Consider the following 57671-nt stretch of genomic DNA (forward strand, 5'->3'; position numbering starts at 1 on the left):
CTGCCATCACTCGAGACTCGAAGAAGAGCGGCACTACCGGTGATCAGGTCGATCTGGCCCTGCTGGTGGACGGCCTGCAGTCCGAGCGGGAGCAGGGCATCACCATCGACGTGGCCTATCGCTATTTCTCCACGGACAAGCGCAAGTTCATCATCGCCGACACCCCGGGCCACGAGCAGTACACCCGCAACATGGCCACCGGCGCCTCCACCGCGAGCCTCGCGGTGATCCTGATCGATGCGCGCTATGGGGTGCAGACCCAGACCCGCCGACATAGCTTCATCTGCGATCTGCTGGGCATCCAGCATCTGGTGATTGCGGTTAACAAGATGGACCTGGTGGATTTCTCCCAGGCGCGTTTCGACGAGATCGTCGCCGAGTATCGAGGCTTTGCCGACAATCTCAGCGCCCGGGACATCCGCTTCATTCCGCTGTCGGCCCTGACCGGCGACAACGTCGTCAACAAGAGCGAGCATACTCCTTGGTATTTCGTCGGCGACTATCAGAAAGAACCGCTGCTTACGCTACTCGAGACCGTCGAGATCACTCGTGATCAGAATCTCAGCGATCTGCGCCTGCCGGTGCAGTATGTCAACCGTCCTCACCTCGACTTCCGCGGTTACTGCGGCACCCTGGCCGCCGGCACTCTACGGCCGGGGCAGGCAATCAAGGCATTGCCCTCGGGCAAGACCGCCCGGGTAGAGCGCATCGTCACCTTCGATGGCGATCTGGAACTGGCCACGCCGGGTCAGGCAATTACCGTCACGTTAGATGATGAAATCGACGTTTCCAGAGGCGACTGGCTGGTCAATTCAGAGGCGCAGATGACGCTATGCGATACCATCGAGGCAGATATCGTATGGATGCACAAGACCCCGCTGGAGCTTGGCAAGCGTTTTGATTTCAAGCTGGCTACCCGGGAGCTGGCAGGGCAGGTGAGCGCCATCGATTACCAGATCGACGTCAATACGCTGACGCACAGGAGCGCCAACCACCTGGACCTGAATGCCATCGGGCGTTGTCGGGTGGAGTTCACCGCGCCATTGCCGGTAGACGACTATCGCCGTAGCCCGGGCACCGGCAGCTTCATCGTCATTGATCGGCTTACCAATGCGACCCTGGGCGCGGGGATGATTCATCGGACGCAGGATAACGAGCTCCCCTTCGAGTATCGAGATCATGATAGCAAGGCGGAGGTAGTATGGAATCGCACCAGCATAACGCCGGCCATGCGCGCTCGTGTCTCAGGGCATTCAGGGAAATGTATCTGGTTCACGGGGCTGTCCGGTTCCGGGAAGTCAACTTTGGCCAATGCCCTGGAAGTAGAGCTCAATCGTCGCGGTTATCACACAATGCTGCTCGATGGCGACAACATTCGTCATGGCCTGTGCCGCGACCTGGGCATGAGCGAGGCGGATCGCGCCGAGAATATTCGTCGGGTCGGTGAACTCGCCAAGCTGTTCTGCGATGCCAGTCTCGTTGTAATCACCGCCTTCATTTCGCCGTTTCGCAGCGATCGGGACAACGCGCGGCAACTGTTCGAAGACAATGGCTTCATCGAGATACACGTCGATACGCCGCTGGACATCTGTGAGCAGCGCGATCCCAAAGGGCTATATCAAAAGGCTCGTCAGGGCAAGATCAAGGACTTTACCGGCATCAACAGTCCTTATGAAGTGCCCAAGGCCCCGGAGGCAACGGTGAATACCGCGACCCAAAATCCCACCGACATCATAAGCCAACTCCTGAGACAGTTTTTCTAGACGTGTTCTTCGACACCAGAGTTATAGGCACGCGGTTGATGGTAAAACGTTATAAGCATCGAAGCAGAGGTTACTGGTCAAGCAGCCAAAAATTACTTACCTTTTGGGTATAAGGTAACTGGTTTTATTTCCAAAATAGAATACGGCTTTCTTGTTCCGGACTCTGCTGTCATGACCCACGACCTCGATGCATCGAATGGCGCCGTCATATCCAACGGGAGTGGCGCCAAACTGCAACTGCTACGGGATTTTCCCCGGGGGCAAGTGTGCTTGATGGGGGCGGGTCCGGGAGATCCGGATTTGCTCACTCTCAAGGCACTGAAACGACTGCAGGTTGCCGAGGTCATTTTGCACGATCGGCTGGTCAGCGAGGAAATCCTTGCCCTGGCCAATCCTCGGGCCCAGCGTCTATATGTCGGCAAGGCCCGTTCCCAGCACAGCTTGCCCCAGGAAGGGATCAATCAAGCGCTCATCGATTGGGCGCGCCAAGGCAAGCGGGTAGTGCGCTTGAAAGGCGGCGATCCCTTCATCTTCGGTCGTGGTGGTGAAGAACTCGAGACCTTGGCAAGCGCTCAAATTGCTTTCGAGGTGGTGCCCGGGGTGACCGCCGCCTCGGGCTGTGCCGCCTACGCCGGTATTCCTTTGACCCATCGCGACCATGCCCAGTCGGTGCGTTTCGTGACAGGGCACCTCAGCAACGGTAGCTGCAATCTCGATTGGGCGACCTTGGCGCGTCCCGGCCAGACGCTGGTGTTTTACATGGGCTTGGGCAGCCTCGACGAGATTCGGCATGGGCTCCAAACCCATGGCTTATCCGGCGATACGCCGCTGGCGCTGATCGAGCAGGGCACCACGGCACGTCAAAAAGTGCATGTCGGTACGCTTGCCTACCTTCCCACCAGCCTAAAGCAAGAGCAAATACGTCCCCCGACCCTAATCATCGTGGGCAGCGTGGTGTCGCTGCATGCGCGACTCGCCTGGTTTACCGCTGATCTTGCGTCAAGCCAAGGCTGGAAGCACGGTAAGCATCCTACGCCATTGGAAAATGCCAACAGCGCCTGATGTTATACCGCAACCCTTATGATTAATCGGTGCTTACATCGCGAAAGCGTGCATTGATCAAACAGTAAATGCCATAGCCGACGAGCCCCAGGGCGACAATTCCCAGTAACCAAGGGCCAAATGGTTGGCTAGCCAAGGTGTTGAGCGCCCCGCCCAGACCCTGTGCCTCGCTTGGATCTGTTTGCCAAGCGGCGATGCACAGGAAGCCGCCGATGATCATGAACACGACGCCTCGGGCAGATAGCCCCCAACGCGTGGCGCCCTCAGCCAGCTTGCGCTGAGTTTCGTTCATCTTGACCATGTGCCAGTTCTTGAGATAGGAGCGTTTTACGGCACGTACGATCTGACGAATGCCAACACCCATGAAGACGATGCCTACGGCGAATATCAGATAGATGCCGCCTGGATTGCTCATCATTTTGGCGGTGCGATCCTGTGTCGAGCTGCCATCCCCCGACGACGCGAAGGCGTTGAGCAGTAGATCAATGCAATAAATTCCCAGGCTCGCGTATACCAAGCCACTAATGACGAATCCCAGTCGCGTCGCGATGCCCTTGAACCCGCTACCCGCATCTTCGGTATCGTAAAAGGCCTGCACGATTCGCCATAGGGTATAGGCAAACAGGCCAAATGCCATCAGGCCCAGCAAGGTACTACCAAAGGGTTGGCCGGCAATATGAGTGATTGCCTCCTTTGTACCGATGTTCTTGCCGCCCAGGCCAAAAGCGGCCATGGAAGCAAGTACCCCAACGATTAGATAAACCACCCCCTTGGCGGCATAACCGCATCGAGCCAGGATGGCAATCGTATTTTCAGTAGTGGAATTGGTGTTTTTCACAAAGGCTCCATGATATTCAGGCAACGAGTACAGTGGTTTGCTCAACTAACCGCGACGAAAACGTTGCATTTGATTTGTTTTATCGGCAAAAATTTGTAGTGGTAAGTCACTACGATATGGATGATACGAAGCGTTATGAGCAGCTTTTCAAACCCACAAGATATTGAATTCTTGCTAAAGATGCTTCAGTTTTCAAACAGGGCAGAACGATAACCGTCATTTGCCGAGCAGATAAATTAGCGTTTCTTGCAAGGGATAAAATGCTTTAAGCTTGAGTATCCTATGTTATCGATGGGTGCGATAAAATAGGTCTACCGTCTTAGCCGCAAGAAATCTCAAGTACTTTTCACAAGGAATGACGTTGCGATTGTTTATGCAAAGTCTATTCTTGTTGAACAGTACAAAAACACAGTGTTGCACAAATAGTGAAAGGATTCGTATGAACGCTCAAAAGGAAACCGAACATAAGCGCGGCCGTGAAGCGAAAAAACCCTCGGAGATCCCACGCGCAGGATGGTTCGATGTCCTTAAGCGTGTCATGGGTGAAATAAGTAGGGATCATGTCAGTATCGTTGCTGCAGGCATCGCTTTTTATGGGCTGCTTGCCATTTTCCCCGCCATTGTTGCGCTGATTTCATTGTGGAGTTTAGCCTTTGATCCACAACAAATTTCTCAACAGATTTCTTCGATAAGTCAACTTCTGCCTTCTCAAGCAGCCGATATAATAAAACAGCAGGCTCAGAAAGCCAGTTCCAATGCTGGTACAGGCATAGGGCTTGCGGCCATAGGCGGGTTGCTGTTGACGATTTACAGTGCCTCCAAGGGTACTCAGGCCTTAATGGAAGGATTGAATATCATTTATGATGAAGAAGAAACTCGAGGCTTCTTCAAAAAGAATGCCGTAAAATTAATACTTACCTTTGGTGCAATGCTGATAGCTGTCATAGCTTTGGGAACTATTATCTTCATTCCCATCCTGGTTAAAGCGCTAGGTTTTCCAGAATTTATTAGCACGGTAGCCAATATCATTCGTTGGCCTTTACTATTTATCGTATTAATTATTGCGCTGGCAATACTTTATCGTTATGCAGCAGATCGTTCTAGACCTCGCTGGCAGTGGACTAGCGTTGGATCAGTTGTTGCTGTGTTGCTATGGATTGCAGGTTCAATCGCCTTTTCCATCTATGTCCGTAATTTTTCAAGCTATAACGAGACTTATGGGTCACTGGGTGCGGTTGTCATTCTTCTCATGTGGTTCTGGCTTTCAGCATTCATTGCGCTTCTAGGGGCAGAGTTGAACAGCGAAATGGAACGTCAGACCAGATACGACACCACAGCAGGAAAGCCGCGGGCGAAAGGAGAGCGAGGTGCTTACGCCGCAGATACGGTAGGCGACAAGCAATAAAAGCTAGGGTTGTCCCGGTGTCTTATTTTTGATGAACGACCTAATTTATATGCAAGATTTGGTGTAGAGGTATTAGGCTGCCAAAGCAATAGATCTACAACATTAGTTAATAAACAAAAACGACGCATGAAATGCGTCGTTACCCTATTTTACCAAAGCGTATGCTTAGGTAACCTCGTTTCGAAGCGAGCTTCTGATCTTGCTGTCAGGGAAGCCGAAGAAAAATAGGGTTGAAGCGATGAAACTTTTTATGTACTTGGGGGGCGTGGTCATTTTCCTGGGGGTTGTCTTGACCTTCGTCGATTCTGGCGCTGAAGCAGTCATACCATTGACCCCGCAGCAGGAAAGATACTGTAAGGCTGTTATCGAATGGCGTAAGCAGGAATTGTTTGATGCGCCGGCAGGATCGCGAACCGGTCATCCGGATCATCGAAATCTCTACGATCAATGGTGCCAGTGAGCTTGTTCGGCTCATTCGCGGTAACCTGAGGAAGGTTACAAGAAAGAGATACAACAAAATTTTTGATGGTGCGGATGGGGAGACTCGAACTCCCACACCTTTCGGCACTAGAACCTAAATCTAGCGTGTCTACCAATTCCACCACATCCGCTACGGGCAAGAACCGGAGACATTTTACGGAGGCTTTGTGCCAAGTCAATCGGCATTTGCGCTTTGTTACAATATTGACGATGTGCCGATGGTGACGTGGAGATGAGCAAATGCAAATGTCTACTTGGTAAAAGTAAAAAGTTATCTTCCAGATCGTTGCAGTACGTCGATCATTTACTCAAGCAGCTATTGCCAGGACGCTGTGATTTTTGCCTGGCACCTTCCACATCTTCTCGATCCTGGTGCAATGCGTGTTTCAAGACGTTACCTTGGAATAATCATGCTTGCTATCAATGTGCAGAACCTATTCCAGACAACACTTATTCCTTATGCGGCCATTGCTTGAAGCAATTGCCTGCCTACGACATAGCGCGAGTTGGGTTGCGTTACGAGGGCGAGGTGGCGTTGCTGATACAGCGCTTCAAGTTCAACGCGGATCCGCGAGCCGGCGTCTTGCTCGTCGATCTGATGCATGCAAGCTTGCAACAACTGTTTCCCCAGGAGCTTCCTCAGGCGTTGGTTGCGGTACCGCGTCATCCGCAGCGGGCTAAAGAGTTTGGTTTTGATCAGGCCCAGTGGCTGTCACAACAGCTGTCTAAGCGAATGGGGATACCTTGCCTAGCGGCAAGGCGTATTCGCAGCACGCCCACTCAGCGAGGCCTCGATCGTTCTGCGCGGTTGCGTAATGTTCAAGATGCTTTCGTCGTTGGCGTTGCGCTACCACCCCATGTTGCTGTCGTCGATGACATTATGACCACGGGCGCTTCATTGGAAGGACTGGCCAAGGCCTGCCGTATTGCTGGAGCAAGTCGTGTAGAAGCCTGGGCCGCGGCACGAACGCCATTGGCACTCTCTTGATCTGGTAGCATGTAGTCCATTTCGTCCTGAGGAGCGAGTATGGCCATTGCAAACCAGCATCCCTTCGATAGTTTGACGCCCGGACGCATCCTTGATGCTATCGAGGGGTTGGGGCTATGGATATCCAGTGAGCCTTTTGCACTGAACAGCTACGAGAATCGCGTATTCCTACTCAGTGACGACGACCGGCAACGCTGGATCGCAAAGTTCTATCGTCCCGAGCGGTGGAGTGAAGCACAGCTACGGGAAGAACATGGTTTTCTCGACGAACTTAAAGCAGCTAACGTGGCCGTTGCGGCGCCCTGGCGCGATGACCAGGGCAATAGCCTGCATGAGGCTCATGGCTTTTATTTTGCCCTGTTTCCGCATGTTCCAGGTCAGGCCCCGGAATTGGACAATCCGGGTCATCTGTTCGCGGTAGGTGAGCTGGTCGGACGCCTACATGCGGTATCACGTCAACATGCGTTCATTACTCGACCCACAATGGAACCGCTGAACCTGGCGCAGAGCAGTCGTGAGCAGGTGCTGACGGGTACTTGGCTTAGCCCACGTCAGCGTCGTGCCTACGCCCGGGTGAGCGAGTCGCTGCTGCAGTTGTTGTCGCGCAGCCTGTGGCCATCTCAGGCAGCCATTCGAGTGCATGGTGACTGCCACCTAGGCAATATTCTAGGACGCGATGACAGCTTCACGCTGGTCGATTTCGACGATTGCGTTATGGCGCCGGCCGTTCAGGATCTATGGATGATGCTGACAGCGCAGAATGATCAGGAAATGCGCTCGCAGCTCAGCGAATTACTTGAAGGATATGAAGAAAACATCTCATTTGATCGTCGTCAGCTCGAATGGATCGAACCGCTGCGAACGCTACGCCTGATGCGCTACAGTGCCTGGCTGGTGGCGCGCTGGCAGGATCCTGCGTTTCCGCGCGCTTTCCCTTGGGTAGCGGGAGAGGAGTACTGGGATCAGCATATACGCATCCTCGAGCAACAGCGTCTGGTGCTGGAAAAACCACGTTGGCTGGCCTGAGTCAGATGGTTGGCATGCATAAGGCTAGGCATCCCTATGTCGCAAGGTAGGGAGCGTCGTCGCTTTTACTGAGCGCTGCTATCTGGATCGGGCCGGTCGGAAGGTATTGGATTGGCTATGCCTTCACCGTCTGCCTGTCGACGCTGGCGATTGAGTTCGGCGGAAGGATTTTCCTGCGCAGTGATATGAGTGCCTTCGCCAACGTTTAACTGGAAATGATGTTCAGGCTCGATGATTGCCTTGGTGCAGCGGCCATCTTGTTCGTTCGTGCAGGTATCCAAGCCAAAGTTTCCATCGTTTTCGAAAGCCGCAGCAGAAAGTTCACCACTATAAATAGCCGGAGAGTCGTCTTCTGCATCGATGCAGGTGACCGATTCGGTGGTCAGTCTGACACGGCGATCGTTCAAGCGTGCACTGGCGGTAATCAAGCAGTAGTGGGGAAGGGGCTGCGTCGAGGCATTCTCACCTCGAGTGACTGGCCGCAGCAGGACATCCGTCATCTCTTCTTGGCTATCATCCAGAGTGATTCGATCGATTACCTGGACATCGATACGTGTGTCCGTTGGCAAATCAAGCGCTGCTTCTGCAGCGAAGACAGGTACCGCACATCCAGCCAACCAGAAACAGAGGATCTTTTTCAACATATCAATCGTTCTCTTCAAAGGGCTTGAACCCCGTGCAGGACGGTAAATGAGTGGCTTGCACTTTAGCATAGGCGACATTGATCTGGCATCCACTCGCTGTGGCAGATCGCCGCCGCAGGGCGCTCGAGCTAGGGTTGTATCGTCGCTGCATGAGACGCGGGTCTGGGTTAGAATCCGTCCTTGACCGCTATCCGATGCGCGCCGCCGTATCTTATGTGAAGCTTTTATTAGACGACATCGCAACAGGCATAATCGATGACTGAAGAACTTGCCAATCACTACCGTGACATCATTGCCGGTATCGGCGAAGACACGACCCGCGAAGGGCTGCGCGACACACCAATGCGTGCCGCCAAAGCAATACAGTTTCTTACCCATGGGTATGGCCAATCCCTCGAAGAGCTGGTCAATGGGGCGGTTTTTGTCTCGGATACGGATGAGATGGTGCTGGTGAAGGATATCGAGCTCTACTCTCTTTGCGAGCATCATATGCTGCCGTTCATCGGTAAATGCCATATTGCCTACATGCCCGGTGGCAAGGTGCTGGGGCTTTCGAAATTCGCGCGTATCGTCGATATGTATGCCCGCCGGCTGCAGATTCAAGAAGATCTTACGCGTCAGATCGCCGATGCGGTGCAACAGGTGACGGATGCTCGCGGGGTTGCCGTGGTGATCGAGGCGCGCCACATGTGCATGATGATGCGCGGTGTCGAAAAGCAGAACTCCAGCATGACCAGTTCGGTGATGCTGGGCAGCTTTCGTGGCAATCAAAGCACGCGTCAGGAGTTCTTGATGCTGGTTAATGGTCGCTAACGCTCATGGTCTTCATGAACGGATTGAAGCAGACGCAGCGAGGAGGGCGTTCGTGAAAGGCACTATCGTGGCTTTCGACGATCGCGAACAGGAAGGTATCGTTGCGGACGAACAGGGTCAACGTTATGCCTTCTCTCTAGTGCAGTGGCGTGGTCGAGGCTTGCCCGGGCCCAAGACTCTCGTATCCTTCGAGGTACGCAATGGTCAGGCGGTGCAAGTATTCAATCTACCCGAGCGACAGCGCCGCGCTAGACGCAAGGTAGCCGCACATCAAGACACTCAAGGCGTAACCTTCAGCGAATCTCGTCGCTACGCGGGCGCTGCCATTGCGGCGATCGCCATTGCCATGCTGGGACTTTTCTTCGATACCCTGGCACCTTTTGTTGAGGTCCTGGCCGTATTCCTTGCGCTGCTTGCGTTGTATCAGATACGCAAGACGCCCGAGCGTTACAAGGGCAGGGGGCTTTGCGTGGCTGCTATCCTGTTGGCCCTTTGTGTGGCTACGCTATCCTTATTGGTAGAGCCCGCGCCCAAGTCCCGCCTTGATTCATCGCACGATACCGTCGCTCCGGTTGAAGAATCATAGTAAAGGTCACTCTTGAACGGTTACCGGCGCAGCCGACACCGCCATACCCATAGGAGCATGCCATGGAAGCCCTGCAGAATTGTCCACTGTTTCGTCCATTTGCGTATATCGATGGTAACTGGATCGCTGCCGACAGCGGTGAACAGATCGAGGTCGATAATCCGGCTACCGGCAAGACGATCGGCACCGTGCCGCGTCTTGGGCGTGTCGAGACCGAGCGTGCCATCAACGCCGCCGAGGCTGCCTTTCCTGCATGGCGCGCGCTGACCGCTCAGGAGCGCGCCGATATCTTGCTGAAATGGTATGACCTGATGCTCGAACATCAGGACGAACTGGCCATGATCATGACCCTGGAGCAGGGCAAGCCCTTGAAAGAAGCAACCGGTGAAATCGTCTATGCGGCGAGCTTTCTGCGCTGGTTTGCTGAAGAGGCCCGACGCGCCTATGGCGAGACCGTTCCCGCGGCGAAAGGCAATCAGCGTATTGTAGTGACCAAACAGCCAGTAGGTGTCGTCGGTGCCATCACACCCTGGAACTTTCCTGCGGCGATGATTACCCGCAAGGTAGGAGCGGCTCTGGCCGCCGGCTGTCCGATTGTTGTCAAGCCAGCAAGCCAGACCCCTTTCTCCGCCACTGCATTGGCACTGTTGGCCGAACGTGCCGGCGTACCCCGCGGTGTTTTCAATGTGGTGCCGGGCAAGGCAAGTGAAATCGCAGCGGCGCTGACCGAGTCGCCGGTGGTGCGCAAGATCACGTTTACCGGCTCCACCGAAGTTGGGCGTTCACTGATGGCCCAGGCATCACAGCATATCCAGAAGATTTCTTTAGAGCTTGGGGGCAACGCCCCTTTCCTCGTGTTCGAGGATGCGGATCTGGATGCGGCGGTGGAAGGCGCCATGGCATCCAAGTTTCGCAATGCCGGTCAGACCTGCGTCTGCGTCAATCGCTTCCTGGTTCAGTCAAGCGTGGTCAATGCTTTCTGCGAAAAGCTGGCCGCCGCCATGAACAGTGAACTCCGGGTAGGCGATGGCACCCAGGAAGGTATTAATATCGGACCGCTGATCGACAGCAATGGGGTCGAGAAGGTCAGTCGACACATCGACGATGCCATTGAGAAGGGGGCCGAGCTGTTGTTGGGCGGGCATCCCCATCCTTTGGGCGGTAATTTTTTCACGCCTACCCTGGTAAGCAATGCCACTCAAGACATGCTGGTAGCCAAGGAAGAGACCTTCGGCCCGCTTTCCGCTGTATTTCCCTTCGACGATGAAGAAGACGCGGTGGCCATGGCCAACGACACGCCCTTCGGGCTCGCCGCCTATTTCTACTCGAAGGACCTGAGCCGCGTATGGCACGTCTCGGAAGCCCTGGAATACGGCATCATCGGTATCAACACCGGACTGATTTCCAATGCGGCGGCGCCATTCGGCGGGGTCAAGGAGTCCGGCCTGGGGCGCGAAGGAGGCCATCAGGGGTTGGAGGAGTTTCTTGAAACTAAGTATCTGTGCATGGATCTGGGGTAAGGGAACGCGCTGCGCTAGATCATGCTGTGTTAAAGATCGGCTTAGAATGCTCATTTACAACAGTAAACTCCGCTTCTTCGCCGATCTTTGCCTTGCCTGATCTTCGCTCGCTGGCGTTCCTTTAGCTCGAAGATGACCAGTGGTGCGATCTTTAGACGCTCCGTTTATTTTAGAGCTTAACGCCTAAAACACCTACGCTAATGGATGCCGGGAGCAAGGCGAAACGAGGTTCTTTTGTCATGGCCGGAAAAGGCTCCATGCGATTCCGGCATTCCCGCCATCCATGGCGGTCAGATAGCAAAAGTAGCGCCCAAGGATGGGTTCACAGCGCCCTCGTGAAGGCTTGTTCGCGGCTTCCCCATCCTACCAGCGGGTTGCGGCAGGAGCTTTCAATGCTTGAAGTGACGCATCCCCGTAAACACCATGGCGATGCCTGCCTCGTTGGCCGCATCGATCGTTTCCTGATCGCGCATCGACCCCCCAGGCTGGATTACCGCGGTAATACCGGCACTGGCCGCTGCATCGATGCCGTCGCGAAAAGGGAAGAAAGCATCCGATGCCATGACCGAGCCAGGCACTTCGAGTCCTTCATCTGCTGCCTTGATTCCCGCTATGCGCGCCGAGTAGACCCGGCTCATCTGACCCGCACCAACCCCGATGGTCTGGCCTTGTTTTACATAGACGATGGCGTTGGATTTGACGTATTTGGCAACCTTCCAGGCAAAGGCCAGATCGCGTAGTTCCTGTTCGGTGGGCGCGCGTTCGGTCACCACCTTGAGCTCATTCCGCCCGACAGTGCCCAGGTCGCGATCCTGTACCAGCATCCCGCCGTTGACGCGCTTGAAGTCGTGGGCATACTGGCGCTCGCCTGGCCAATTGTCACCGGTATCAAGTAGGCGCACATTGGCCTTTTCGGCCACGATGGCCGCAGCGTCGTCGCTGATGCCTGGCGCGATGATCACCTCGACGAACTGCCGATCGATGATTGCCCGTGCTGTCGCTGCATCCAAGGGAACGTTGAAGGCAATGATACCGCCAAAGGCGCTGGTTGGATCCGTCGCAAAGGCTTTCTCGTAGGCTTCCAAGGCGCTTTTGCCGAGGGCCACGCCGCAAGGGTTGGCATGCTTGACGATGACGCAGGCGGTTTCCGTGAAGGCCTTCACGCACTCGAAGGCGGCGTCGGTATCCGCCACGTTGTTGAAAGAGAGCGCCTTTCCTTGACGCTGCAAAGCGGTGGCAACACTCGCTTCACTAGCATTCGGTTCGACATAAAATGCCGCCTGCTGATGCGGGTTCTCGCCATAGCGCATCGATTGTTTCTTGTAAAACTGTAGATTGTACGTGCGCGGCAAGCGGCTTTCGTTACCCTGAATCACGCCGCCAAGGTAGTTGGCGATGGCGCCATCGTAGCCAGCGGTATGCTCAAAAGCCTTGACCGCCAGATCAAAGCGGGTAGCGTCGCTGACCGAACCATCTTGAGATTTCAATTCCTCAAGCACCCGGGGATAGTCGTCGCTATCCACTACTACCGTCGTATAGGCATGATTCTTGGCACAGGCGCGCAGCATGGCAGGGCCGCCGATATCGATATTCTCGATGGCATCGATCAAGGTACAGTCAGGCTTGGCGATGGTGGCAGCGAAAGGATAAAGGTTCACCGCCACTAGATCGATAGGCGCTATGTCATGCTTGGCCATCACTTCGTCATCCTGACCACGACGGCCGAGAATGCCACCATGAATGGTGGGGTGTAGCGTCTTGACGCGTCCCTGCATGATTTCCGGAAAGCCGGTATGTTCGGATACTTCGGTTACCGCGATGCCATGCTCTTTGAGTAGACGGTAGGTACCGCCGGTGGACAACAGTTCAATGCCACGCTCGTTGAGCTGACGCGCAAAATCGACGATGCCTGTCTTGTCTGAGACGCTGATCAGTGCGCGTTTTACCATCATCGAAGCTGGATCTGAAAAAGAGTAGGAAGAAGGGGCGGTCATGATAATCCAATGTCGCAGTGAGGAGAAAGCAGGAGCCAGCCAATAGCTCCCTTCGAAAAGCACGTCAGATCAGATCGTACTGCTTGAGCTTCTTGCGCAGTGTGCCGCGATTAAGCCCCAGTATGCCTGCAGCTCGGGTTTGATTGCCGTCCGCGTAGGTCATTACTGCATTGAGTAACGGTACTTCGACTTCCGTCATGACCATGGCATAAAGATCACTAACGTTGCCGCCATCGAGATGAGTGAAATAGGACTGCATGGCTTCATCCACGGCTTCTCGTAGCGTTTGCTTGCGGCATGGCGAGACGTTGGCGAATTCATCGATCACATGAGTGGTAGAAAAAGCTGAACTGGTCATGCTGCGCTGATCCTCTCCATGGATGTTGAATGCAACTGTCGACATAGCGATTCGACAAAATGTTGCTGCTCGATCCGGGACTCCAAGGTATTGAAGCCTGTTCTGAGCGATTTGGCATTTTCACAAGTGCTCAGATACCAGCCAATATGCTTGCGTGCGATACGCACACCCATGTAGTCACCATAGAACGCATACAGGTTGTCGAGATGTTGATTCATTACACGTCCTCGCTCTGACCAATCTGGTTCAGGGAGATGTTCGCCAGTACCAAGATAGTGATCGATCTGTCGAAATATCCAGGGGTTGCCTTGGGCGCCACGACCGATCATCGCCGCATCCGCACCAGTATAGTCCAGTACTTGGGCGGCTTTCTCCGGTGAGGCAATATCGCCATTAACGAATATAGGAATGCTTACCGAAGCCTTGATGGCGGCGATAGTGTCATATTCTGCCTCACCGGAGTAGCGTTGTTCCCGGGTGCGGCCATGTACCGCAAGCGCCTGAATGCCGCTCTCTTCCGCCAGTCGGGCTATTCTTGGAGCGTTGATGCTGGCACTGCACCAGCCGGTGCGTATTTTCAACGTTACTGGAACGCTGACGGCGCCTACCACTGCATGAAGTATCTCTGCCACCAGATGCTCATCGCGTAGAAGAGCAGAGCCCGCTGCCTTGTTGCACACCTTCTTTGCCGGACAGCCCATGTTGATATCGATGATCTGGGCGCCGCGTGCTTGATTGAGACGCGCCGCTTCAGCCAGCATGTGAGGATCGCCACCGGCAATCTGCACCGCCCGCGGCCCCGGCTCGCCGGCGTGATCGAGCCGCGAACGGGACTTGCGCGTATGCCACAGGCTTGAGTCAGCGGTGACCATTTCAGATACCACCAGCCAGCCCCAAGAGAGCGACACAGCTGGCGAAAAGGACGATCGGTAACGCCGGCCATGGGAGCCAATATTACCCGGTTGGGTAAACGATAAGGGCCAATAGCGGGCGGCTCGACGCGGGCGGTAGCGGGCATCGTGACTCGGGATCTCGAACTAAGAGGGGGAAGCCATGATACTCATCACCAGGCCAAGATTGAAGGCCATTTTAATTAGACTATTAGACGCTGCGACAACCGCTCAAACGCACCCAACCCTCGCGCTCGACGGGTAACTCCATGTGCAGGCCCTGATTGCGATAGGCGTCCAGCACCTCGTCAGCCTGCTTGGCCAGAATGCCTGACAGTACGAGATGGCCGCCGGATGCCACCCTGGCAGCGATGATCGGCGCAAGTTCGATCAGAGGCCCGGCAAGAATATTGGCCAGCACGATATTTTCCGTTCCCTTGGGCAATTGATCGGGTAGAAAAAGTTCGAACTGCGAATCAACGATGCCATTGCGCTGAGCATTGTCGCGACTGGCGATGAGCGCCTGGGGATCGATGTCGGTTCCCAAGGCGCAGGTGGCACCCAGTTTAAGTGCCGCAATGGCCAATATGCCTGAGCCGCAGCCAAAATCGAGAATGTTCTTGTGATCAAATTCGATTTTTTCGGCAAGTTCGTCGAGCCATTCCAGGCACAATGCCGTGGTGGGATGCGTGCCGGTACCGAAAGCCAGGCCTGGATCGAGCAGCAGGTTCACTGCTTTCGGGTCCGGCGCGTCGTGCCAGCTAGGGACGATCCACAGCCGTTTGCCCATCCGCAGGGGAACAAAACTGTCCATCCATTCCCGCTGCCAATCCCGATCATCGAGCAGCTCGTACTCGATCTCAGGGCAGGGATCATCGGCGACGGCCAGCGTCCAGGCTTGATGGACGCGTTCGAGCATGGCCTCGATATGATCGAGATCGTCATACAGCCCGGTCAGCACCGTCTCTTGCCATAGCGGTGTCGTGCCAAGGTCCGGCTCGAAGACCGGATCGTCCTGAGCATCCTGCAGTGTGATCGCCGAGGCGCCCTCAGCGATCAGCAGCTCTTCCAGGGTATCGGCCTGCTCCGGAGCTACCCGGGCCTTGAGTTGTAACCAGGGCATGATCAGCCACCCAACTTCTTCTCGAGGTAGTGGATATTCACGCCACCTTCCTGAAAATGAGTGTCGCGAACAAGATCCTTCTGCAAATCAATATTGGAGCGAATGCCATCCACAAGCAGCTCATCCAGAGCATTGCGCATACGGGTGAGGGCTATGCTTCGATCCTCGCCCCAGGTGATCAACTTGCCGATCAAGGAATCATAGTAGGGCGGTACGGTATAGCCGGTGTACAGATGGGAATCCATACGCACGCCGAGCCCGCCAGGCGCGTGATAGAGCGTGACCTTGCCCGGAGAAGGTATGAAGGTGCGCGCATCTTCGGCGTTGATACGACACTCGAAGGCATGGCCATGAAGCTTGACATCCTCCTGCTTGACCGACAGCGGTAGGCCGGAGGCGATACGCAACTGCTCTTTTACGATATCGACGCCGGTAACCATCTCCGTGACAGGATGCTCGACCTGGACCCGCGTGTTCATCTCGATGAAAAAGTATTCCCCGTTCTCATAGAGAAACTCGAAGGTACCGGCACCGCGATAACCGATTTCAATACAGGCATCGGTACAGGATTTGAGCACCCGATCGCGGGCGTCCGGGTCGATATGCGGCGCAGGCGCTTCTTCAAGCACTTTTTGGTGGCGCCGTTGCAAGGAGCAGTCGCGATCATACAAATGGATAGCATTGCCCTGCCCATCGGCGATCACCTGTATTTCGACATGGCGCGGGCGTTCGAGAAATTTTTCCATGTATAGCGTGCCATCACCGAAGGCAGCGTTGGCCTCGTTGCGGGTCACGCTGATCGAGGAAAGCAGACTTTCTTCGCTGTGCACCACGCGCATTCCGCGACCGCCACCACCTGCTGCCGCCTTGATGATCACCGGATAACCGATGCGCTGAGCCGTGGCGATTATTGCCTCATCATCGTCATCCGGCAGCGGACCATCGGAGCCGGGCACCGTCGGCACTCCTGTTGCCTTCATTGTGGCGATAGCGCTGACCTTGTCACCCATCAAGCGAATTGTCTCGGCGCGAGGGCCGATGAATACGAACCCGGAGCGCTCGACCTGTTCGGCGAAGTTGGCATTCTCGGAGAGAAAACCGTAGCCAGGATGAATGGCACTGGCATCGGTCACCTCGGCAGCGCTGATGAGGGCCGGAATGTTGAGATAGGATTGGGCCGATGAGGCGGGACCAATGCATACCGTTTCATCCGCCAGACGCACGTGCATCAATTCACGATCGGCCTTGGAGTGCACGGCGACGGTGCGAATGCCCAGCTCCTTACATGCCCGCAGGATACGCAGGGCGATCTCGCCTCGGTTGGCGATGAGTACCTTGTCCAGCATGGGGGTGTCCATTGGTCAGGAAATGATCAGCATGGGTTGGTCGAATTCCACCGGTTCGCCGTCCTCGACCAGAATAGCTTCGACGACGCCATCTTGATCTGCATCGATCTGGTTCATCATCTTCATCGCCTCGACGATACAGATGGGATCCCCTTTCTTGATACGCTGACCCACCTCGGCGAACGGTTTGGCGCCGGGGGCGGAAGCACGATAGAAGGTGCCAACCATGGGAGAAGTCACAGCATGGCCTGTCGGTTGCTCCAGGACTTGGGATTCGGCCGGCTCCTTGGCGGTTTCAGCGGGAAATGCCGGCTGAGGCATAGCAGTGGGGCCCCCAGTTGGGCATTGGCATGGGTTGGTTATGCCCCCCTGGTTATGTCGACTGATGCGTACCGATTCTTCGCCTTCTTGTATTTCAATTTCGCTGATATCGGATTCTTCGAGCAGTTCGATCAGTCTCTTGACCTTGCGGATGTCCATGATGGTGTCTCTTGAGAATGAAAAAGAAGTTGGGATGGTTCAGGACGGGGACGAGTCCAGACGCAGTAGAACGGCGCTCAATGCCAGCTCGTAGCTGTCAGCACCGAAGCCGCAGATGACGCCCTCGGCCACATCGGAGAAATAAGAGTGCGTACGGAAAGGCTCTCGAGCGTGCACGTTGGATAAATGCAGCTCGATAAAAGGCAGTGCCACGGCGGTCAACGCATCGCGCAGCGCTACACTGGTATGAGTGAAAGCGGCAGGATTGATCAGGATGAAGTCGGTGGCATCATTGCGCGCAGCGTGGATGCGCTCGATTAGCTCGTATTCGGCGTTGGATTGCAGCCAGTCGAGCTGATGGCCTGTATCGAGAGCGCGAGCAGTCATGCGCAAGCGAATGTCGTCTAAAGTAACGCTACCGTAGACGTGAGGCTCGCGGGTGCCCAGCAAGTTCAGGTTAGGACCGTTGAGTACCAGAATTCGGGCCATGAGAGTCCTTGAATGACGCTGTTAACCTGTTCTATATCTGTCGAGATGGCGGCAGGATTCTGCAAGTCGACGCACTTGGGCGCCAAATAAGCCAACGATGGCGGAGTGTGACGAAAAAGGTTTCATTTGTCCAGTCGCACAATTCGTGGCTGAGGTAATGTTGCCGAACAGTGTTTGTCACAGCATGGCAAACCACTATCGTTACGGGGCATAAATGCGCCTGAAGCCTCATGATAGGATACTCTTAGCAAGGAATTACTCATCAATCGTCACGCAGAGGACGTCGCGAACATGGCAATCTTTCGCAAGCGTAAATACCGTACCGATGTGCTCGAACGCCCCGAGTATGACTGGATATGGAAGCCGTTATTAATACTCCTGATACTCTATCTCGTAATCTGCCTGGGGCTTGGCATCTGGTGGAGTCAGCGCCCGGGCAGTTTCGACGTCACCCAAGCCGTGCTCAAGCAGCGCGAACAGCCGATGGAGTCCGGGGCGCGGGGAACGGTGATGACAGCGACACTGAACGCGACGATCGAGACACTGCTTGAAAAGCCTGGAGGCTATATACGCAATGACATGCTGCCTCCAGGCGTATGGCTGGATAACATGCCAAGCTGGGAGTATGGCGTGCTTTCTCAGGCACGTCTGTTGACCCAGGCGCTACCTTCATTCGGTGCCGGCGATACCTCGTTGTTGAACGATGCCGCAGAGGCACTCGACAGCGACAGTCGCGACTGGCTCTTTCCCGGCGCAGAGAAGCCTTATCGGCGGGCGCTTACCACGCTTCATGGCTATCTGCTGAGCTTCGACAACCCAGGAATGTCCGGTTTTGCCGACAACGGCGACGCCCTGTCGCAGTGGCTGAACAAGGCAGGTCAACGGCTCGAGGAACTGACCCGCCGCCTGTCGGCCAGCGTCGATGATCCCGAGGCATTGCGTGAGCTGGGGGTCGATGAAAGTGAATTGCCTGACGCGACTCCTTGGCTTCAAATCGACAACACCTTCTTTGCTGCGCGAGGGGAGACCTGGGCTTTGCTGCACTATTTACAGGCAGTAGAGCGGGATTATGCCGACGTGATTGCCAAAGCCGGCGGTAAAGAAACCCTCGGTCGTTTGATTGCGGAGCTTAAGTTGGCACAGCGTCGACTGTGGAGCCCGGTGGTACTCAACGGCACCGGTTTTGGAATGTTCGCCAACCATTCGCTGTTATTGGCGAACTACATTCAAAATGCTGCAAAGCTTACCAATACGATGGCGCAAAACGTCGAAGGGATAGAGGTCGAGCCACCTACCAGGGTTGAGCCTCAAAGCGATGAACCCGAGCCTGCTCAAACTGATACCAGCGCCAGCAACGCAGCCGACATTACCCGGGTGACCCCTGCCTCCATTCGGGACGGTGAACTTGAAAGGCGGCTTAGTGAGCCGGCAGTGCAGGCTGCCATCGAGGCTACTACACGTTAAAAGGGAACAAGACAGTAAACGAACAAGGCCGTCCTTCCAGACGGCCTTGTGTTTGCAGCGGCGAAAATCAGTATCAGTAGGCCTGGGCCCGAACGTTACTCTTTGCCGAAGGCGGCGACGGATTTCTCGATCGCGGCGTGTGCGGCCTCGACACCATCCCAGGAATCGATCTTGACCCACTTGCCCTTGTCGAGATCCTTGTAATTCTCGAAGAAGTGGGCGATCTGCTGACGCAGCAATTCGGGCAGATCGGTCACTTCCTTCACATTGTCATAGGCTGGCGCCAGCTTGCTGTGGGGCACGCAGATCAACTTGGCATCTTCACCGGCTTCATCGCTCATGTTGAGAATACCTACCGGACGGGCACGAATCACGCAGCCAGCCTGGATCGGGTAGGGCGTAACTACCAGGGCATCCAAGGGATCGCCATCATCTGCCAGGGTATTGGTAATGAAGCCATAGTTGGCCGGATAGAACATGGGGGTGGTCATGAACCGATCGACCAGCAGCGCATCCATGTCCTTATCGATCTCATACTTGATCGGCGCGTGGTTGGCCGGAATTTCGATGACAACGTAGATGTCATGTGGAAGCTCCTTGCCGGTGGGAATCTTGCTGTAGCTCATGTCGAGTCCTTGAGGTTGGCTGTATAGAGGAGGCAAAAATTTGCTGAATTATACGAACTGGCGGTGAGGATTGCCAATCAAGGCAGTCTTGGATCAAACGCTCTCATCCACCATTGGTCTACCGGTCTTGCCATGATACGAGGTGTATCATGGCGGCGCACAATGACCCGAGGAGAGATATCTTGGCCAAGCACGGCTTGTCTTTGAGTTATGGCCAGGCCTTCGCAACACCAGAACATCGCCATCATCGTAGCTCAATGGCGGTGAATCTGCCCCAAGGCGTTACTCTGGATAACAAGGGCGCCTGTGCGTTGATCGGTGACTCCACCGCTCATAATGTCATTGCCAAACAGGCCGGCGATCTCAGTTTGCGCGGTTTTCTTGCGGATTATTATTCGACGCCGGCGCATTGGGATATCAAGACCTCGGTGACGCGGGTACTGCAAGCGCTAAACAGCTGGAGTCATAGTCAAAGCCGTCATCTGGTAGAAGGCAGCTACGTCAGCTCATTATCGGCGCTGGTGTTGCATGGCACCGAGGGCCATCTGTTTCACATAGGCGATACCCTGGTATTTCGTCTGCGCGGAGCCGAGTTCGAGCAGCTCAGTTGCGATCATGTCACCGAGCTTGGCGGCTACCGCTATCCTACCCGGGCGCTAGGATTGGATGGCAAGCTGAATATCGACTACCAGTGCATGTCCCTCAAGCAGGGTGATCTTTTCCTGTTCACCACCCGGGCAGTTGGTGGCACGTTGATGCCATCGGATTACATGCAGCTGATTCGCATCGATGTCAGCGATCTGGATGCAGCCTGTGAACGTCTTGCCAAGGCCGCCCAGGCACGCGCTGCGGAACGCGGCTATGGATCGGGGCAGTTCTGCTTTCAACTCGTGCGTATAGACCATCTGGCCGAAGAAGACGCTGAGAATTCTCAACGGCTCAATGGCCGATTGCCGGTTCCGCCGGAGTGCGCGGTAGGTGATCGTCTCGATGGGCTCCTGGTGGAAGCCGTGCTGGCCCGTACCGCTCAGAGTCGAACCTATCGTGTACGGGATGCGCGCACCCAACAAGAAATGGTGCTCAAGGCCCCGAGTCCGGAGCTGTCCAGCCGCAATGCCTATCTTGAACATTTTTTGTTGCAGCAATGGGTCGTCGAATGGGTCCATTCGCCCTTTGTAGTCAAGGTCATTGCGCGTGTGCGCCCAAGATGCTATCTCTACTACCTGATGGCGTTCGTGGACGGCGTCACGCTAAGCAGCTGGTGTCGGCGCAATCCACGGGCGAGCCTGGATCAGCGGTTGGATATTGCTCGGCAGCTCATCAAAGGAGTGCAGGCGCTGCATCGTAGAGAGATACTGCATCAGCGAATTCACCCAGACAGCATTCTCATCGATACTCAGGATCAAGTCGTACTGGCGGATTTCAGCGCCTGTCATCGGCGTGAGGGGGATGGCCATAGAAGTGCCCAGGAGCTGGCGCGTCAGGTCGGGCTCAACGAGCACAGTGCGCCGGAGTACGCGCTGGATATCGATGTCGGCCGTCGCAGCGATCAGTATGCGCTGGCCTCGACAATTTATTGGTTGCTGGTGCGGGATTTACCCTACGCGCTCAAGCCGCATCAGTTGCGTAGTCATACCGAGTTGGAACGGATGATTTATCGAAGCGCACGAGCTAAAAACGTCAAGATAACAGAAGCGCTTGACGATGCCCTGCGCCGCGCGCTCGATCCCCAGCGTGCGCAGCGTTTTCGGCGGCTTTCCGAGTTCGCCCACTCATTGCGTGATTCGCATGAGCCAACGACCAATACTCCGTCACGTCCTTCAATGCGTTGGGATTCCGTCAAACTTTGGCAAGGGATTGCCGGCGTTTTGTTGCTGCTGTTGTTGCTGTCCTGGCTATGGAATTAGAGAAACGACAACGCCCCGAAAACGGGGCGCCGAATTTGATCAAGGCCTCGCTTTTTTAAAGCGTGAACTCAGGCAGTTTGCGTTCCACTTTTGCCAGCTTCAGCTTGGCCACCCGGGGCAGGCCATCATCGAAAGGCGGAAAATCCTCGCCTTGAATGAGGGGTAGCAGATAACGCCGGCAGGCTTCCGTGATGCCGAAGCCGTCCTCTCGGATGAAGTCCCGAGGCATGAATTTTTCCTGATTGGCGACCTCCGCCAAGGGCGCCGGTTCAATTTGCCACTCATAGGGATCTTCGCTGACGCGCTTGATCGCGGGCATCATGGCGTTCTGGCCTGCAAGCGCCAGTTCGACGGCTTTCTGACCCACCGCATAGGCCTGCTCCACATCGGTTTTGGAGGCCAGATGGCGAGCGGCGCGTTGCAGATAGTCGGCCACCGCCCAATGATACTTGTAACCCAGATCCTGCTTGATCATGCCCGCCAGGGTCGGTGCGACGCCGCCCAGCTGACGATGACCGAAGGCATCCGTGTTGCCCGCATCCGCCAGAAAAGTGCCATCCTCATAGCGCGCCCCTTCGGAGACCACGATGACGCAATAGCCATAGCGTGTGACAGACTCCTCGACCCGAGCCATGACCGCTTCGCGATCGAAGGCGATTTCCGGGAAGATGATCAAATGGGGTGGCTCGCCTTCACCGTTACCGGCCAGTGCTCCAGCGGCGGCGATCCAGCCTGCATGGCGTCCCATGACTTCGAGGATGAATACCTTGGTGGACGTGGCGCACATGGAGGCGATGTCCAGCGCCGCTTCCCGAGTCGAGGTGGCGATATACTTGGCTACGCTGCCAAAACCCGGAGAGTTGTCGGTGATCGGCAGATCGTTGTCCACGGTCTTGGGCACGTGAATGGCGGTCAACGGATAGCCGAGCTTTTCCGAAAGCTGCGAGACCTTGAGGCAAGTATCCGCGCTGTCGCCACCGCCATTGTAGAAGAAATAGCCAATATCGTGAGCCTTGAAGACCTCGATCAGCCGTTCGTACTGGGTACGATGGGTTTCGATGTCCTTGAGCTTGTAACGACAAGAACCAAACGCCCCGCCGGGGGTGTGGCGTAGCGCGGTGATGGCCTCATCAGACTCCTGAGAAACATCGATCAGATCTTCGGTGAGGGCGCCGATGATCCCGTTGTGTCCGGCATAGAGCTTGCCAATTTGATCCGAGTCGCGACAGGCCTCGGCGACGCCACAGGCGCTGGCGTTGATCACTGCGGTGACGCCGCCAGACTGGGCGTAGAAAGCATTTTGCTGAGCCATGGGGCTTCCTTTGCTCCTGAGAAATCGACGGCCATCATAGTCCAAAGCGCTCCTGGCTGCACGGCATCCCCGGAATGATCCTGTTAGTGTCTAGCGAGTGATATGGCGCCATGCTAGGCTCACGCGCTGATACAACTTTCGTCTGCTTTTTCGGCTCGATATTTCAATCGAGTCACTTGAACGCCTGGGGATAAGATGCACATCCACATTCTGGGTATCTGCGGCACCTTCATGGGCAGTCTGGCGCTGCTGGCTCGCGAGCTGGGTCATCATGTCAGCGGCTCGGATGCCAACGTATACCCGCCCATGAGTACACAGCTCGAAGAAGCCGGTATTCGGCTTTGCGACGGCTACCGCGCCGAGAATCTCAACCCGCGACCCGATCTTGTGGTGGTGGGCAATGCCATGTCCCGCGGTAATGCGGAAGTCGAAGCACTGCTCGATGCCAAACTGCCCTATACCTCCGGGCCGCAATGGCTTGCCGAACATGTATTGCCCGGGCGCCGCGTCATTGCCGTGGCGGGTACCCATGGCAAGACCACCACTGCCAGCCTACTGGCCTGGCTGCTCGAAAGCGCCGGCCAAATACCGGGTTTTCTGATCGGTGGCGTGCCACGCAACTTTGGCGTCTCGGCCCGCTTGGGCGACGTTGAAGGGCCGTTTGTGGTGGAGGCGGACGAATACGATACCGCCTTCTTCGACAAGCGCTCGAAGTTTGTGCACTACCGCCCCGACGTGGCGGTGCTCAATAATCTCGAGTTCGATCACGCGGACATTTTTCCCGATCTGGCGGCGATCGAGCGCCAGTTTCATCATCTGGTGCGTACCGTGCCCTCGCAAGGACGGCTGTTGGTGGCGGATGGCGAGCCAGCGCTGGCCCGGGTGCTTGAAATGGGCTGCTGGAGCCCGGTCGAGCATTTCGGTCGCCAGGATGAAAGCCCCTGGCAGCTAATCCTGGAGCGCGAGGACGCCAGCCGGTTTCGCGTCATTCATGCCGGTGAGGACGCCATTGTCGATTGGACGATGACCGGCGAGCACAATGCGCGCAACGCGCTGGGTGCGCTGGCGGCGGCGGGGGCCTGTGGTGTCGATCTGGCACGAGGCTGTGCAGCGCTTTCGCGTTTCGAAACCCCGCGCCGGCGCCAGGAGGTGCGCGGTGAGATCGGCGGTATTCAGGTCATCGACGACTTCGCTCATCATCCGACGGCGATTGCCGGCACCCTCGAAGGACTACGCGCCGCGACCCCTTCCGGGCGCTTGCTGGCGGTGATCGAGCCGCGCTCCAACACCATGCGTTTGGGCACTCTCAAGGGTCGCCTGGCGCAAAGCGTTGCCGCCTCGGATGGGGTCTGGTGGTATCAACCGCCGGGGCTCGACTGGTCTCTGGATGACGTGCTCTCGACCAGTCCGGTGCCGGCTGAACGAGTCGATGACATTGATGAACTCGTCGCCACCCTGGCCGATCAGGCGCGCCGCAATGATCGTATCGTCATCATGTCCAACGGCGGCTTCGGTGGCATTCATGAAAAGCTTTTGGCTGCCCTTGAGGCCATTCATGGATGATGCGCATGAATGAGTCGGCTGCATCAGGCTTCAAGGCGCCGGTCACCGTGGCCTTGACCGGTGCCTCTGGCGCCCAATACGGTCTGCGTCTGATCGACTGTCTGGTAGCAGCAGGACACGAGGTCTGGGTGATGATCTCCAAGGCGGCGCACATGGTCATTGCCACCGAAACCACGGAAAAGCTGCCGGCCCAGCCGGACAAGCTGGCCGATGCCTTGAGTGCGCGCAGCCGTGCGGTCCCGCACCAGATTCGCTGTTTCGCTCGGGAGGACTGGATGGCGCCGGTGGCCTCCGGCTCTGGGGCCAGTGCGGCCATGGTGGTCTGCCCCTGTTCCACCGGCACGCTCTCGGCAGTGGCGACCGGTGCCAGCAACAATCTGATCGAGCGGGCCGCGGATGTGGCCTTGAAGGAGCATCGCCAGTTGATTCTGGTGCCCCGGGAGTCGCCGCTGTCCGCGATTCATCTCGAGCACATGCTGACCCTGGCACGGCTGGGCGTCACGATCTTGCCCGCGGCCCCGGGTTTCTATCATCAGCCCGAAAGCGTCGACGATCTGATCGATTTCATCGTGGCCCGCATCCTCAATCAACTGGGAATCGAGCATCGGCTGATGCCACGCTGGGGAGAGTAGTCGGTTGAGGGGAGCCGGATGATCAATCTATCGTTGCTGTCGGTCTTCATTCCCACCTTTTTCATGGTGTCCTTGACCCCGGGCATGTGCATGACCCTGTCCATGGTGCTGGGCATGACCGTGGGGGTAAAACGTGCGCTGTGGATGATGTTCGGCGAGTTGATGGGGGTGGCCCTGGTGGCGATTGCCGCCGGTGCCGGAGTTGCCACCCTGATGCTACGCCAGCCGATGCTGTTCGCGATCTTCAAGGGTATCGGAGGCGTTTATCTGGCCTATCTCGGGATCATGATGTGGCGCTCTCGCGGACGCATGGCGATACCTCTGGAGCCCGGTGCCCAGGCTGATGTATCGCGTCTGCATCTCTTGACCCAAGGCTTCGTTACCGCCATTGCCAACCCCAAGGGCTGGGCGTTCTTCATCGCGCTACTGCCGCCGTTTCTCGATCCTTCCCTGGCGCTGGCGCCACAGCTTGCGACACTGATCGCGATGATCCTGTCCATCGAGCTTCTTTGTCTGTTGCTGTACGCCGGCGGCGGGCGCAGCGCGAGTCGGCTGCTGGCCAAGGGTGGTAACGTGCGTTTGCTCAACCGTATCGCCGGTACCTTGATGATTGGGGTGGGTATCTGGCTCGCCTTTGGTTAAACCGGTGGCAGCCAGAAAATGCGGGCCGCGAGCAGGGCCAATGTAGTCAGACCAAGTGCTACCCAAGGTGGTCTGTCCAGGGGCCGGGTGGCAAAGCCATGATAGCTGATGCGTACCAGCGCACAGGTCATCAGTCCCAGCAAGGCGCCGCCCACCAGATCGCTGAACCAATGCACACCGATGATCAGCCGAGATAGCGCCATGGGGATGCAGATGGCGATGGCAGCCCAATAGGCCAGCGCTCGATACCGAGAGGGGAGCGTTTCCGCCACAAACGCAGCCGCCAACCCATACAGCACGACCGCCGTGGAGGTGTGAGCGCTGGGATAGGAAAAGGAGCCGGCAAGATAGTCCGGTACGTCCGGGCGTGCGCGCCCCGCCAGGTGCTTGAATAGCGTATTGGCCAGGGCAATGCCACCAAGCCCGCCTAGCAGATGAAACAACGCTGCATGCTGGTGTCGATAAATCAGCCATACCGTCCAGGGCAGTATCAGGGCGATGACCCCTAGTGTATCGCCGGCTTCCGCCATCCACTCGGCAATCTGAATCAGAGTCGGGCTTGTCAGCCCATCGATCAGGCCCTGCAGGCTCAAGTCCATGGGTAGGGGGCCTTGCTGCTCGAGTACCCAAAGTGTCCATCCTCCCAGGGCTGGCATGCTGATGAACAATAGCACCAGCGACGCCAGGGGGAATTCTCCGCGAGGGTGAGGCGAGCGTAGAGCGCTCCATGGTCCACGCCGCCAGCGACTGCCTTGAGCGGAATAGGCCAGTTGACGGTAGACCCAGCCTTCGCGTGCCAGCTGATGGCGCAATAACGAGAACGTCAGCGCCAGGGCGATCACCGCAACGGCCAATAGAATCAACCAGCCTTCGCTACCCGGCGGCATGGTCAACATCTGCTGCCAGGTCTTGCCCAGCAGATAGCCGGGCAGCAGATAGGCCGGCGCCCAAAGTAGCGCTGAGCCCAGATTGGACCATATGAAAAGATTTCTGGGCATGTGCATCATGCCAGCAACCATGGGAACGATGGGACGTACGGGGCCAACAAAGCGTCCAATCAGCACGGACAGCACGCCATAGCGTTCAAAAAAATTCGTCCCTCGTTTTAGCCATTCTGGGTGCTGACGAAACGGCCAGAGCAAGGGTATCCGTTCACGCTGGGTATGGCCGAAAAGAAAACTTAGGCCATCGCCGATCACAGCGCCCAGGAACGCACATAAAAGAACCAGTGCGATCGATAGATCGTAGTGCCCGGCGAGGGAAGCCGCGGCGGTAATCAGAACGACGCCTGGAACCGCCAGGCCGATGAGGGCCAATGATTCAGCCAGGGAAATGACGGCGATGAAAAAAAGCAGCCAAAGGGGTGAGGGTGCAAGATTCTGTAGCCACTCCGTTGCATTCAAGACATGGGCTCCATCAGCTTGAGGCCGTTTGCGAGCAGACGCTGTTCGAAATGCACTGCATCTTCGTCGGGTAGTAGGTGGCAGGCGCGAATACGGGACTGGATGGCGCCGGTCTCGGCGAAGACTTCCCGCCCCAGGGCGCTCAACAGGCGCTCGCGCACGATCAAGGCGCCGGCTTCGCCGGTGTCCGGAAGCAGCAGCCAGAATCGTTGGGCCTGATGGCGCCCCAGGGGGTCATGATAACGACAACAGCTGCGTATGGTATGGCAGATGCGCTCCAGCAGGCTGTGCAGTAGCGTGCTGCCGAATTGCTCATCCGCCATTTCCAGCTGCGGCAAGTGAATGATCAAGGCGGCTAGGGGTCGCTGCATCGTTCTGGCGCGTTCGACTTCGGCGTAAAGGCGTTCGATCAACGCAGACTGTGACAGCGCATCACACTGCTGGTCCAGAGTATCCGTAGCGCTCAGCAGTGTTTCGCGCTGCCGGCGTAACCAATGAGGCAGCGCCGCCACGCTTACTAGTGCCAGATAGTACAAGGTGTTGTCGAGAAGCAGCGACTTCTGTTCGATCAATGTCAGCCAGACTGGCGCCATTATCAGGTTGAGCAGGAGCGCCGATCCCAGCGGCAATAGCAGAAGGGTCAAAATTGGCGGCAGTCCAAGCCACAGCCGCGATGAATTCCCCAGGGTAGGTAGCTCGATGGCAATCAGTAGATAGCAGCTGATCAGCGTCAGGTAGGCACAGAGCCGGTGATCGTCTCTGTTGATCGAGCGCAGGAAGAGGGCGCCTCCCAACAGCAGTGCAAGTAAAGCCGGCAGCAGGATACGCCCATAGGCGCCCATCAGATAATTCCATATGGCATAGCCTGTGAGCAGCGAGGCGCCACTGATATAGGCCAGCAGAGTAAGGCGGGATGACCAAGGATTCATGACGCTGCGAGTCGACATCAGTTGTTCTCTTCCAGAATGACTATCGAGCGTTGTTGCTGATCGAGCGCCTTGAGTTGGGGCTCAAGCAGTAGCGAAGGCACCAGACTGGCACAGCGTATCTTGACGACCGTCGGCAATGTGGCAAGCAGGGCATCACGCCGTTTGCGGCCAGTCTCGATGTCACGGCTGACCATCAGTGTCGCAAGGGTACGATTGTCGAGCTGGAAACAGGCTTCGTAACTGCAGGTGGCGCTTACGAGCATATCCAGCATGGCTTGCTGATCGCGCCAGGAACAGCGCAGCAAAAGCAGTTCACCGTAACTGCCCTCACGGCTGCATCGGGTTGTTTCGAGTGGCAATTCGTGAGCCAATTGCCGCCCCGAGTGCAGCGAGCGCTCACAGGTTAGGCGCGTCCGCCGTGTCAAACCGGACTGTAGCGGCAGTTCTGTCAAGCTATGGGTAAAGCTCATTATCATCGATGTAATCAATATGGCGAGTGCCAACAGACCTTGTTCGATATCGATATTCAGTGCTACCTGCCACCAGCATGAGAAGGCTAGCACGCCTTGCAATAACCAGAGCCAGGGGGGTTGAGGCAGAATGAGTACCACAGCCCACAGCCATAGCCAGGGCAGATGACGCTCCGGCGCCAGCCATAGGAACAACGTCAGGGATAGGCCAAGCAGCAGTGGCGCAAACGTGCCGGGAAAGACGACCAGGCGGCGACGCTCCAAGGCAACAAGACCCAAACCAATGCCGATGACGCTCAATAGTACTCGAGATACGCTATCCTGAGGCGTAGTGGCCAGCAGCAGTAGAGTAGTTGCGGCAAACAGCAGGGTGAGGCGATAAAGCCCGTTTTTGAACTTGCTCTCCATGGTGCCTTATCATGCATCTCATTTCGTGATGACGGATACTGTACGATACCTGTCCCATTAGAACGATACGTCTGTTGCTTTTCATTTTGATAATGACGCTCAAGTGGCTTTTGCCATGCCAAGCACTCTGGAGAATCTTACCGGCATGTCACCATACAATATGATCGATAACATGTCCGGCAACGCCGATATTGATGCCTACATGAACACCCTAGGGGCTCAGGCTCGTCGGTCCAGTACGCATTTGCGGGGTGCGGGAGCCGGGGCCAAGAATGCTGCGCTGGTCGCCATTGCTGCCCAGCTCGATGCAGCGCGCGTCACGTTGATCGAAGCCAACGTTCGAGATTTGGAGCGTGCCCGTGCCAACGGTCTTGATGACGCCATGCTCGATCGACTCACGCTTAACGATACGCGCATAGACGCCATGATCGAAGGCGTGACACAGGTTGCCAACTTGTCCGATCCAGTAGGCGAAATCGATGGCCTGCGTACACTACCCAGCGGTATTCAAGTGGGGCAGATGCGTGTACCCATCGGCGTGATCGGGATCATTTACGAATCGCGCCCCAATGTAACAGTGGAGGCCGCCAGCCTGTGCCTCAAGGCAGGCAATGCCTGCATTTTGCGCGGCGGTTCCGAGGCCCGGAACAGCAATGCAGCCCTTGCGGACTGTATCGCCAAGGGGCTAACGCAGGCCGATATTTCCGAGATGGCGGTGCAGGTAGTGGCAACCACAGAGCGGGCGGCGGTCGGACGTCTCATTACTATGCCGGAATACGTCGATGTCATCATTCCCCGAGGCGGGAAATCCCTGATCGAGCGAGTGTCACAGGAAGCCCGGGTGCCGGTGATAAAGCATCTGGATGGCGTCTGTCATGTATACGTCGATGCCAGTGCCGATCTCGACAAGGCGCTGGCCATCGCGCTCAATGCCAAAACCCAGCGCTATGGCACCTGCAACACCCTGGAGACGCTGCTGCTGGATGCGCCGATCGCTTCTGAGCTGCTGCCTCGTCTAGCCGAGGCCTATGCGCCTCATCAGGTCGAGCTGCGTGGCTGCGAGCGTGCTCGGGAGGCATTGCCGGACATTACGTTGGCCAGCGAAGAAGACTGGCAGGCGGAATATCTGGCGCCCATTCTCGCCATTCGCGTGGTCGATGGCATCGATGCTGCCATGGCCCATATCGAATGCTATGGTTCCCAGCATACCGATGCCATCGTCACCGAATCCTATACCCTGGCACGACGTTTCTTGGCGGAGGTGGATTCCAGTTCGGTGATGGTCAATGCCTCGACCCGTTTTGCCGACGGCTTCGAGTATGGCCTCGGCGCCGAGATCGGCATTTCCACCAACAAGCTTCATGCCCGGGGGCCGGTGGGTCTGGAAGGCCTGACTACCCGCAAGTACGTGGTGCTTGGGGATGGCCATGTGCGCAGCTGAGGTCGGTTCGGCTGCCCCCATGAGGAAAATCGCGATGCTGGGGGGGACCTTCGATCCCGTGCATCACGGCCATTTACGTAGTGCCGTCGAGCTCAAGGAGATCCTGGCGCTTGATCGAGTGCACATGATTCCGGCCCACATGCCCCCCCATCGGGGGCGCCGGGTGTCGCTGCGGTGAATCGCCTAGAAATGCTCGAGGCAGGCATAGGCGATACCCCAGGACTCTGTGCCGATGATCGCGAGCTGGGTCGATCAGGGCCTTCCTATTCCGTCGATACGCTGGCTTCCTTACGAAATGAGTTCGGTGGCCAAACACGGCTGGTAATGGCGCTGGGCGTCGATGCCTTCCTCAAACTCACCGAATGGCAGGATCCAGGTCGACTCTTCGAGCTGGCGCATTTGGTTGTGATCGCGCGCCCAGGCCACACCGCGGCGCCGAGTCCGGCGTTGCAAGCGTTGATCGAGGGGCGCGAAGTGGGTGATGCTGCGAATCTGTTTGCAACACCGGCGGGGCGTCTTTTACATCTGCGTTTGCCCAGCCGCATGGATATATCCGCAACCGAACTGCGTCGGCGTCTGCAGGCGGGGCTTAGCGTGCGGTATCTCTTGCCAAATACGGTGGAAACCTATATTCAATCCCGCAGTCTTTACCGCTAGGCGGTGACATGAAGGTAGAATGTGACCTTGTACGGTGGTCTTACACTCGAGGAGCTATGCAAAACGAAGCATTGAAGATATTGGCCGTGGGAGCCCTGGAAGAACTCAAGGGTCAGGATATTACCGAGCTTGACGTCGCTGCACTGACCAGCGTTACCGATACCATGGTAATCGCTAACGGTACCTCGACACGTCATGTGAGCGCGCTAGCGGAGAACGTCGTCGAAAAGGCCAAGGAAGCGGGCATAAGGCCTCTGGGCGTCGAAGGCGGAGCAGGCGCCGACTGGGTGCTGGTGGATCTAGGGGATGTGGTCGTGCATGTCATGCTGCCGGATGCCCGGCGTCTGTACGATCTTGAGCGTTTATGGTCCGATCTGCCCAGCAACGGAGAGGAGGAGGTGCGCGGAGGCCAGGCATGAAGGTACGCCTGCTCGCCGTGGGTCAGCGTATGCCAAGCTGGGTAGAACAGGGCGTTGGCGAGTATCGCAAGCGCCTGCCTCGGGATTTTGCCTTAGAGATAGTCGAAATCGCCCCCGGGGCTCGAGGCAAGAATGCGGACGTGGCCCGGGCAGTGTCCCAGGAAGGGCAGCGCATGAGAGAGCGCCTGCGAGAGAGCGATCATCGCGTTGCCTTAGAGGTGACCGGGCAGCCTTGGTCTACGCAGCAGCTAGCGCAGCAAGCAGAGGCCTGGCGTCATCGTGGGGGCGATGTGGCCTTGCTGATAGGCGGGCCGGATGGACTGGAGCCACGGCTGTCGGCTCAGGCGGAACAGCGCTGGTCCCTGTCGCCTTTGACATTGCCTCATCCATTAGTACGCCTTTTACTATGCGAGCAGCTCTATCGGGCCTGGACACTGCTAGTCAGTCATCCTTATCATCGCTAATTCAAAATGATGACTGTCCTGAGCCACTTCGAGACGAAAACCTTGCATGCCTAAACGCCGCGAAACCCTGAAGGATCCCGAGCAGGAAGTTCGCGTCTTTCGCAACCGTTCCATACTGGCTGTCGTGCTGGTCCTGTTGATGTCTGCAGGACTGGTGGGGCGCCTGTTCTACCTGCAGGTGGTTCAGCACGAGGTGTTCATCACCCGCTCCGACAAGAATCGTGTCCGAGTCGAGCCACTGCCCCCGACCCGCGGGCTGCTCATGGATCGTGACGGTCAGCTGCTGGCAGAGAATCGTCCTACCTACAACCTGACCATCGTGCCGGAACGCGTCGACGATCTGGACGCGACCTTGAACTTATTGGTGGATATTCTCGATCTGCCGGACGCGGATATCGTTTCTCTCAAGAAACGCTCCCGGCAGCGGCAGCGACCCTATCAGCCGGCGCTTTTGCTCAGCGAGTTGGATGAAGAGCAGATCGCCCAGCTGGCGGTCAACCGCTATCGTTTGCCGGGCATCGAGGTCGAGGCGCAGCTGCTGCGCTACTATCCCGATACCGACATCATGTCTCACGTGCTGGGTTATGTCGGCCGCATCAATGCCGAAGAGGTCAAGACCCTCGACAAAGGTAACTATGCCGGTACCCACTTCATCGGCAAGACTGGCGTCGAGCGCGAGTATGAAGATGCGTTGCATGGTCAGGCGGGGCTGCGCAAGGTCGAGACCAACGCGCGGGGACGAGTCCTTCGAGAGCTTGGGCGCACCGACCCGGTACCGGGGCAGAACATCACGCTGACCATCGACAAGAAGCTTCAACAGCTCGGATATGAACTGCTCGATGGCCGACGAGGCTCGATCGTTGCCATCGAGCCTGCCAGCGGTGAGATATTGGCCATGGTCTCGTCACCGGGATTCAACGCCAATCTATTCGTTACCGGCATCAGTCACAAGGACTACCAGGGGCTCAGAAGTAATCCCGATCTGCCTCTATATAACCGTGCAATTCGAGGGCAGTATCCGCCGGCGTCGACGATCAAGCCTTTCGAGGCCTTGGCGGGGCTCCAAAATGGCGTCATTACGCCGAACACGACGGTTTACGACCCAGGTTTCTACAAATTGCCCGAGCATTCAAGGCGCTATCATAACTGGCTGCGATGGGGGCATGGCCGGGTCAACATGCGACGTGCCATCGTCGTCTCCAACGATACGTATTTCTACAACTTGTCTCATGAGCTGGGGATCGAGCGTTTGGCTGAGTTCATGCACCGCTTTGGGTTCGGCGAAGAAACCAGTCACGATGTTCACGGTGCTGCCAGCGGCGTCATGCCTTCCGGTCAATGGAAGCGTGCGCGTTATGGTCAGGTCTGGTTTCCCGGTGAGACGCTATCTGTGGGTATTGGTCAGGGCTATTGGCTGTCGACGCCGCTGCAGTTGGCCACCGCCACGGCGGTACTGGCCAATCGGGGCAATTGGGTTGCACCGCATCTAGCCAGGCGTATCGGCGATGAGCCGCTGACACTGCCGAAAACGAAACAGAATATCGAGCTGGCCAACGATGAGTGGTGGGATCTGGTCAACAAGGCCATGGAAGACGTGATGACCGGCAATGAGGGTACCGGACGCCGATCCGGCCAGGACCTGGCCTATCGCATGGCCGGCAAATCCGGCACGGCCCAGGTATTCACTCTGGCCAACGATGAGCGTTACAACGCCGCCGAGTTGGAAGAGCGACTGCACGATCACGCGCTTTTCGTCGCTTTTGCACCGATTGAGGCGCCTGAAATCGCGGTTGCCGTGATCATTGAAAACGCTGGCGGGGGGAGCAGTCACGCTGGCCCGCTGGCCCGCAAGATGCTGGATGCGTGGATATTGCGAGAAGGCAAGGACATATTACCCGACGAATCTTCCGACGCCGGTGAGGAAATCTGACGCCATGGCCTTGCAGGAGTCTTTATTACCCAGTCGGGGCAGCACCATCAAGCGGCGGCGGAGTCTCTGGTTTCGTATCCATCTCGATCCCTGGTTGCTGGGGCTGTTGTTACTGCTGTTGCTGTCAGGGCTTTTCGTGCTTTATAGCGCCAGCGGGCAGCGCCTGCCGGTAGTAACAGCCCAGGTCACTCGATTGGGCGTGGCAATAGTCACTATGCTGGTATTGGCTCAACTGAGTCTAGGCGCATTGTATCGGTGGGCGCTGCCCCTTTATCTGGCGGGTTTTTTGATGCTGGTGGCCGTTGAGGTGATGGGGGATATCGGCATGGGTGCCCAGCGCTGGCTGGTCATTCCCGGTGTTGTGCGCTTTCAACCCTCGGAGCTGATGAAGCTGGCCATGCCCATGATGGTGGCGGCTTATCTGCATCGTCGTCCGTTGCCCCCCCGTATTCGAGACATTCTGATTTGCGCCCTGATCATTGGAGCGCCGGTCATGCTGATCGCCAGGCAACCGGATCTAGGAACTTCATTGCTGGTCGCCTGCGCTGCGATCTTCGTTCTCTTGCTGGCAGGGCTTTCCTGGCGGCTCATTGCGTTTCTAGGTGCCTTGGCCGGCGCGGCGCTGCCGCTGCTATGGCTCAACATGCACAACTATCAGCGTCAGCGCGTATTGACCTTTCTCAATCCGGAAAGCGATCCGCTAGGAGCGGGCTGGAACATCATTCAATCCACCACCGCTATCGGCAGTGGGGGAATACAGGGCAAAGGCTGGACCCTGGGCACCCAATCTCAACTCGAATTTCTACCGGAGCGCCATACGGACTTCATTGTCGCCGTGCTGGGAGAAGAGTTCGGGCTGATCGGCATGTCCTTGATTCTGGGGCTATACCTGCTGATCGTGGTCCGAGGGCTGGTGATTGCCAACAGCGCTCAGGATACCTTCGGGCGTTTGATGGCAGGTAGTATTACACTCACCTTTTTTATTTACGTGTTCGTTAATATCGGTATGGTCAGTGGTATCTTGCCAGTGGTTGGCGTACCGCTACCACTGGTCAGTTACGGCGGGACCTCCAGCGTGACCTTGCTGGCGGGTTTCGGTATTCTCATGTCCATTCAAAGCCACCGGCGCCTGCTGGCACGTTAGCAAGATCCGCTACGTGATCAATTTGTGCAGAGCGCAACTGGGGCAATAGGGAGTCGCAAGACAATGAAGGCTGTTCTTCGCCAGACCATGGGTGCGGTGTTCGCTGCGGCGATTTTATTAAGCCAAACGGCTCAGGCTAAAGAAGACTTCGATCCTGCTCAAAATCCTGATACTCAAGCGCTGGTCAAGGAGCTAACGGCTCGTGGCATCGATCGAGATTGGCTAGAGCTTGCACTGCAACAAGCCGAATTTCGGCCTGCGGTGCTTGAGGCGATGACCGGTGCCGCGGAGCGCCGGCTGGTATGGCATGAGTATCGGGACATTTTCATCAAGCCCCAGCGCATCGAGGAAGGAGCGGCCTTCATTAAGGCGCATCAGGACGCCTTCGATCGCGCCCAGGCGGAATATGGCGTTGCACCGGAAGTGATCGCTGCCATCATCGGCGTCGAGACCTTCTATGGCCGACATACCGGCACCCATCGCGTCATCGACTCCCTGGCTACCCTGGCTTTTCATCACCCCAAGCGGGGCGACTTCTTTCGCGGCGAGCTGGCGGCATTTCTCGAGATCACCAGCGAGCAGAATGTCGATCCGTTGACGCTGCAGGCTCCTACGCCGGGGCCATGGGCTTCCCCCAGTTCATTCCCACCAGCTACCAGGCCTATGCGGTGGATTTCGACGGGGATGGCAAGCGTGATCTTTGGCACAACCCAGTGGACGCCATCGGCAGTGTCGGCAACTATTTCGCCCGCCATGGCTGGACCGCGGATGACGCGATCATTACCGCAGCCAAGGGGCCGTCTACCCCGCCCAAGGTGATCGAGTTCAACCAGACTCAAAAGCCTTACGCAAGCGTGAGCACCCTGCGCGAGCAAGGTATCGAGGCGGATACTGGTTCGCTCGAAGATTCGGCTAAGGTCGTGCCGCTGGTGCTTGAGCGCGAAGATGGAACGATGCGCTACGAGCTTGGACACAACAATTTTTATGTCATCACACGCTATAACCACAGCCATCTTTACGCCATGGCGGTGACCACCCTGGCGCAGTGCATTCGCGATGCCTTGGAGAATGAGGCATGAGTCGACGACTGCTTTATATCGGCCTGGCCTGTACGTTGTTGGCCGGATGCGCTGGCGGAGGCGGCAGTTACAAAGGCGAGAATGCCTCCAATGCATCAAAGAAGAGCGCTGGCGGTCGTTACGCCATGAATAGCGATGCCTACCCGGAACTGCCACCAGACGTCTCCGATGTGCCGGACGCGGTGCCTCGGGTCGAACCGAGATCCGCCAGCGGCAACCGCCCGACTTATCAGGTGTGGGGCAAGACCTATCATGTCTTGGCAGACCCGACGGGCTACGAGAAGCGGGGCACGGCCTCCTGGTACGGCCAGAAGTTTCACGGCTATGCCACTGCTAGCGGTGAAATCTACGATATGTACAAGATGTCCGCAGCCCATCGGTCATTGCCACTGCCTACCTATGCGCGAGTTACTAATACGGACAACGGTCGTTCCGTCATCGTCAAGGTCAACGATCGCGGCCCGTTTCACAGCGATCGCCTGATCGATCTTTCTTATGCGGCGGCGGCACGGCTCGATATTCTCGGCAACGGCACCGGTCATGTGGAGGTCGAGGCTATTGATCCTGCGGCATGGCAGGCGCGGCAGCAGCGATCAGCCCAGCCCAGCGCACCGCCGCGCGTCGCTCAAGCGGCGGTAACGACCGCCCAGCCCGTCATGACGCCTTCCGCCCCTGCAAACGGCGCCCAAGCGAGCCGGGGTCAGTCAAGCCAGGCCCAGGCAGCATCGACTTCGGCTTCCCTCGCTACGTCCCAGGCTGCCAGCGCTGGCGGTTCACGCATGTACCTGCAGGTGGCGGCTCTCGGCTCCGCTGCCGGTGCTCAGGCGCTACAGATGCGATTGCAAAATACGCTGGATCGGCCGGTGCGGGTCGATAGCGACACCCGCATGCATCGAGTCCAGGTCGGACCGGTGAATGATCAACCTGCCTTGGAGGCTCTGCGTCAGGAGCTCAAGCAGGCAGGCTTTGCACAAGCCTTTACCATAAGAGCTCAAGAGTGAGCCTCATTTCTTTTCAGCACGAATCACGAGATACAACGACATGAGACTGTCTGCTTTACCCCGTACGCTAGGGCGTCTATTACCTGCCACTTTGACCGTTTGCGCGCTATTGATAGCCCCGGTTCAGGCACAGCAAGCACTGCCGGAGACGATGGTGCCATCGCCGCCGTCATTGGCAGCAAGTTCCTGGATACTCATGGATGCCAACAGTGGTGAGATACTGGTTGAGCATGAGGCGGATAAATCGCTGCCGCCTGCGAGTCTGACCAAGATGATGACCGCCTACATAGTGGAGCGAGAAATTGCGGACAATCGCATCGCGCCGGACGATCAGGTCAGTATCAGTGAAAACGCCTGGCGTACCGGTGGCTCGCGCATGTTCATTAAGGAGGGCACCCAGGTTGGGGTCGAAGATCTGCTCAAAGGTGTGGTCATTCAATCCGGCAATGATGCAAGCGTCGCTCTCGCCGAGCATATTGCCGGCTCCGAATCGGCCTTTGCGGATCTGATGAATCAGCAAGCCCAACGACTGGGCATGAGTAATTCGCATTTCGTCAATGCCACCGGATTGCCCCACGAGAACCATTACGCCTCCGCCAAGGATTTGGGGATACTGGCCAAGCACATCATCAAGGACTACCCGGATCATTACGATACCTACTCCGAAAAGTACTTTACTTACAACGGTATTCGCCAGCCCAACCGCAACCGCTTGCTGTGGCGCGACCCTTCCGTCGACGGGCTGAAGACCGGCCACACCGAAGCGGCAGGTTATTGCCTGGTGGCGTCAGCGAAGAAAGACGATACGCGGCTTATCGCGGTAGTCATGGGAACCAATTCCGATGAAGCCCGGGCCCAGGAAGCGCAGAAGATCTTGAGCTATGGCTTTCGCTTCTTCGAGACCGCCAAGCTGTATGACAGCGGCGCGGTGCTCAACGAGCCCCGAGTATGGGGAGGCGAAAAGAACACCCTGCGCCTGGGCGTGGGCGAAGACGTCTACCTGACGGTCCCTCAGGGCAAGCGCAAGGACATGACCGCCAAGCTCGATATTCAGGAAACCATCAAGGCGCCGATCGAAGCCGGGCAGCGCCTGGGTACCCTCAAGGTGCAACTGGGGGATGAAGTGGTCAAGGAGCAGCCCCTCATCGCGTTGGAAAACATCCCGGAAGGCGGCATCTTCAAGCGCCTATGGGATAACATCGTCATGTTTGTCACCGGTTTGTTCAACTAATTCCTCCTTGGCCATGGCAGTCGCCATGGCCAGCACTTGCCTTATCCCCCGTCCCTGCCCCTTGGTCGCAGCGCAAAGGTTGAGTAGAATACTCGGAAATAGGTTTTGCCGAGTAAGCACCATGAGTGACAAGTCTTTGCGAGATTTACGCACCGAAAACTCTCAGCCGGCACCCAAGATCGTGTTTCCCTGTGATTACCCACTCAAGATCGTGGGTGACGCTACGCCAGATTTTCAGGCGGCCATCGTCGAGGTGCTCAAGGCCCATGTGCCGGGCTTTGAGGACGATACCGTGACGGCGGTCGACAGTCGCAAGGGACGATTTCAGTCGCTACGTGTGACGATCACCGCTACCAGCAACGATCAGTTACAGACCCTATTTGCCTCGCTCAAGGCGACGGGTCGTGTTCATATGGTGCTATGAATGGCAGTGTTAGACGTTTATCGTCTGGGTTGCCTGCCCTATGCCCCGGTGTGGCGCGCCATGCGGGCCTTCACGGATTGTCGTGACGCGACGACCAGGGATGCGATCTGGCTTGTCGAACACGAGCCGGTGTTTACCCAAGGCCAGGCCGGCCGCGCCGAACACGTGCTGATGCCTGGCGACATACCGGTAGTGCATACCGACCGAGGCGGACAAGTGACCTATCATGGCCCGGGCCAGCTGGTCATGTATCCACTGCTGGACGTGCGACGGCGCAAGCTTGGGGTGCGTGAGCTGGTCACGGCTCTGGAAAGCAGCGTCATTGATGTGCTGGCCGGGCAGGGGGTTGAGGCGCATCCCCGCGCCGATGCACCCGGCGTTTATGTCGGTGATGCCAAGATTGCATCCTTGGGTCTGCGTATCCGGCGCGGCTGCAGCTTTCATGGGGTCGCATTCAACGTCGATATGGACCTTGCGCCGTTCACCCGCATCAATCCTTGTGGCTACGCCGGCTTGAACATGATTCGACTGTGCGATCTCATCGAGAAGCCTCCCTGTCTTGATGAGCAGGCGACCCGTTTGATGCAGCGTCTGGTCGCACGATTGGGTGATGACAGTATCAAAGAGTGTCGAGGCATACCCGAAGGGTCATGTCCGAGTTAACCGCCGATTCTTCCCGAACTGCAGGATAGGACCGATGACCGAGACCACCGTTGCTAGTCAGGAACGGGCCACTACGGCCCCCAAGAAGCCCCGCGCCGAGCGGGGTGTCAAGCTGCGTGGCGCCGATAAGGTAGCCCGCATTCCGGTCAAGGTGATTCCCACCGAGACGCTGCCCAAGAAACCCGATTGGCTGCGGGTGCGCATGCCGGTGTCCCAGGAGGTGACGCGCATCAAGCAGACGCTGCGCAAGCACGGTCTGCATACCGTTTGTGAAGAGGCTACCTGCCCCAATATCGGCGAGTGCTTCAACGGCGGTACCGCCACCTTCATGATCATGGGGGACATTTGTACCCGGCGCTGCCCCTTTTGTGACGTGGCCCATGGACGCCCCAATGCGCTCAATGAGAACGAGCCCCGTGAACTGGCGGAAGCCATCGCCGAAATGCGCTTGAAATATGTCGTGGTCACTTCGGTGGATCGTGATGATCTGCGCGACGGCGGAGCACAGCACTTCGTCGACTGTATCCGGGAAATTCGCAACGACAGCCCCTCGATCGAGATCGAAGTGTTGGTGCCGGATTTTCGCGGTCGCATGCAAAAAGCGTTGGATATTCTCGAGCAGACGCCGCCGGACGTCTTCAATCACAATCTCGAGACCGTACCATCGACCTATCGCCGAGTGCGCCCCGGCGCGGACTATCAATGGTCCCTGGATCTGCTCAAGGGCTACAAGGCACGTCGGCCTGATGTATTGACCAAGTCCGGGCTGATGCTCGGCGTGGGTGAGACCGATGAAGAAGTCATCGAGGTGATGCGCGATCTGCGCGCTCACGATGTGGACATGCTGACCTTGGGACAGTACATGCAACCTTCCCGCAATCACCTGCCGGTGGATCGCTGGGTGCATCCGGATACCTTTGCCTGGTTTGCCGAGCAGGGCAAGGCGATGGGCTTCACCCATGTCGCTTCGGGACCACTGGTGCGTTCGTCCTATCATGCGGACAAGCAAGCGCACGGTGTCGAGGTCAAGTAATCGTTCCGGCCAGTAGCAGTATCCAGCCCCATGCGCTCAAGCCATGGGGTTTTTCATGAGAGCAAACTAGGCTTTCTTATGGATGACCCCTTCGCTTATGCTGATAGCATTCCGAACGGTGCAAGGAGATGCACGATGAACGCCAAGGGTATTCTCGATCAGTTGATGAAGCAGGCCGGTGGCATGAACAGCTCGTCCAAAGGAGGCGCTTCACAGGGTGGCGGCTCTTCAAAGGGCGGTCTGGACATAGGCAAACTGGCGGGCAGCGGTGCTTTGGGCATGCTGCTGGGTACCAAGCGCGGACGCAGCATGGGGGGTAAGGGGCTCAAATACGGCGCTCTGGCAGGGCTTGGCATGCTGGCTTGGAAAGCCTGGCAGCATCATCAGCAGTCTTCTTCGTCGAGCGGCTCGCAGGCAGCCGGTGGGGATCAGTCCGCCGCCGCGCCCACGGGCAGCGCCGGTCCTTTGGAGCAGCTCGATGGACAGCAACAGGAACAGCGCAGTCTGGCGATTCTGCAGGCCATGATCGCTGCGGCCCGGGCGGATGGTCACATCGATGCAGAAGAGCGTGCCCAACTGGTAGGGCAGATGGATGCCATGGGTGCCGATGATGAACTTCATGCCTGGATGGAACAGCAGATGCGCGAGACGCTCGATGCCGACGCCATTGCCGCCAAGGCGGATTCCCCCCAGGCGGCACGGGAAATATATTTGGCAAGCGTTGCCATCATCGATGAGCAGAACCCGATGGAGCGTGCCTGGCTGGATCAGCTGGCCGGTGCCTTAAAGCTTGAACCCGGGATCGCCAAGGAGCTCGAATCCCAGGCTGCCGCTCACCAAGGCTGAAAACGATAAAACGTGCAGGTATGGCCGATCAACGTTTTTGACGGGTCTTCTGGACCCATAATATTACCCGTTAACAACGATGTCTTATGCGTCAGGAGAAAAGGCTATGGAAGATAAAGGGGCTTGGAATCAATTGACCAAGGCGGCAGGAGAGCTACGTGACTCTTCTCGCGATCGAGCTGTCGATACTCGCAGTGCACTTGCGGGCGGTCTCGTGGGTCTGCTGGTGAGTACCCGAGGCGGGCGTAGTCTCATAGGCAAGACCTTGAAGTATGGCATTGTCGCAGGATTGGGCGCCCTGGCTTGGCAGTCGCGTCAGCGCGACCAAGAGGCTGCCCACCGCAGAATAGGCAGCAACGACTCGCTTACGACCAGCGATAGTACTCGCAGTGCGGTCGAGGACCCCATAAAAAGACCGCCTGGCTCAGAAATATAGGGCTTTTCCTCGAGCCGATATATTGATACCGATTCGATTGTATTGAGGCGCCCGATCTGATTCGGGCGCATTTTTTGTTTTGGCTGTGAACTATTAATGAAAAAATAATCTTATTAAAGCCTAAAAAATGAGTATCGACGCTCGCTTTTTAATGATTTAACTCATAGTAACTGACGTCAGACTTCAATCCGGTTAGAATGGCGACATCATTATCTTGCAGCGCAGCAATTTCACTTACGGAGCCAAGACATGTTCCTTCTCACTGCTTCCTTCGTGGAAATGACGCGTCCGATGTGGGACCCGTTGGGGTTGGGTAAAGCCGCGGTCGACTATTGGCGTGATGCCGGCGAGCGCAGCGTGCTTTATCTGGACGTCATGCGTCAGCGCGGCAATCAGTATCTTGCTCACATGAAAGAGACCAAGCCCAACGTGCTGGGTTTCGATTCTGAAATACTGATGGATGGACGCGATCTGCTTCATCCGGTCAATTATGAGCTGATGCGTATCCTGCCGCCTGAAGGCGTCGAGATCGACGAGAGCATGCGGCCCTTCGTGGTGGTCGATCCTAGGGCAGGTCATGGCCCCGGTATCGGAGGCTTCAAGCCGGACAGTGAACTGGGTGTAGCCCTTCGTGCCGGGCATCCTTGCTATTTCATCGGCTTTCTGCCGTTTCCCGAACCGGGGCAGACCGTTGGGGATGTCGTCGAAGCAGAGGTGCAGTTCCTGCGCCATGTCATCGAGCGCCATCCCGATGTCGCCGAGCGACCCATGGTGGTCGGCAACTGCCAGGCCGGTTGGCAGATCATGATGGCGGCAGCCTTGGAGCCGGACTGCTTCGGCCCCATTCTCATTGCCGGCGCTCCGCTTTCCTACTGGGCAGGCGAGCGGGGCAAGGCTCCCATGCGTTATTCCGCAGGCCTGATGGGTGGTAGCTGGCTGACAGCCCTGGTCGGCGATTTGGGTAACGGCCATTTCGACGGTGCCTGGCTGGTACAGAACTTCGAGAAGCTCAACCCGGCCAATACGCTGTGGAACAAGCAATACAATCTCTACGCCAACGTCGATACCGAAGCCCAACGCTATCTGGAGTTTGAGCGCTGGTGGGGCGGCCATGTAGTGCTCAACAGCGAAGAGATACAGTACATCGTCGATAACCTGTTCATTGGCAACCGCCTGAGCACGTCACAGCTGCTCACCCGGGACGGGCGTCGCATCGACTTGCGCAATATCCGTTCACCCATCGTGGTGTTCTGCTCAAAAGGCGACGACATTACGCCGCCGCCTCAAGCGATTGGCTGGATCGATGATCTCTACGACAGCGTGGAAGACATTCAGGCTCACGACCAGACCATCGTCTACTGTATCCATGACACGACGGGTCATCTAGGGATCTTCGTTTCCGGGAATGTCTCGCGTAAAGAGCACACCGAATTCACCGCGAACATGGATTACATCGATATCCTGCCGCCGGGGTTGTATGAAGCGAATGTCAACGAGCGCGATGCCACCCAGGCCAATCCGGATTTGATCGATGGGGACTATCTACTCGAATTCGCCACACGGGATTTCAAGGACATCGATGATATCGTCAAGACCAATCTCGACGACGAGCGACGCTTTGCCACCGTGTCCCGAGTGTCGAATATCAATCTCGGTCTTTACCGGCGCTATCTGCAGCCCCTGATTCAGGCTGTCATGACACCCCAGGCGGCCAGTCTGCTACGCCGTTCGCACCCTCTCAAGGTAGGGTATCGGCTCCTTTCCGATCGCAACCCTGCCGCCGCGCCGCTGCCGGTATTGGCGGACATGGTCAAGGCGAATCGCCACGCGGTCGATGCAAACAACCCATTCAAGATGTACGAGACCATGCTGTCAGATCAGATCGTCCATAGTCTGAATGCTTTTCGCGACTTTAGGGATCAAGCCACGGAACGGTTATTCATGCAGGTATACGGTCAGCCCTGGCTCCAGATCCTGATGGGTCTCCGTGCGGACGACCAGCGCCCCTTGCCGGTTCCCGGCGCCTCGCCGGAACATCGGCGTTTCGTGGAACAGCGCAAGCAGATTCTGCGGGATTCCGTGGCGGACGGGGATATCGTTCAGGCCTCGGTGCGTGCGCTCATTTTCGCGCTAGGGGGCTCACCTACCACGGATGAGCGTAACTTCCAGCGCCTGAAGGCGACACGTGAAGAGATGGGTAACCATATTGATTTGAGCGATTTTAAAATCCTGGTGCGCGATGAGTTCGAAATGCTCAACATGGATGGTCATGCGGCCATGGAGGCGATACCAACCATGCTGCAGGGCGAAGACCGCGCCACCATCGAGACCTACGAAAATCATATCGAACAGGTAGTGAAGGCAAGCGAACCCTTGGACGACAAGACCCGTTCGCGTTTGGCCCTGGTCAAGCAGCTCTTTGCTCGAGCCAAGTCCGCTGAAGAGGTGTCCTCAAGCAAGAGAAAGCCGCGTAAGAAAGCGTCTTCCAGGACGAACACCTCGACGCCTTCCAGTGGTCCCAAATCGAGCTGACAATAGCTGAACCTGAGTACAGCCAAACACCCTGGTCGTTCCCGCGATCAGGGTGTTTGGTATCGAGCCCTCCACACGTCAAATCGTCCATTTTTTGATCCAACTCCCCCGCCAGTTAACTGGCTCATGTTGATAAACAAACGTTCATGTTACCTTTTTCGACCTGCTCTATTCTTGAAGCTGGCTTGCATGGAGTCCTATGTGACAGCTAGCCTCAGGATGCCTTTGGTCATTCCAGCAGCCCCCGTTGCGCTGGCTAGCAACTGGCGCAGCGGGAATGGCTGGGGTAGGGTAGGCGCATTTTACGCCGGAATTACACCGGCACGACGTACACGCTGCCAAGGTCACCGGAACCTTTCACGGACCTGGGCTCGAGAAAACTGGAGCACTATGGGCAAGTCATTGGTCATCGTCGAGTCGCCGGCCAAGGCCAAGACGATCAACAAATACCTCGGCAACGACTTCGTCGTGAAGTCGAGTGTGGGCCATATTCGCGATCTGCCCACCAGCGGCTCGGGCAAGCAGGCCAGCGATCCCAAGGAGCGTGCTCGTCAGGCAGCGGCTACCCGCAAGATGTCGCCCCAAAAAAAGGCAGCCTACCAAAAGCAGAAGGCCTGGACTCAGCTGGTACGGCGCATGGGGATCGACCCAGAACACGGCTGGGAGGCCAACTACGAGATATTGCCGGGCAAGGAAAAGGTGGTGGCGGAGCTTGCCAGGCTCGCCGAGAAAGCCGATGCCATCTATCTGGCCACGGACCGGGATCGGGAAGGGGAAGCCATCGCCTGGCATTTGAAGGAAGTCATCGGCGGCGATGAGGCGCGCTACAAGCGCGTAGTGTTCAACGAGATTACCAAGAACGCCATCAAAGAGGCCTTCAAGGAGCCCGGCAGCCTCAACGTGCCTCGGGTCGAAGCGCAGCAGACCCGGCGTTTTCTCGATCGCGTCGTGGGTTTCATGCTCTCGCCGCTGCTCTGGAACAAGGTCGCCCGAGGTTTGTCCGCGGGTCGCGTACAGTCCGTTGCAGTGCGATTGATCGTCGAGCGGGAGCGAGAGATTCGCGCCTTCGTGCCGGAGGAGTTCTGGGACGTCCATGCGGATCTGGTCAGTCCTGAGGGTGAGCCGATTCGCTTTGAGCTAGTGCGACAGGATGGCAAGCCGTTTCGACCGACTTCTCAAAAAGAGACCCTTGAACGTATCGCCGCGCTTGAAAAAGCCGATCTCAAGATCACGGCCCGGGAAGAAAAACCCACTCGTTCCAAGCCCAATGCTCCTTTCATCACCTCGACGTTGCAACAAGCCGCCAGTGGTCGTCTGGGTTTTTCGGTCAAGAAGACCATGACCCTGGCCCAGCGTCTTTATGAGGCCGGCTATATCACCTACATGCGGACCGACTCCACCAATCTGTCTCAGGATGCGGTGAACGGCGTGCGCGACTATATTCAAGACGAATTCGGCAAGCGCTATTTGCCCGAGGCACCCAACCGTTACTCCAGCAAGGAAGGTGCCCAGGAGGCACACGAGGCGATCCGTCCTTCTGACGTTACCCGTACTGCAAATGAACTGGCCGGCATGGAGCGGGATGCGGAGCGTCTTTATGAGCTGATCTGGCGTCAGTTCGTGGCCTGTCAGATGCCCCCGGCGGAGTATCTCTCCACTACCTTGACCGTCGAGACCGAAGGCTATGAGCTGCGGGCCAAGGGGCGGGTGCTCAAGTTTGACGGCTATACCCGGGTGATGAAGCCAGCAGGCAAGAAAGATGAAGATCAGACGCTGCCGGACATTGGCGAAGGCACGGCGCTGAAGCTGGACAAGCTAGATCCTCAACAGCACTTCACCAAGCCCACGGCTCGCTATACCGAGGCCAGCCTGGTCAAGGAGCTGGAAAAGCGCGGCATCGGACGGCCTTCGACCTATGCCTCGATCATTTCGACCATTCAGGATCGGGGCTATGTTCGGCTCGATAGTCGGCGCTTTTACGCAGAAAAGCTTGGCGATATTGTCACAGACCGGCTCACGGAATCCTTCAACGATTTGATGGATTACAGCTTCACGGCGCGCATGGAAGACAATCTCGACGATGTGGCGGAGGGTGAGCGTAACTGGCAGGCTTTGCTGGATGATTTCTACGCAGAGTTTCGCGCCAAGCTTGAGAAGGCTGAAGGTGAAGAGGGCATGCGCCCTAACCAGCCGGTGCCCACGGACATCGACTGCCCCACCTGCGGACGCAAGATGCAGATTCGCACCGCCTCCACCGGGGTGTTTCTGGGCTGCTCCGGCTACAACCTGCCGCCCAAGGAGCGCTGCAAGACCACCATCGATCTGATTCCTGGAGACGAGGCGGTTGCCGCGGACGCGGGGGAGGATGCGGAAACCCAGGCGTTGCGGGCCAAGCGGCGTTGCCCCAAATGCGGCACCGCCATGGACAGCTACCTGATCGACGAAACCCGCAAGCTGCACATCTGCGGCAATAGCCCGGACTGTGAAGGCTATGAGGTAGAGCAGGGGCGCTTTCGCATCAAGGGCTACGAAGGCCCGACCATCGAATGCGACAAGTGCGGCAGCGAAATGCAGCTCAAGACCGGACGTTTCGGCAAGTACTTCGGCTGTACCAATGAAAACTGCAAGAACACTCGCAAGCTGCTTAGAAGTGGTGAAGCAGCGCCGCCCAAGATGGACCCGATTCCCATGCCGGAGCTTGCCTGTCAGAAGGTGAACGATCACTACGTATTGCGGGACGGTGCCAGCGGATTGTTCCTGGCGGCCAGCCAGTTTCCCAAGAATCGCGAGACGCGACCGCCTTTGGTCAAGGAACTCAAGGCCCATGCCGAGGCGCTGCCGGAGAAATATCATTTCCTGCTCGATGCCCCCAGCGAGGACCCGGATGGCCGTCCGGCCCAGATACGGTTTTCGCGTAAGGCCAAGAGCCAGTACGTCATGACCGATGATGAAGGCAAGGCCACGGGCTGGAAGGCCACCTTCGACAACGGCAAATGGCAAATCGAGGACAAACGCAAGTGACCCCAACTGGGCGCACCAACCAGCTGATTTATCAGGCAGAGCTGCTGCTCGTCGTGCCAGCGGGGGAGGATGAGCATGCCGCCTCACGGCGCATGGCCTGTGAGGAAGGTGCGCTTGCGCTACTCGAACTGGCGCTCAATGCCGCTCTGCGAGAAGTTACCGAGCATGCCCGTCTGGCGCGCCATGACTGGCGCGAACTGCTCCAGGGCCAGGACGAGAAAGAGGACGAGCAGATCGCCGAGATCCAGCGTCTTCGAGCGTTTGCGAGGATGCCTGACAGCTGGCTGAACCTGATGATCCTGCGTCTAAATGCTCTGTACAGCGTCGAGGGTGCAGCGCGGCGCGAAGCCAGCCAGGCGCTGATCGTGGCCGCGGATCGCAGGACGCTGGCAGATGAGCTGCGCTGGTGCATCAAGGAGTTCAAGGCGCTGCTACTCGATTTGCGTGAGACCAGCGTCGAATGGTGACTCGATAGGCTTCGAAGTGATACCATGCCTTTAGTTTGAAAACGACCATGGCTGCTTGCCATGGTCGTTTTTTGTTGCCTTGTTCCTGGCGGAGATAAGCATGTCCGAGACAGCCGTGTTGGAAATCGTCGAACTCGCCGATGGCGAAATTGTGCTGCGCAGCGCGGAACACGAAGGTGAACCCCTGGTGCGTATTCGCTTCTCCGAAGAGGCCGCCGATCTGCTGCGTCGAAGCCGCTTCGAAGTGGCTCAGGAAATGATCGATCGTGCCATTACCCGCACGCAGCTGTGGGAAGGCGAAGAGGAGGAAATGGCCGTCATCGGGACGGTACATTGAGTTTGTACCATGGGGTCAGCGCAGCAGCCGTGCGCGAAAGCGCTTGCCCTTGATGCGCCCTTCCTGAATCTGTCTGAGCGCCTGTTTGGCGACCTTGTTATGGACTGCTACGTAGGTGACGGTGTCGAACACATCGATCTTGCCTATGTGTTCCTGAGTCAGCGTGCCTTCGCGGGTCAGGGCGCCGACCACATCCCCCGGGCGTAGCTTGTGCTTGCGCCCGCCATCGATATCCAGGGTAACCATCGGCGCGTATTGCTTGATGTCACCCATGTCAGGTGTGTTCTCGAGGATCGCGGAGGGGCCGTCAGCGATAGTGCTGCCCTGATAGGCTTCGATGCGCTGGCGCCGGTGTATTTCCTCAGGGGTAAAAAGCGATAGCGCAAGGCCCTTTTCGCCGGCCCGCCCGGTGCGGCCGATGCGATGCAGATGAACCTCCGCATCCGGCGTCGTATCGACGCTGATGACTGCATCCAGCCCTGCCACGTCCAAGCCTCGAGAGGCCACATCCGTGCCCACCAATAGATTGACGCTACGATTGGCAAAGCGCACCAGCACCTGGTCTCGTTGGCGCTGCTCCAGATCGCCATGCAGTGCCAGGGCGCTGAACCCTTCTGCATTCAGATGCGATGCCAGCGCGTCGCAGTCACGCTTGGTATTGCAGAAAAGCAGGGCGGATTCAGGCCTGTAGTGCTGAAGCAGCGCAATGATCGCGTCGTACTTGTTCTGTCTTTCCACGGTAAAGGCCAGTTGTACAATCGCCTCATGAGCGGCAGGTGCATCGACGGTAATGCGCCGGGGCTGGCGCTGAATCGCCGCGCTGAGTGTTTCGATATCCTTGGGGAAGGTCGCCGAAAACAGCAGGGTCTGGCGGTGTTTGGGCAACTGAGCCAAGATGCGTTCCAAGGTTTCACGAAAGCCCATGTCGAGCATGCGATCGGCTTCATCCAGCACCAGTTGGCCGACGCTATCAAGTACCAGCGATCCCTTGCGCAGATGATCCTCGACACGCCCCGGTGTACCCACCAGGATATGGGCGCCATGGGTCAGAGAAGCAATCTGTGGGCCGATAGGGATGCCGCCACACAGGGTAAGAATCTTGACGTTTGGTAGTGCACGGGCAAGTGTCCGCAAGGCCTTCGCGACCTGATCCGCAAGCTCCCGAGTCGGGCACAGCACCAATGCCTGCACATCGCTGCGATCTACCTCCAGGTTTTGCAGCAGACCCAGGCCGAAGGCAGCGGTCTTGCCGCTGCCGGTGCGTGCCTGAGCGATCAGGTCATCGCCGGCCAACAGCGGCGGCAGGCTGGCCGCCTGGATCGGCGTCATGTGGCGGTAGCCAAGTAGGTCCAGCGCCTCAAGAAGTGAAGCATGCAAGGCAAGCTGGGAAAAAGACTGATCGGTCATCGGGTATACTCGGAGGCCATCAAGGTGAGTGCGCAACGGGTCGCCATGATATCAGCAATGACCGAGTACCGGTGCGAGACCGACGAAGGATGAGGGGTGGATGTGGAAAAAGTCGCGATTCTGATCGATGTGCAAAACGTCTACTACACGACGAAACAGGCCTTTGGCCGGCACTTCGACTACAACGCCTTCTGGGCCCAGGCCACAACGGAGCGTGAGGTGGTTGCGGCGATCGCCTATGCGGTGGATCGTGGCGACACGAAGCAGCGCCAGTTCCAGAATATCCTGCGCGGCATCGGTTTCGAAGTGAAGTTGAAGCCTTTCATACAGCGTCGGGACGGTTCTGCCAAGGGGGATTGGGACGTGGGCATCACCCTGGATGCCGTCGAACTCGCCGAGCAGGTCGACAGGCTCATTCTCGTTTCGGGAGATGGCGACTTCGATCTGCTGTTGCAGCGAGTTCGACAGCGCTTCGACACTGCCTCCGACGTGTATGGTGTTTCGCGGCTGACAGCGGAATCTCTGGTGCGCTCTGCCACCCGCTTCGTTGCCATCGACGATGCCTTGCTGCTGCCGCTGCATTGATGGCCCCCTTGTCTACCGTTCGATGGACCGACGGAGAAATCTGAGTATCATCAAAAGAGCGTCAGATTGGCCTTTTTTCAGCCGTCGTTGCGGCTGGTCCAGAGTCGGAATGGGGCGGTGGGATCCTCAACGCTTACTTGCGTCGAAGGAAGGTTCTGCTGAGAAGCGGGTTTAGCGAACTCGTCGTAAAACGTCAGGAGCTTCATGTAGCGGCCACCATCCTCGTAATGCTCGCCTTCCTGTTCGCGACTCGCCGCGTAGTACACCTGTTCCGGGGCCGCATAGTACAACGCGCCGAGACACATTGGACATGGATAGGCGGTGATGTAGACCTCGCACCCGCTGAGATCGGTTCGTCCCTTGGCGGCCAGCTCACGGATTGCAGTGATCTCGGCATGCGCACTGAGATCACCGCTTTGCGAGACCTGATTAGTCGCCTCGTGCAGGATCTCGCCGGATTTTTGATCGACAACGATGCATGCGAAGGGTTTTCCGCCTTCTTCGACGTTGTTCAGCGCGAGTTCGACGCTGCGCTGGGTAAGTGTTTCGGGCGTGTTCTTCCGTGACATAGGCTATTAAATTCCTTGAAGGTTGCTGCTTCGGGATGTGTTGAGAACGACACGAAGCCGTTAGTCGGTGTGGAGGCTTGAACCATAGACGATCAGCATTGCGGGCTCAAGCAAATCGCCCTTTCTGCAAGACCACCACGCTTTGCTTATTTCGCACCTGCCTTTTCAAGGATTTCTGCAATTTCGGTGTAGCCTCGCGCCTTGGCATGTTGCAGCGGTGTGGTTCCGTCATTGTCGGCCAGGTTCACATCCGCGCCTGCATCGACCAGCAGCTCGACAATCTCGATATGCCGCGGCCCGCCATCGCCCAAAATGATCGCCTCAAGCAGCGCCGTGCCGCCCGCGATCGTCTCGCTCGTCGAGCGGCACATCGCTGGCGATCATTATCCAAACGTTGGTGGTATCGCCGTTTTCAGCAGCAGAGATCAGCAAAGGATCGGCCTGAGCGGTTGAAACTCCGCCGAGAGTGAAGGGGTCGGTCATGATCATGCATCCTGCTAGAAAGATGAAGGCGAAAGTGGTCAGCAAACGATTTCACATGAAAGTCTCCTATCGGCGATAGAGCTAGTAAGCAAACTAGCCATTCATGCAGTAAATAGTCTAGCAACATGACGGCCTAGACTAACGTTGCATTCTTGCCTGCTGACAATCCCGCCTTCATTCCTCTATCTTACGTTAACGTCAACTGTCCGGTGACTTGTCGCTATTACCCCCGGCGGCAACACTGACTACATTAGGGTTAGGAATCGTTTAATGAGTTGACGAAGACGCGGGCCCACAAGGTCATGCACTTCCTCGACCCCCATCCCGGGTAGAGAACAAGGATGCGCACCATGAGTACAACGAACAAGGCGACCATCGTTCACACCCCAAGTTTCATGGACGGTGATGAGTTTCGCGTTCCCGTCTTCAAGCTGCTCAAGCAGGACGGCACCGCCTACAAGAATGCCAAGCTCCCGGATCTCGATCGCAACAAGGCGCTGCGAATCTATCGCGCCATGCTGTTCACCCGGGTGCTCGACGAGCGCATGCTGGCCGCCCAGCGCCAGGGTCGGCTGAGCTTCTACATGCAGTGTACCGGCGAAGAAGCTTCCATCGTCGGCAGCACTGCGGCGCTTGAAGATGAAGACATGATCATGGCCCAGTATCGGGAACAGGGGGCGCTGGCCTATCGCGGCTTCGGGGTCGATGAGTTCATGAATCAGCTCTTCGGCAACGATCACGACTATGGCAAGGGTCGCCAGATGCCGGTGCACTACGGCTCCAAGAAGCTGTACTACATGACCATCTCATCTCCCTTGGCAACCCAGATCCCTCAGGCCACCGGTTATGCCTATGGCCAGAAAATGGCAGGGCAGGGCCATTGCACGGTTACCATCTTTGGTGAAGGCGCCGCCTCGGAAGGCGATTTCCACGCCGCCCTGAACATGGCCTCGGTGCATCAGGTACCGGTGATCTTCTTGTGCCGCAATAACGGCTATGCCATTTCCACCCCGGCCCATGAGCAGTTCTCCGCGGACGGCATCGCCCCCCGGGCCTTTGGCTATCACATGAAGGTCATTCGGGTCGATGGCAACGACATCCTGGCGGTCTATCAGGCCACCGCCAAGGCCCGGGAGTGGGCGGTGGAGAACAACAAGCCGGTGCTGATCGAGGCGATGACCTATCGCTTAGCGGCCCACTCTTCTTCGGATGATCCTTCCGGTTATCGCAGCAAGAAAGAGGAAGAGAACTGGCGGGACAAGGACCCGGTACGGCGCATGCGGCTGTGGCTTGAAAGCAAGGGCTGGTGGAGCGAAGACGAGGAGAAACAGGAGCAGGAAACCTGCCGCCGCGAGGTGCTGGAAGCCATGAAACGGGCCGAGAAGCGCTTACCGCCGGATCTCGAGACGCTGATCACGGATGTTTACGAGACCCCCACCCCTCAGCTCGTCGAGCAGCTCGAGCAGCTCAAGGCGCATATCCGCAAATATCCCGAGGCCTACCCAAAAGGGGCGAAATCGTTGGATGCAGCAGTCAAGGAGGGCGATGAGAATGCCTGATATGAACATGCTCAAGGCCATCAATAACGCCTTGGATACCGCCATGGCCGAGGACGACAGGGTGATCTGCTTCGGCGAGGACGTCGGCGTATTCGGCGGCGTGTTCCGCGCCACCAGCAATCTGCAGGAAAAGTATGGCCGCGCCCGCTGTTTCAATACGCCCCTGGTGGAGCAAGGCATCATCGGCTTCGCCAACGGCCTGGCCGCCCAGGGGTCCAGACCCGTGGCGGAGATCCAGTTCGCGGACTACATCTTTCCGGCCTTCGATCAGATCGTCAACGAGACCGCCAAATTCCGCTACCGCTCCGGCAATCTGTTCAACGTCGGCGGGCTGACCATCCGCACCCCCTATGGCGGTGGTATTTCCGGCGGGCTTTATCACTCCCAGTCGCCGGAGGCCTACTTTGCCCATACCCCGGGCCTCAAGATCGTCGTGCCGCGCAATCCGCATCAGGCCAAGGGGCTCTTGCTGGCCGCGATCCGCGACCCCGACCCGGTCTTGTTCTTCGAGCCCAAGCGCCTGTATCGCGCCTCCACCGGCGAGGTGCCGGAGGAAGACTACCAACTGCCGTTGGGCGAGGCGGAGGTGACCAAGGAAGGCGACGACATTACTCTGCTGGCCTGGGGCGCCCAGATGGAGATGGCCGAGAAGGCTGCGGAGCTCGCCGAGAAGGAGGGCATCTCCTGCGAGATCATCGATCTGCGCACCATCGTGCCCTGGGACGTGGAGACGGTCGTCGAATCGGTGCTCAAGACCGGGCGCCTGCTGGTCACCCACGAGGCGCCCTTGACCGGCGGTTTTGCCGGAGAAATCGCCGCCACCATCCAGCAGCGCTGCTTTCTCTACCTGGAATCTCCCATCGCCCGGGTGACCGGCCTTGATACGCCTTTCCCATTGACCCTGGAGAAGGAGTACATGCCGGATCATCTGAAGGTCTTCGAGGCGATCAAGCAGAGCATCGATTACTAGCCGATTCCAGGGTGAGGAGAACAGCATGAGTGATTTTATTCTGCCGGACATTGGCGAAGGCATCGTCGAATGCGAGCTGGTCAAATGGCTGATCAGTGAGGGCGACGAGATAGAGGAAGATCAGCCCGTTGCCGAGGTCATGACGGACAAGGCCCTGGTGGAAATACCCGCCCCCCATAAGGGGCGGGTGATCAAGCTCTATTATCAGGAAGGCGAGACTGCCAAGGTACATTCACCTTTATTTGCGGTTGAAGAGGCCGAAGGCGAGGCGGAAAACGCGAATGCCACGCGGATAGTCGAGGACAGGAGCCAATCTCAAGAGGCCGACGCCGATCAGGAAGGCACGGCCGAGAAAGCCGCCTCGAGCAGCGCCGATACCACCGCAAATGAAGAAGGTGAAAGCGAAGACTTCATTCTGCCGGACATTGGCGAAGGCATCGTCGAGTGCGAGGTAGTGGGCTGGCGCATCGCCCTAGGCGATGAGATCGAGGAAGATCAGCCGGTGGTGGACGTCATGACTGACAAGGCGATGGTGGAGATCACCGCGCCCAAGGCCGGTCGGGTGACACAGCTTTATTATCGGCAGCAGGAAAACGCTCGGGTGCATTCGCCGCTGTTCGCGTTTGTCCCGCGGGAGCGTGAAAACGCCGGCAAGACGCAGGCAAGCCCCGGCGCCGCGCCCAGCAAGGCCGCACCCAGCGGGCCCTCTGGTGATCAGGCGAGCAAAAAGGAAAAGCCGTCCTCCGGCTCAGGACCCTACGGACGCATCCCCGCAAGCCCGGCAGTGCGCCGACTGGTACGGGAGTTGGGGGTCCAGTTAGAAGACGTGCCCGGCTCCGGCAAGGACGGTCGGGTGCTCAAGGAAGATATTCTTGCTTTCGAAAAAGAAGGCGACAAGAAAGCGCAGTCTGTGGATTCCACCGCCAGATCCGACAGGGTAGCGGAAGCATCGGAAAAGCAGCAGGCGCCGACCGCCGAGATGCCAAACGAGGTAAGAGTCGAGCCGATCAAGGGCATGCGTGCGGTGATGGCCAAGCGCATGGTCGAATCCGCGACGACCATTCCGCATTTCAGCTACGGCGACGAGCTCGATGTCACGGAGCTGCTGGCGCTGCGCGGGCAATTGAAAGTCGAAGCCGACAAGCAAGGAACTCGCTTGACCCTGATGGCGCTGATCATGAAGGCCATGGCGCTGGCGATACAGGAGTATCCCATTCTCAATAGCCGGATCAGCGAGGACGGCTCGGAGATTCATTATCAGCCCCACTGCAACATCGGCATGGCAGTGGATAGCCAGGCAGGGCTGATCGTGCCCAACATCAAGCAGGTCGAACGGTTGAGCATCCTCGAGATTGCCGCAGAAGTGGAGCGCCTGACCCAGACCGCCCGGGATGGCGCGTCAGCCAGGCAGATCTCAAGGACGGCACCATCAGCATTTCCAACATCGGCGCGTTGGGGGGCACCTACGCCACCCCGATCATCAACGCGCCGGAGGTGGCCATCGTCGCCCTGGGGCGTACCCAGCAGCTGCCGCGTTTCGATGAAGCCGGCAACGTGGTCGCACGGTCGATTATGACGATCACCTGGTCCGGAGATCACCGCATCATCGACGGCGGCACCATCGCGCGCTTCTGTAATCTGTGGAAGGCGTATCTGCAGGCGCCGCAGAGCATGCTGTTGAAGATGGTTTAGAATCTAGTTCCAAATTCCGTGCCGTGATGGACGCCGGTGGTAAGGCAAAGCGAGGGTCTTTTGCAAAGGCCGAAAAATGCTCCATGCTATTTCGGCATTTCCGCCATCCATGGCGGTCAGAGAGCAAAAGTAGCGCCCAGGGAAGGGTTCACAGCGCCCTCGCGGTGCCTTGCCGCCGGAAAAGTCCATCCTGTCTACCGAGTCTTGAAAAGTACCCTTAGGCTTGACTCATGACCCAGGACGCCCTGCAGCAGTTCTATATTCCAGAAGAGCAGTCGATCTATCTGCTCAGCCACGACGATGCCAAGAAGCTCAAGGACTGGGTGGCGCTGTGTCAGGCCCAGCTCGAGCAGCTGGGCTATCGGCGCATCGAGCTGATCGGCAAGGGCGCCTACGGCTTTGTCTTCGCCGGGCTAGCCAGTCGCGAGAACGCCCCGGACACGGAGTACGTGTTCAAGTTCACCCGCATTACCCTGCCAGAGTCGTTGCAGGATCGCCTCGAGGAGGAAGCGTTCATGCTCGAACAGGTGGATCATCCCCAGGTGCCTGGACTGATCGCCTTTCAGCGTATACGAAAGCAATCGATCCTGGTGATGGAGCGGGCGCCAGGCATCAATCTCGAAGAGTATTCCCTGCGACATGGCCGCCTTGCGCCGCGCCTTGTGGTCAAGCTAGCGGCCCAGCTCGCGGACATGCTGTGTGCCCTTCGGCGCGAGACCGGGTCCATGGGCAAGCCCGTCGTGCACGGCGATATCAAGCCCTCCAATCTAGTCTTTGATCCCGACCATGAGCGCGTAGCCCTGATCGACTGGGGCTCTTCGGTGTTCGCCCAGCTCGACGCCAATCAGCAGTTCGTCGCCACCAGCGTCATGGAGCTGATGTCCGATAACCTGCAACAGACCAATGCCCGCCTGGGAGACGTCTATTTCATCGGCGAGGAGCAGTTGAACGGGGCACTGTCGTCGCCGCGCTTCGATGAGCAAGGGGTCGCCGGTACGCTCTACGCCCTGGCTTCGGCCCAGTCCTGCCGGTTCGGGCATCGGGCCATCACCGCCACCTCCCTGGGACTGCCCATGGAATTTGCCCGCATGCTCGACGGCATGCTCGATCCCGATCCTCAAGTGCGCGCCCGGGCCGGGGATTACTTTCTCGAGCACATGCCGCGCATTGCGCGCACGGTGATGGTCGATCTGCCGGAAAAGGCCGAGACCGCCTCGGTGCCGGTATGGGTGCGACCCAGCCAGCGCGAGATCGATACCGTGGTGTACAGCTCGCGCAAGTCGTTTCTGCGCGAGCAAGATGGCCGGGACGCCCTGAACGATGTCAACGACGTGCAGCTCGATCGTTACTACAAGAATTTCATGCAGGGCATGGGAGAGACGGAAAAGGCCTTTTTGGCGGCGGTCAGCCGATTGGGGAAATACCCGGTTGTCGGAGGGCTGGCGGTGCGTTGGGAGGCCGAGGGCGTCTATATCGACAGCGTGCTCAATCTGCACGATCTTACCCTCAAGAAGGCGTTCATCGCGGCGGTTAACAACATGGTCAACCTGGCCCGGGCCATCTATCGTCGCGGCGTGTTCAAGAGCTGTCTGTTCAACGCCCGGGATACGCTGCACATCGACCGTCGCGACGCTGACGAGCCTTTTGTACCCGATTCAGACATGAGATTGCCCTATGAGGTAAGTGTTGCGCCGGATCTTGAAGACCACTCGCGGGTGCATTCCTATTTCGAGGACGGCCCGGACCCGGAAGAATTCCTCAAGCTGCCCGACGAGATCATACGCCGTCTCGAGAACCTCAATGCCATTCACCATACCGGACTGATCATCTTCGAGGCGCTACCCACGCACCTCAAAATTCATAGCTACTACCGCCTACTGGACCCGGAGCGGGAGCGGGAGTTCCAGGACTGCCTGGATGCCATGCTGAAAGCGGTGCCCTTGATTCGCGGCCTGGGGATTTCCGGCTACATGAAGATGCCCTTCAAGGACACCAAGACGTTCACCCACATCGAACGCCTGCCGGAGCGTTACTACCCCAAGGACCCTCGTGCCCCCTCGAGTACGGTTACTGCCTACCGCTGATCGCAAAGCGTTGTTTAACCCCTGATAAATACAATT

At 57.5% G+C, this 57671-nt stretch carries 50 protein-coding genes, 1 tRNA gene and 5 pseudogenes; 37 read left to right on the plus strand and 19 right to left on the minus strand.

Annotation, left to right across the window (positions count from 1 at the left end; genetic code table 11):
* Nucleotides 1-1763, plus strand: a 1763-nt coding sequence (cysN, locus tag CH74_RS09475; protein ID WP_048307213.1) for a sulfate adenylyltransferase subunit CysN, incomplete at its 5' end; no start/stop codon positions are given.
* 171 nt (nt 1764-1934) lie between these two features.
* Complete coding sequence (gene cobA, locus CH74_RS09480) at nt 1935-2825, plus strand: uroporphyrinogen-III C-methyltransferase (protein ID WP_082140366.1); 891 nt, start codon at nt 1935-1937, stop codon at nt 2823-2825.
* A 22-nt stretch (nt 2826-2847) separates the two neighbouring features.
* On the opposite strand, the gene CH74_RS09485 is transcribed toward cobA, so the two are convergent.
* Nucleotides 2848-3663: a DUF1206 domain-containing protein gene (locus CH74_RS09485; RefSeq protein ID WP_082140367.1), complete on the minus strand. Its 816-nt coding sequence runs from the start codon at nt 3661-3663 to the stop codon at nt 2848-2850.
* A gap of 439 nt (nt 3664-4102) precedes the next feature.
* Here CH74_RS09485 and CH74_RS09490 point away from each other — a divergent pair, with 439 nt between their 5' ends.
* Entirely contained in the window at nt 4103-5068 is a 966-nt protein-coding gene (locus CH74_RS09490; protein ID WP_048307214.1) for a YihY/virulence factor BrkB family protein, read from the plus strand.
* Nucleotides 5069-5594: 526 nt separating this feature from the next.
* Here CH74_RS09490 and CH74_RS09500 read toward each other — a convergent pair.
* A tRNA-Leu gene (locus CH74_RS09500) sits at nt 5595-5679 on the minus strand.
* A 101-nt stretch (nt 5680-5780) separates the two neighbouring features.
* Between CH74_RS09500 and CH74_RS19535 the strand changes: the two are divergent.
* The 3 genes and pseudogenes from CH74_RS19535 to CH74_RS09510 all read left to right on the plus strand — a co-directional run.
* A pseudogene (locus CH74_RS19535) lies at nt 5781-6011 on the plus strand (double zinc ribbon domain-containing protein); the annotation flags it as partial.
* 66 nt (nt 6012-6077) lie between these two features.
* Entirely contained in the window at nt 6078-6536 is a 459-nt protein-coding gene (locus CH74_RS09505; protein WP_253273028.1) for a ComF family protein, read from the plus strand.
* 39 nt (nt 6537-6575) lie between these two features.
* Nucleotides 6576-7562 (plus strand): serine/threonine protein kinase, encoded by a 987-nt coding sequence (locus CH74_RS09510; RefSeq protein ID WP_048307217.1) that lies wholly within the window; start codon nt 6576-6578, stop codon nt 7560-7562.
* 65 nt (nt 7563-7627) lie between these two features.
* Here CH74_RS09510 and CH74_RS09515 read toward each other — a convergent pair whose 3' ends face one another.
* On the minus strand, nt 7628-8206 hold the full coding sequence (locus tag CH74_RS09515) for a hypothetical protein (protein WP_048307218.1): 579 nt from the start codon (nt 8204-8206) through the stop codon (nt 7628-7630).
* A 255-nt stretch (nt 8207-8461) separates the two neighbouring features.
* Here CH74_RS09515 and folE point away from each other — a divergent pair, with 255 nt between their 5' ends.
* The 3 genes from folE to CH74_RS09530 all read left to right on the plus strand — a co-directional run bounded on the left by folE (nt 8462) and on the right by CH74_RS09530 (nt 11125).
* Nucleotides 8462-9019, plus strand: a complete 558-nt coding sequence (gene folE / locus CH74_RS09520; RefSeq protein ID WP_048307219.1) for a GTP cyclohydrolase I FolE — start codon at nt 8462-8464, stop codon at nt 9017-9019.
* A 52-nt stretch (nt 9020-9071) separates the two neighbouring features.
* On the plus strand, nt 9072-9605 hold the full coding sequence (locus tag CH74_RS09525) for a hypothetical protein (RefSeq protein WP_048307220.1): 534 nt from the start codon (nt 9072-9074) through the stop codon (nt 9603-9605).
* Between the two features lie 62 nt (nt 9606-9667).
* Nucleotides 9668-11125, plus strand: coding sequence for an NAD-dependent succinate-semialdehyde dehydrogenase (locus CH74_RS09530; RefSeq protein WP_048307221.1), 1458 nt, complete (start codon nt 9668-9670; stop codon nt 11123-11125).
* 389 nt (nt 11126-11514) lie between these two features.
* Here the strand turns inward: CH74_RS09530 and purH are convergent, their stop codons facing one another.
* From purH to aroQ, 7 genes and pseudogenes are all read right to left on the minus strand, one after another.
* Nucleotides 11515-13119 carry a bifunctional phosphoribosylaminoimidazolecarboxamide formyltransferase/IMP cyclohydrolase gene (purH, locus tag CH74_RS09535; protein WP_048307296.1) on the minus strand — a complete coding sequence of 535 codons (1605 nt, stop codon included), beginning with the start codon at nt 13117-13119 and terminating at the stop codon, nt 11515-11517.
* Between the two features lie 64 nt (nt 13120-13183).
* Nucleotides 13184-13477 carry a DNA-binding transcriptional regulator Fis gene (fis, locus tag CH74_RS09540; RefSeq protein WP_082140368.1) on the minus strand — a complete coding sequence of 98 codons (294 nt, stop codon included), beginning with the start codon at nt 13475-13477 and terminating at the stop codon, nt 13184-13186.
* Nucleotides 13474-14495, minus strand: a pseudogene (dusB, locus tag CH74_RS09545) (tRNA dihydrouridine synthase DusB). Before dusB ends, fis begins: the two are co-directional and overlap by 4 nt.
* An 83-nt stretch (nt 14496-14578) precedes the next feature.
* Nucleotides 14579-15490 (minus strand): 50S ribosomal protein L11 methyltransferase, encoded by a 912-nt coding sequence (prmA, locus tag CH74_RS09550; RefSeq protein WP_048307223.1) that lies wholly within the window; start codon nt 15488-15490, stop codon nt 14579-14581.
* 2 nt (nt 15491-15492) lie between these two features.
* Nucleotides 15493-16836, minus strand: coding sequence for an acetyl-CoA carboxylase biotin carboxylase subunit (accC, locus tag CH74_RS09555; RefSeq protein WP_048307224.1), 1344 nt, complete (start codon nt 16834-16836; stop codon nt 15493-15495).
* Nucleotides 16837-16851: 15 nt separating this feature from the next.
* Nucleotides 16852-17316: an acetyl-CoA carboxylase biotin carboxyl carrier protein gene (gene accB, locus CH74_RS09560; protein WP_048307225.1), complete on the minus strand. Its 465-nt coding sequence runs from the start codon at nt 17314-17316 to the stop codon at nt 16852-16854.
* A gap of 39 nt (nt 17317-17355) precedes the next feature.
* Complete coding sequence (aroQ, locus tag CH74_RS09565) at nt 17356-17805, minus strand: type II 3-dehydroquinate dehydratase (protein WP_048307226.1); 450 nt, start codon at nt 17803-17805, stop codon at nt 17356-17358.
* A gap of 291 nt (nt 17806-18096) precedes the next feature.
* Between aroQ and CH74_RS09570 the strand changes: the two genes are divergently transcribed.
* Nucleotides 18097-19269 (plus strand): DUF2333 family protein, encoded by a 1173-nt coding sequence (locus tag CH74_RS09570; protein ID WP_082140369.1) that lies wholly within the window; start codon nt 18097-18099, stop codon nt 19267-19269.
* A gap of 95 nt (nt 19270-19364) precedes the next feature.
* On the opposite strand, the gene ppa is transcribed toward CH74_RS09570, so the two are convergent.
* Nucleotides 19365-19895 (minus strand): inorganic diphosphatase, encoded by a 531-nt coding sequence (ppa, locus tag CH74_RS09575; protein WP_048307227.1) that lies wholly within the window; start codon nt 19893-19895, stop codon nt 19365-19367.
* 149 nt (nt 19896-20044) lie between these two features.
* Here ppa and CH74_RS09580 point away from each other — a divergent pair, with 149 nt between their 5' ends.
* Complete coding sequence (locus CH74_RS09580) at nt 20045-21802, plus strand: protein kinase (protein ID WP_253273025.1); 1758 nt, start codon at nt 20045-20047, stop codon at nt 21800-21802.
* A gap of 55 nt (nt 21803-21857) precedes the next feature.
* Here CH74_RS09580 and CH74_RS09585 read toward each other — a convergent pair whose 3' ends face one another.
* Complete coding sequence (locus CH74_RS09585; RefSeq protein WP_048307229.1) at nt 21858-23114, minus strand: 6-phosphofructokinase; 1257 nt, start codon at nt 23112-23114, stop codon at nt 21858-21860.
* 195 nt (nt 23115-23309) lie between these two features.
* Here CH74_RS09585 and mpl point away from each other — a divergent pair, with 195 nt between their 5' ends.
* From mpl to CH74_RS09600, 3 genes are read left to right on the plus strand one after another with little or no spacing between them, the layout of a single operon-like run.
* Nucleotides 23310-24677, plus strand: a complete 1368-nt coding sequence (gene mpl / locus CH74_RS09590) for a UDP-N-acetylmuramate:L-alanyl-gamma-D-glutamyl-meso-diaminopimelate ligase (RefSeq protein ID WP_048307230.1) — start codon at nt 23310-23312, stop codon at nt 24675-24677.
* Between the two features lie 5 nt (nt 24678-24682).
* Entirely contained in the window at nt 24683-25309 is a 627-nt protein-coding gene (locus tag CH74_RS09595) for a flavin prenyltransferase UbiX (RefSeq protein WP_048307231.1), read from the plus strand.
* 18 nt (nt 25310-25327) lie between these two features.
* The gene (locus CH74_RS09600; RefSeq protein WP_172656326.1) at nt 25328-25951 is read left to right on the plus strand and encodes a LysE family translocator; all 624 of its coding nucleotides are present in this window, start codon (nt 25328-25330) and stop codon (nt 25949-25951) included.
* Here CH74_RS09600 and CH74_RS09605 read toward each other — a convergent pair.
* Genes CH74_RS09605 through CH74_RS09615 form a run of 3 tightly spaced genes read right to left on the minus strand, consistent with a single transcriptional unit; the run spans nt 25948 to nt 29161 of the window.
* The gene (locus CH74_RS09605; protein ID WP_048307232.1) at nt 25948-27354 is read right to left on the minus strand and encodes a bifunctional DedA family/phosphatase PAP2 family protein; all 1407 of its coding nucleotides are present in this window, start codon (nt 27352-27354) and stop codon (nt 25948-25950) included. The genes CH74_RS09600 and CH74_RS09605 overlap by 4 nt on opposite strands.
* Nucleotides 27351-28301 (minus strand): diguanylate cyclase, encoded by a 951-nt coding sequence (locus CH74_RS09610; protein ID WP_053070700.1) that lies wholly within the window; start codon nt 28299-28301, stop codon nt 27351-27353. Before CH74_RS09610 ends, CH74_RS09605 begins: the two co-directional genes overlap by 4 nt.
* Nucleotides 28301-29161 carry a hypothetical protein gene (locus CH74_RS09615; RefSeq protein WP_048307233.1) on the minus strand — a complete coding sequence of 287 codons (861 nt, stop codon included), beginning with the start codon at nt 29159-29161 and terminating at the stop codon, nt 28301-28303. The genes CH74_RS09610 and CH74_RS09615 overlap by 1 nt, the downstream gene beginning before the upstream one ends.
* 145 nt (nt 29162-29306) lie before the next feature.
* Between CH74_RS09615 and CH74_RS09620 the strand changes: the two genes are divergently transcribed.
* From CH74_RS09620 to CH74_RS09705, 18 genes and pseudogenes are all read left to right on the plus strand, one after another.
* A complete protein-coding gene (locus tag CH74_RS09620) occupies nt 29307-30602 on the plus strand; it encodes a glutamate-5-semialdehyde dehydrogenase (RefSeq protein WP_048307300.1) in 1296 nt (431 codons plus the stop codon).
* Nucleotides 30589-31259 (plus strand): annotated as a pseudogene (gene nadD, locus CH74_RS09625) (nicotinate-nucleotide adenylyltransferase). Before CH74_RS09620 ends, nadD begins: the two are co-directional and overlap by 14 nt.
* Before the next feature lie 56 nt (nt 31260-31315).
* Nucleotides 31316-31678, plus strand: a complete 363-nt coding sequence (rsfS, locus tag CH74_RS09630; protein ID WP_048307234.1) for a ribosome silencing factor — start codon at nt 31316-31318, stop codon at nt 31676-31678.
* Nucleotides 31675-32142, plus strand: a complete 468-nt coding sequence (gene rlmH / locus CH74_RS09635; protein WP_048307235.1) for a 23S rRNA (pseudouridine(1915)-N(3))-methyltransferase RlmH — start codon at nt 31675-31677, stop codon at nt 32140-32142. Before rsfS ends, rlmH begins: the two co-directional genes overlap by 4 nt.
* Before the next feature lie 46 nt (nt 32143-32188).
* On the plus strand, nt 32189-34072 hold the full coding sequence (mrdA, locus tag CH74_RS09640; RefSeq protein ID WP_048307236.1) for a penicillin-binding protein 2: 1884 nt from the start codon (nt 32189-32191) through the stop codon (nt 34070-34072).
* A gap of 4 nt (nt 34073-34076) precedes the next feature.
* Nucleotides 34077-35216 (plus strand): rod shape-determining protein RodA, encoded by a 1140-nt coding sequence (gene rodA / locus CH74_RS09645; RefSeq protein ID WP_048307237.1) that lies wholly within the window; start codon nt 34077-34079, stop codon nt 35214-35216.
* A gap of 87 nt (nt 35217-35303) precedes the next feature.
* A pseudogene (gene mltB / locus CH74_RS09650) lies at nt 35304-36295 on the plus strand (lytic murein transglycosylase B).
* A complete protein-coding gene (locus CH74_RS09655) occupies nt 36292-37296 on the plus strand; it encodes a septal ring lytic transglycosylase RlpA family protein (RefSeq protein WP_048307238.1) in 1005 nt (334 codons plus the stop codon). Before mltB ends, CH74_RS09655 begins: the two are co-directional and overlap by 4 nt.
* Nucleotides 37297-37336: 40 nt before the next feature.
* On the plus strand, nt 37337-38527 hold the full coding sequence (locus CH74_RS09660) for a D-alanyl-D-alanine carboxypeptidase family protein (RefSeq protein WP_048307239.1): 1191 nt from the start codon (nt 37337-37339) through the stop codon (nt 38525-38527).
* Nucleotides 38528-38648: 121 nt separating this feature from the next.
* Nucleotides 38649-38951: a YbeD family protein gene (locus tag CH74_RS09665; RefSeq protein ID WP_048307240.1), complete on the plus strand. Its 303-nt coding sequence runs from the start codon at nt 38649-38651 to the stop codon at nt 38949-38951.
* Complete coding sequence (gene lipB, locus CH74_RS09670; RefSeq protein WP_048307241.1) at nt 38952-39614, plus strand: lipoyl(octanoyl) transferase LipB; 663 nt, start codon at nt 38952-38954, stop codon at nt 39612-39614. It begins immediately after the preceding gene.
* Between the two features lie 34 nt (nt 39615-39648).
* Complete coding sequence (gene lipA / locus CH74_RS09675) at nt 39649-40647, plus strand: lipoyl synthase (RefSeq protein WP_048307242.1); 999 nt, start codon at nt 39649-39651, stop codon at nt 40645-40647.
* Between the two features lie 135 nt (nt 40648-40782).
* Complete coding sequence (locus CH74_RS09680) at nt 40783-41493, plus strand: tellurite resistance TerB family protein (protein WP_048307243.1); 711 nt, start codon at nt 40783-40785, stop codon at nt 41491-41493.
* A gap of 106 nt (nt 41494-41599) precedes the next feature.
* Entirely contained in the window at nt 41600-41929 is a 330-nt protein-coding gene (locus tag CH74_RS09685) for a DUF533 domain-containing protein (RefSeq protein ID WP_053070701.1), read from the plus strand.
* Between the two features lie 249 nt (nt 41930-42178).
* Nucleotides 42179-44461: a DUF3141 domain-containing protein gene (locus CH74_RS09690; RefSeq protein ID WP_082140371.1), complete on the plus strand. Its 2283-nt coding sequence runs from the start codon at nt 42179-42181 to the stop codon at nt 44459-44461.
* 390 nt (nt 44462-44851) lie between these two features.
* On the plus strand, nt 44852-47482 hold the full coding sequence (gene topA, locus CH74_RS09695; RefSeq protein WP_048307244.1) for a type I DNA topoisomerase: 2631 nt from the start codon (nt 44852-44854) through the stop codon (nt 47480-47482).
* Nucleotides 47479-47949, plus strand: a complete 471-nt coding sequence (locus CH74_RS09700) for a DUF6586 family protein (RefSeq protein ID WP_048307245.1) — start codon at nt 47479-47481, stop codon at nt 47947-47949. The genes topA and CH74_RS09700 overlap by 4 nt, the downstream gene beginning before the upstream one ends.
* Before the next feature lie 100 nt (nt 47950-48049).
* Nucleotides 48050-48286 (plus strand): hypothetical protein, encoded by a 237-nt coding sequence (locus CH74_RS09705; protein ID WP_048307246.1) that lies wholly within the window; start codon nt 48050-48052, stop codon nt 48284-48286.
* A 15-nt stretch (nt 48287-48301) separates the two neighbouring features.
* Here the strand turns inward: CH74_RS09705 and dbpA are convergent, their stop codons facing one another.
* Entirely contained in the window at nt 48302-49693 is a 1392-nt protein-coding gene (gene dbpA / locus CH74_RS09710) for an ATP-dependent RNA helicase DbpA (RefSeq protein WP_048307247.1), read from the minus strand.
* A 102-nt stretch (nt 49694-49795) separates the two neighbouring features.
* Here dbpA and CH74_RS09715 point away from each other — a divergent pair, with 102 nt between their 5' ends.
* Nucleotides 49796-50278, plus strand: a complete 483-nt coding sequence (locus tag CH74_RS09715) for an NYN domain-containing protein (protein WP_048307303.1) — start codon at nt 49796-49798, stop codon at nt 50276-50278.
* Between the two features lie 77 nt (nt 50279-50355).
* Here CH74_RS09715 and CH74_RS09720 read toward each other — a convergent pair whose 3' ends face one another.
* From CH74_RS09720 to CH74_RS18980, 3 genes are all read right to left on the minus strand, one after another.
* Nucleotides 50356-50847 carry a nucleoside deaminase gene (locus CH74_RS09720; RefSeq protein WP_048307248.1) on the minus strand — a complete coding sequence of 164 codons (492 nt, stop codon included), beginning with the start codon at nt 50845-50847 and terminating at the stop codon, nt 50356-50358.
* 146 nt (nt 50848-50993) lie between these two features.
* Nucleotides 50994-51218, minus strand: a complete 225-nt coding sequence (locus CH74_RS09725; RefSeq protein WP_053070702.1) for an ankyrin repeat domain-containing protein — start codon at nt 51216-51218, stop codon at nt 50994-50996.
* Nucleotides 51169-51330 (minus strand): hypothetical protein, encoded by a 162-nt coding sequence (locus CH74_RS18980; protein ID WP_216594744.1) that lies wholly within the window; start codon nt 51328-51330, stop codon nt 51169-51171. The genes CH74_RS09725 and CH74_RS18980 overlap by 50 nt, the downstream gene beginning before the upstream one ends.
* Nucleotides 51331-51680: 350 nt before the next feature.
* Between CH74_RS18980 and CH74_RS09730 the strand changes: the two genes are divergently transcribed.
* From CH74_RS09730 to CH74_RS09745, 4 genes and pseudogenes are all read left to right on the plus strand, one after another.
* Entirely contained in the window at nt 51681-52889 is a 1209-nt protein-coding gene (locus CH74_RS09730; protein ID WP_048307249.1) for a thiamine pyrophosphate-dependent dehydrogenase E1 component subunit alpha, read from the plus strand.
* Nucleotides 52882-53859 carry an alpha-ketoacid dehydrogenase subunit beta gene (locus CH74_RS09735; protein ID WP_048307250.1) on the plus strand — a complete coding sequence of 326 codons (978 nt, stop codon included), beginning with the start codon at nt 52882-52884 and terminating at the stop codon, nt 53857-53859. The genes CH74_RS09730 and CH74_RS09735 overlap by 8 nt, the downstream gene beginning before the upstream one ends.
* 25 nt (nt 53860-53884) lie before the next feature.
* Nucleotides 53885-55551, plus strand: a pseudogene (locus tag CH74_RS09740) (dihydrolipoyllysine-residue acetyltransferase).
* Between the two features lie 230 nt (nt 55552-55781).
* Nucleotides 55782-57635, plus strand: coding sequence for a protein kinase (locus CH74_RS09745; protein ID WP_048307251.1), 1854 nt, complete (start codon nt 55782-55784; stop codon nt 57633-57635).
* Nucleotides 57636-57671 lie beyond the last annotated feature (36 nt).

Origin of the sequence: Halomonas sp. PR-M31 (assembly GCF_001039575.1) — a bacterium.
In the GTDB taxonomy this organism is placed as follows: domain Bacteria; phylum Pseudomonadota; class Gammaproteobacteria; order Pseudomonadales; family Halomonadaceae; genus Modicisalibacter.

Coding starts and splice junctions, on each gene's coding strand:
- cobA (WP_082140366.1), top strand. CDS start 1,935: ATGACCCACGACCTCGATGCATCGAATGGCGCCGTCATATCCAACGGG.
- CH74_RS09490 (WP_048307214.1), top strand. CDS start 4,103: ATGAACGCTCAAAAGGAAACCGAACATAAGCGCGGCCGTGAAGCGAAA.
- CH74_RS09510 (WP_048307217.1), top strand. CDS start 6,576: ATGGCCATTGCAAACCAGCATCCCTTCGATAGTTTGACGCCCGGACGC.
- CH74_RS09515 (WP_048307218.1), bottom strand. CDS start 8,206: ATGTTGAAAAAGATCCTCTGTTTCTGGTTGGCTGGATGTGCGGTACCT.
- folE (WP_048307219.1), top strand. CDS start 8,462: ATGACTGAAGAACTTGCCAATCACTACCGTGACATCATTGCCGGTATC.
- CH74_RS09530 (WP_048307221.1), top strand. CDS start 9,668: ATGGAAGCCCTGCAGAATTGTCCACTGTTTCGTCCATTTGCGTATATC.
- purH (WP_048307296.1), bottom strand. CDS start 13,119: ATGACCGCCCCTTCTTCCTACTCTTTTTCAGATCCAGCTTCGATGATG.
- fis (WP_082140368.1), bottom strand. CDS start 13,477: ATGACCAGTTCAGCTTTTTCTACCACTCATGTGATCGATGAATTCGCC.
- prmA (WP_048307223.1), bottom strand. CDS start 15,490: ATGCCCTGGTTACAACTCAAGGCCCGGGTAGCTCCGGAGCAGGCCGAT.
- accC (WP_048307224.1), bottom strand. CDS start 16,836: ATGCTGGACAAGGTACTCATCGCCAACCGAGGCGAGATCGCCCTGCGT.
- accB (WP_048307225.1), bottom strand. CDS start 17,316: ATGGACATCCGCAAGGTCAAGAGACTGATCGAACTGCTCGAAGAATCC.
- aroQ (WP_048307226.1), bottom strand. CDS start 17,805: ATGGCCCGAATTCTGGTACTCAACGGTCCTAACCTGAACTTGCTGGGC.
- CH74_RS09570 (WP_082140369.1), top strand. CDS start 18,097: ATGGCAATCTTTCGCAAGCGTAAATACCGTACCGATGTGCTCGAACGC.
- ppa (WP_048307227.1), bottom strand. CDS start 19,895: ATGAGCTACAGCAAGATTCCCACCGGCAAGGAGCTTCCACATGACATC.
- CH74_RS09580 (WP_253273025.1), top strand. CDS start 20,045: ATGGCGGCGCACAATGACCCGAGGAGAGATATCTTGGCCAAGCACGGC.
- CH74_RS09585 (WP_048307229.1), bottom strand. CDS start 23,114: ATGGCTCAGCAAAATGCTTTCTACGCCCAGTCTGGCGGCGTCACCGCA.
- mpl (WP_048307230.1), top strand. CDS start 23,310: ATGCACATCCACATTCTGGGTATCTGCGGCACCTTCATGGGCAGTCTG.
- CH74_RS09595 (WP_048307231.1), top strand. CDS start 24,683: ATGAATGAGTCGGCTGCATCAGGCTTCAAGGCGCCGGTCACCGTGGCC.
- CH74_RS09600 (WP_172656326.1), top strand. CDS start 25,328: ATGATCAATCTATCGTTGCTGTCGGTCTTCATTCCCACCTTTTTCATG.
- CH74_RS09610 (WP_053070700.1), bottom strand. CDS start 28,301: ATGTCGACTCGCAGCGTCATGAATCCTTGGTCATCCCGCCTTACTCTG.
- CH74_RS09615 (WP_048307233.1), bottom strand. CDS start 29,161: ATGGAGAGCAAGTTCAAAAACGGGCTTTATCGCCTCACCCTGCTGTTT.
- CH74_RS09620 (WP_048307300.1), top strand. CDS start 29,307: ATGTCACCATACAATATGATCGATAACATGTCCGGCAACGCCGATATT.
- rsfS (WP_048307234.1), top strand. CDS start 31,316: ATGCAAAACGAAGCATTGAAGATATTGGCCGTGGGAGCCCTGGAAGAA.
- rlmH (WP_048307235.1), top strand. CDS start 31,675: ATGAAGGTACGCCTGCTCGCCGTGGGTCAGCGTATGCCAAGCTGGGTA.
- mrdA (WP_048307236.1), top strand. CDS start 32,189: ATGCCTAAACGCCGCGAAACCCTGAAGGATCCCGAGCAGGAAGTTCGC.
- rodA (WP_048307237.1), top strand. CDS start 34,077: ATGGCCTTGCAGGAGTCTTTATTACCCAGTCGGGGCAGCACCATCAAG.
- CH74_RS09655 (WP_048307238.1), top strand. CDS start 36,292: ATGAGTCGACGACTGCTTTATATCGGCCTGGCCTGTACGTTGTTGGCC.
- CH74_RS09660 (WP_048307239.1), top strand. CDS start 37,337: ATGAGACTGTCTGCTTTACCCCGTACGCTAGGGCGTCTATTACCTGCC.
- CH74_RS09665 (WP_048307240.1), top strand. CDS start 38,649: ATGAGTGACAAGTCTTTGCGAGATTTACGCACCGAAAACTCTCAGCCG.
- lipB (WP_048307241.1), top strand. CDS start 38,952: ATGGCAGTGTTAGACGTTTATCGTCTGGGTTGCCTGCCCTATGCCCCG.
- lipA (WP_048307242.1), top strand. CDS start 39,649: ATGACCGAGACCACCGTTGCTAGTCAGGAACGGGCCACTACGGCCCCC.
- CH74_RS09680 (WP_048307243.1), top strand. CDS start 40,783: ATGAACGCCAAGGGTATTCTCGATCAGTTGATGAAGCAGGCCGGTGGC.
- CH74_RS09685 (WP_053070701.1), top strand. CDS start 41,600: ATGGAAGATAAAGGGGCTTGGAATCAATTGACCAAGGCGGCAGGAGAG.
- CH74_RS09690 (WP_082140371.1), top strand. CDS start 42,179: ATGTTCCTTCTCACTGCTTCCTTCGTGGAAATGACGCGTCCGATGTGG.
- topA (WP_048307244.1), top strand. CDS start 44,852: ATGGGCAAGTCATTGGTCATCGTCGAGTCGCCGGCCAAGGCCAAGACG.
- CH74_RS09705 (WP_048307246.1), top strand. CDS start 48,050: ATGTCCGAGACAGCCGTGTTGGAAATCGTCGAACTCGCCGATGGCGAA.
- dbpA (WP_048307247.1), bottom strand. CDS start 49,693: ATGACCGATCAGTCTTTTTCCCAGCTTGCCTTGCATGCTTCACTTCTT.
- CH74_RS09720 (WP_048307248.1), bottom strand. CDS start 50,847: ATGTCACGGAAGAACACGCCCGAAACACTTACCCAGCGCAGCGTCGAA.
- CH74_RS09725 (WP_053070702.1), bottom strand. CDS start 51,218: ATGTGCCGCTCGACGAGCGAGACGATCGCGGGCGGCACGGCGCTGCTT.
- CH74_RS18980 (WP_216594744.1), bottom strand. CDS start 51,330: ATGACCGACCCCTTCACTCTCGGCGGAGTTTCAACCGCTCAGGCCGAT.
- CH74_RS09730 (WP_048307249.1), top strand. CDS start 51,681: ATGAGTACAACGAACAAGGCGACCATCGTTCACACCCCAAGTTTCATG.
- CH74_RS09735 (WP_048307250.1), top strand. CDS start 52,882: ATGCCTGATATGAACATGCTCAAGGCCATCAATAACGCCTTGGATACC.
- CH74_RS09745 (WP_048307251.1), top strand. CDS start 55,782: ATGACCCAGGACGCCCTGCAGCAGTTCTATATTCCAGAAGAGCAGTCG.